Below are 44,260 nucleotides of genomic sequence, written 5' to 3'. Positions count from 1 at the left end.
GCCGACCCTGTATGTGGACGGGGTGGCGGTGCCGGCGACCTACGATCCGGTGACCGGCACGCTCACGCCCAACAGCCCGTTGGCCGATGGTCCGCACAGCATCACCTACACCTTGACCAACGGCCTGGGCACCGAAAGCCCGGCCAGCCCGGCGCTGGTGTTGACGGTCGATGCCACACCGCCGCCGGCCGGTACGCTGACACTCAGCAACTTCACCGACAGCGGCACGTTCTCCAACGACTTCGTCAGCAACGACAACACGTTCGATCTGGCGGTAGCAGGCGTGGAAGCGGGCGCGACCGTGACGTATGAAGTGTCCACCAATGGCGGCGGGACCTGGTCGCCCACGACCAGCACACAGAGTGCCCTTGCCGATGGCAGCTACCAGTTCCGCGTGGTGCTGACCGATGCCGCGGGCAACAGCTCCACCTCCAACACGGTCAGCGTGACCGTGGATACGGTGGCGCCAGCCGCGCCGACGGTGGCCACGGTCACCACGCTGACCGGCACCGCCGAACCCAACAGCGTCATCAATCTCTACAACGCTGGCGGGACCCTGATCCACACCACCACGGCCAATGGCAGCGGGAACTGGAGCGTGCCGTCGGCGGTCACCGCCATGCCGGGGCCGGACGCGGCGACCGTCGGCACCGTCACCGACAACGCCACCTTTCGGCTGTCGAGCGTGTATGCCGTGGGCTCGGCCAATGTGGGCGGCACCACGTACGTGATCGGCGCCAGCCTGGAGAATGGCATCAGCGCCTTCCGGCTCCAGGCCGACGGCTCGCTGACCCAGACCGGCCTGCCTGCGTCCGCGAACCAGGGCCCCCTGGCCGACGTAGGCGGGTTGGAAACGCTTGCCACCATCACCACCACCAGCGGGGACACGTTCGTCTACGTGGGAGGTGGGCTCACGGGTGTGCGCTGGTTCGAGCTGGGCGCCGACGGCAGCCTCACCCCGGGCGGTTACCAGGGCAACGCGAGTGGATCGCATCTGTTCGACATGGAGGCGATGACCACCCTCACGGTCAATGGCGTCGACTACCTGGTGACCAGCGCCATATCCGGCACGACCGGCGTGGACCTGTGGCAGATCAATCCCACCACCGGTGCGCTGACCTTCCGCGGCGGCGTGCTGGACAACGCCACCCTGTTCATCGACGACCTGCGCGGCATGGATGTGGCCAGGCTGGCGACCGGCGAACAGTACATCGTCGCCAGCGGCGGCAATGGCGGGGTGAGCGTGTTCCGGGTGGATCCGATCACGCAGACCCTGGTCAACACCTTCAACGTGGCCGACAACGCCACGCTGCGGGTGAACCTGGTGGACTTCGTGACCACGTACACCACCCATGGCGGCACCTTCGCCTATGTCGGCGGGCAGGACGGCGGATTCAGCGTATTCCGCGTCAATGCGGACGGCACCCTGACCAACATCCAGAACTTCGTCAGCGGAAACTATGTGGACGTAAATGGGACCAGCCAAACCGTGACGCTCACCGATCTTCGCGGTGCGGACGTCAGCGAGGTCAACAGCACCCTGGTGGTGGGTTCCAATGGCTCGGCCACCAACTACTACTTCCGCATCGATCGCGACACGGGCCTGGTGACGTTCAGCGATCGGCAGACGGGGGTTCCCGGTCTGCAGGCCGTCAACGCCACCGAGGAAGGGAACATCATCACGGGCCATTCCAGCTCGCTGACCGCCTCGGTCATCACCGGTGGCGAAGCGTTCGAGGGCAGCCTGACCGCCACCGACCTGGCGGGCAACGTCAGCGGCGCGACGACGTTGGGTGCGGGGGGCGTGTCCGGCTTCTCCGCCATGTTCGCCGGCGCGTCGCAGGCCCTGCTGGCCGACGAGTCCGATGCCACGACCTCGGCGGCATTGCCCATGGGAGGGAGCGATCCCTTGTACCGTGACACCGGGGGCGACATGTTCAGCCTGTTCGACGCTCCGGCCGACCGCCTGCTGTACGACGGTCTGGACCGGTATGAGCCGATGATGTTCGGAGTGACCGGTGGAGCGGGCGGTTTCGGTGGTTTCGGCGGTCTGGCCGACAGCGGCCGCGGCCAGCTGGGCGACATCACCGAACTGCTGACCGGCTTCCCGGCGGACGGTGTCCGGTCGCTTCCGTTCGTCGATGGGGCCTTGTCGGGCCATGTCGATACGGCCGTCGCCAGCGTGCTGCCCGCCAGCATGGTGCCGCCGGTGTTCGGCGGGTCTGGCGGCGGGTCTGGCGGCGGGCTGTCGACGATCCACGCGACGACCTTGACGGATCCGGGGGCGATGATGGAGGCGGAACTCTTCATGGTGCGTCACCAGGCCGGTGCCTGATGGCGCCGGGGCTCTGTCCATCCGGGCAGGGTCCCGGACCGGGCATCGCCACCGCGCCAGGGAGGGCGCGGCCGCACAGGCTTCCAACGCAGCCCATGATGCGCGCATGCTGCACAGAAGATGCGACAGCGCCGTATCCCGGGCCGCACCCATGACGAGTGACACCCACGTGCGATCATCCGGACAACCGCCGCGCCAGGCGGGGCGAATCCTGCTGGCGGTACTGACAATTTTGGCTGCGATGCAGACGGCGGTGGCGGCCGATGCGTCCGCGGCTCCGCAAGCCGTCGACGGGATCGATCTGCCCACCGCCGTGCGCGCCATGCGCTCGTCCCATCCCTCGATCAGGCAGGCGGGCTTCCTGGTGGAGCAGCGCGAGTCGGAGGAGCGAGCGCTGCAAGCCGATCGCTGGCCCGTGGTGGAGTATTCGTTGAGGCCGGGATTCGATCCCGAGAGCAATCGGGACGCGAATCTCCAGATGAACCTCAGCCTGCAGGTGCCGGTGTACGACTTCGGAATGGGACGCGCCCACCGGAGCGCGGCCGAACAGCGCACGGCGCGTTTCCGCCATCTGGCTGTCGACAGCGAGGAAAGGGCCGCCGCCGAGCTGAGCGGCGAGTTCTTCGAGCACGCGATGTGGTCCTCGGCCGGTGAGGTGGCCGGCCAGCATCTGGAGACGCTGGAAGACGTCAGGCGCAAGATCGAGATGCGGGTGTCGGCCGGGCTGGCCGATGTCTCCGATCTGCAGCGCGCCGAGGTGTCCATCCAGCGTGCGCAGCTGCAACAGCAGCAGGTGATCGCGCGCCGGGCGATGGCGGCCGACCGCATCCGGCTGCTGGTGGGTCGTGACGTGCAGCCCGTCGGCTCGCTGGAAGACGGCGAGCGACGCCTGCAAACGGACGTCTCCCTCGCCGCGGTGGACGATTCGCCCAGCGTGGCGGCCGCGGAAGCCGAGTGGCGCGCAGCCCGTCATGACGTGGAGGCGGCCCGTGCCGCGCGTTTTCCGGCGATCAGTGTGGGCGTTGCCCACAACAGCTACTTCCTGCCCGACGGAACCGACGGACGCTCAGGCTCGGAGATCGTCAACAGCACGCAGTACGGCGTGTTCCTCTCGGGCAGGATGTCGCTGGGCGGGGGTGCCCGCCATCGCGTGCAGGCCGCCCGCGCCGCCAGTCTGGCCGCCCAGTCCAGTTACGACACCGAGATCATGAGGCAGCGCCTGGCCATGCGGGCGCTGTCGAACGAGATGGAGGATGCGCGGGCCCGGGCAGGCAGCGCAGCCCAGCAGGTGGCGCTGCTGGAGCGGGCGCGCAACCTGTACTGGCAGGAGTACATGCTGTCCAAGCGCCGGCTGACCGATGTGTTCGAGATCGAGCGCGACATCTACATGGCCCGGGTCGATCAGCTGCGGGCCCGGGCCGATCTGCTGCGGGTCAAGGCCGAGCAGTTGGGGATCCGTGGCCGACTGGTGGATACGCTGCTGAGCCCCGGGTCCACCCGGATGGATCCATGATGACGCCCGTCCACCGCATCGCCGCGTTCAGGCTGGGAGCCGAGGCGGCCGGCGTGCCCGTATCCCTGGAAGAACTGCGGCATGCGTGCGCCGCCGCCGAAGGCATGACCGTCGACGATGCCCTGGCCGCCTACGCGCGCGATCACGGGCTCGAGATGCGCGCATCGGCCGGTTCCCGGCCCCCGGGTGCGGGCGACCTGCCGATGGTCGTGTACGGTTCCGATCGCAGCTGGGCCATCACGGCATTCGATGGCGAGGCCTATCACGCGGTGCGGTTCGACGCCGATGGCGGGCAATCGCCCGTTTCCTGGTCGGTCGACCAGTGGCCGGGGGAGGGACCTCAAGCGGGGGCTCCCGCCTTCCGCCTGCGGCACGCAGGATCGGTGCGCGAGCGCATGGCCGGGGCCCATGTGGCGCCGGGCCGGCGCGATTGGCTGCGCGACGCGTTCGCCACGCACAAGCGCGTGTTCGTGGAACTCGGGGCTGCTTCGATCTACAGCAACCTGCTGGGGATCGGGACCTCGCTGTTCGCCATGCAGGTCTGGGACCGTGTGGTTCCGGCGCAGTCCACCCACACGCTATGGGTGCTGGTCGTGGGTGTGGCCATCGCACTGGTCGCCGATCTCATGCTGAGGCAGGCGCGTGTGGCGATCACCGACCACGCCGGCCGCGAAGCGGATCTGGCACTGTCGTCGCGGTTCTTCTCCCACATGCTGGATATCCGCAACGATGCCCGGCCGCAGGCGCCGGGCACGCTGATCGCGCAACTGCGCGACCTGGAGCAGATTCGCGAGCTGCTCACGTCCACGACGCTGGGCGCGCTGCTCGACCTGCCTTTCCTGTTCGTCTTCATTTTCATCATCTGGCTGATCGGCGGGCCGCTGGTGGTCGTGCCGCTGCTCGCCCTGCCGCTGGTGGCCATTCCAGGCCTGCTGCAACAGCGCCGGCTCGCGGCCCTGTCCCGGGACGGTGCCGCGGAATCGTCGCTGCGCAACACGATGCTGATGGAGTCGGTCACGCGGGTGGAGGACATCAAGAACCTTCAGGCCCAGACCCATTTCCGGCATCGCTGGAACCAGGTCAACGATGCGTCGTCGCGGATCGGTTTGAGCCAGCGCCGGATCATGCATGGACTGTCGAACTGGAGCCAGACGGTCCAGCAGTTCGCCTACGTCGGCGTGGTGACGCTGGGGGTGTACCAGCTGTTCGACCAGCGGTTGTCCTTCGGTGCCGTGCTGGCGTGCTCCATCCTCACCAGCCGGGCGATCGCGCCCATTTCGCACATCGCCCTCCTGCTGGGGCGCCTGCAAGGGGCGCGGGTGGGGAAAGAGGGGTTGGACCGGCTGAGCGAACTGCCGACCGACCACGCGGCGCGCGACGGCCAACTGCGCGGTGCGTCGTTGCGTGGCCACTACCGCCTGGAAGCGGTGCGCTTCGCCTACGGGCCGGACATGCCGCCGGCGCTGACGGTGGACAGGCTGGTCATCTCGCCGGGCGAGCGCATCGGCGTCATCGGCAAAGTGGGCGCCGGAAAATCCACGCTGTTGAGGCTGCTGGCCGGCATGTCGGCACCGCAGACGGGGTCGGTCCTGCTCGATGGTGCGCCGATCCAGGCGTACGACGCCTTCGACCTGCGACGTTTCGTGGGGCCGGCCTTGCAGGACTCCGCGCTCTTCTTCGGAACGCTCAGGGAGAACCTGAGGATGGGTGCGCCCCAGGCTTCAGACGAACAGATCATGGAACTGCTGACGGCGCTCGGTGCCGACCGGATTCTGCTGGCGCAGCCGGCCGGCCTGAGCCTGCAGGTCCGGGAGGGCGGATTGGGCTTGTCGTTGGGGCAGCGTCAGCTCGTCCTGCTGGCGCGCACGCTGCTGCGCGACCCCCGCGTGCTGCTGCTCGACGAGCCCACGGCGTTCTTCGACGACGGCATGGAGCGGGAATTCCTGGGCCGTTTCCAACGCTGGCTGGGCGATCGCAGCCTCATCGTGTCGACCCACCGTTTTGCCGTGACATCGATCGTGGACCGCCTGCTGGTGGTCGACCAGGGGCGGATCCTCATGGACGGCCCCAAGGCCGACGTCATCGCCGCACTGGCCGGTTCCGCCAAGGCCGCCGCAGAGGGACCCACGCCATGACCACACCCGGGACGATCGACACGCCCGACCAGGGCAGGCGCGCCGCGCGTGCCACGCTGTGGCTGATCGTGGGCTCGATGACCGCGCTCATGCTGTGGGCATCGTTGACCGAGATCGACGAGGTCGCCGTCGGGCCGGGCAAGGTCGTGCCCTCCGGTCGCAGCATGCTGATCCAGACGCTCGAACCCGGCACGCTCAAGGCGTTGCGCGTACGCGAGGGCGATGTCGTCGAGCGGGGGCAGCACGTGGCGACGCTGGATCCGGTCCGTGCCGAGTCCGCGGTGGGAGAGGCCGAGGCGCGCATAGATGCGCTGCAGGCGCGCGCGGCACGCCTGGAAGCCGAGTCGCGCGGCGCCTCCAAGCTCGTTGTGCCCGAAGGGGTGACCCTGACCGAAGCGTCCCGGAGCCGGGAGCAGGCGGCGCTGACGACGAACCAGCGATCGTTCCGGGGCAATATCGCCGCGATGGAATCCGAGATCGCCCTGGCGCGGCAGGAACTGGCCACCATCGAGCCCTTTCTCGCTTCGGGAGCGACGAACTCGATCGAAGTGCTGAAGATCCGCCAGAAGATCGCCGAACTGAGCACGCGCATCAGCGCTGCCAGGAGCCAGTACTTCGTCGGCATCCGGGAAGAACTCAGTCAGACGATCGCCGAGCTGACGCCCCTGCTCGAGGTTCGGACCGGCCGTCTGGACCAGTTGCAGCGAACGATCATGCGTTCGCCGGCTCGCGGGATCGTCAACGATATCCGGATCACCACGATAGGCGGCGTGGTGCCCGCCGGCGGCGAGTTGATGGAGATCGTCCCGCTGGACGACAGCCTGCTGGTGGAAACGCGGATCAGTCCGCGCGATGTGGCCTTCATCCATCCCGCCCAGCAGGCGAACGTCAAGATCACCGCCTTCGATTCGTCCATCTACGGCGCGTTGCCCGCGGTGGTGGAACGCGTGTCGGCCGACTCGCTGCGCGACGAAACCGACCAGCGCGTCCAGTACTACCGCGTGTACGTACGGACACAGAAGGGATACGTGCAGGCCAAGAACGGCCGCCGTTATCCGATCATTCCCGGCATGGTGACGCAGACCGAGATCAGGACGGGGCGCCGTACCATCATGAGCTCCCTGCTCAAGCCCTTGAACAAGGCGGCAGAGGCCCTGCGTGAACGGTAGCATCGGCAGCACGCACCTCATCCAAGCGATTCCCGGAGGCATGTCGCCGCCGCGGGGCTGACTCCGTATCGGTTGTCGTCGGGCGCCGGGTGTCGCGGTCCCGGCGTCTTTCGCTAGCGCGGGGCGGGAACCGCCGTCCCTCCGGCTTCGCCCGTCGCCGTCTTCAGAGGGCACCGGCAACGCCGCACATGAGGCGTCAGCAAGAAGGCCAGCGCCATGCGAAGCGTCGCTCCGACGCGTCCAGAATGGTGTGAGGTGCGCAGCAGCCGGTCCAGGTTGCCCACCCGCTGCCGTCGCCAATGTGTTGACGCGTACGAAGGTGCCGTCATGGCACCATGCGCCCATCCCCTTGTTGTGAGACGGCGCATGCTGCGCACGCTGCTCCTGCTGCTTTGCCTGACTCCGCCCACTGCCCTGGCCGCCACGCCCGTGTTCGACGTGCACGTCCACCTGCGCGACGGCGAAACCTCCCTGCGCGAATACCGCGACAAGGTCCATGCCGCCGGCCTGCAACTGTCCGGCATCGGCGCCATGTGGTTCGGCGGCCCCCACCAGGCCCGACAGGGCGACCTGGCCAAGATCCGCGCCGGCAACGACAAGGTGATCGCCCTGGCCGCCGCCCACCCCGACGTGCTGCCCATCGCCACCGTGCACCCCTACGACGGCGACGCCGCCCTGGCCGAACTGGCCCGCGTGGCCGCCGCCGGCGTGAAGGTGCTGAAGATCCACGCCCACACCCAGGGCTTCGACGTGGCCGACCCGCGGGTGGAGGCCCTCGCGCGCCGCGCCGGCGAACTCGGCATCACCGTGCTGATGGACAACGCCAACATCCTGCCCGGCGACAGCGAGAAGCTGTTCAACCTGGTGGTGCGCGTACCGAAGACGACGTTCATCCTCGCCCACATCGGCGGCCTGAACTTCCGCTTCTGGAACATCCTGGCCCTGGCCCGCACCGCCGACGGCTTCGGCTTCGACAACCTCTACTTCGACATCTCCGCCACCGTGCTGGTGGTGGCCGATTCGCCGGTGGAAGAGGAATTCCTCTGGACCCTGCGCAACGTGGGCCTGGACCACGTGCTGCTGGGCTCGGACTACCCGCAGATCGGTCTGGGCCGCACCCTCGACGCCTTCGAACGCCTGGACCTGACCGCCGACGAGAAGGCGAAGATCCGCAGCGGCAATGCGATGAGGCTATTCGGGCGCTGATCCGCGTTCGGCCATGCCGTCGTAGGCCGGGCTGACAAACCCCGCGCTTTGGGGGATCTCGCGCTGCTGGGTCTGGCAACCCAGCCTACGGAACGCCCCGCAGATCGGCGTGGGCGCCTCGGTGGAGGCGTTCGAGCGGCTGGAGCGCTACGAGAAGGCGAAGTGCCGGCAGTCGCCATGCGGTGAGGTTGTTTGGGCGGTGAGGCGTCCGCCTACGCGTAGACCCGGCAGGCGAAGCGTCGCTTGGTCATCGCGGACAGCCGGGCAAGGCCGCGCCCCGCTGGCGAGGCTTATGGCAAGGGTGAGGGCGACGGCGAGCCGGCGTCGGCGACCTGCTGGGTGAGCGCCCTGAGATGCGCGAGGACCTGTTCGGAAAGCTTGCGGTCGTTCTTCACGATCCAGGACACGCGGCCCCAGAGCATCTTGTGTTTCTGCGTGCTGTGGTTGACCAGGGCCATCGGCTGCGGGGCCAGCGCGCCCTGGTCGTTGGGGAAGGCGGCGAAGATCACGCTGACGCGGTGGCCATTGCGTGCGCCGAAACCGAGTTCGCTGAACGAGGCGTCGAATTCGGTGCCATCGTCCTCGCGGACGAACAGACGTAGGTTCTCCACCGCATGCGAATTGACCGTGGTGGTGCTCTGCGGAGCGGCGACATAACCCGTGCCGCCATGGATGTGGCCGCCGCCGCCGGAGGTCTGGGTGGTGGAGGTGAAGCGGGTTTCGGACCACAGGTTGCTGTCGACCACCGTGCCGGTCCTGACCGAGGTCTGCAGTTCTTCCAGGGTGCGCGAGGGCCCACGCTGGCGCGGGCGCAGCACGGCGAACAACAGCAGGGCCAGCAGTGCGCCGCCGCCGACCAGCAGCCAGGTGCCCAGGCCCATGCCGGCGCCCTCGGCCTGTGCGTCGTCCGCGCCGGCCGCCCGCCGCGCACGGTTCTCCGCGGTCCACTTCCGCGTCAGCTGGCCCGGCGATGCGTCGATGAAGCGCGACCGGTACGCTTCCGGCATGTACAGCTCGGCGGCTTCGACGGTGGCATCGAACCCGAACTTGTAGTCGCCTTCCGCCTTCAAGTAGTTCTCGCGCACGCAGTTGCCCAACAGGCGGGTGGGCGGCGAGCAGTCTTCCGCGATCAGGGCCTGGCGTTCGTTGCCATGGATCCGCTCATAGGCCTTCAGATAGTCCGCGTGGAGCGCCTGCACGGCGGCAGGTGCGCGCCGCAGGTTGCCGCCATACAACTGTTCCAGCGTCTGGCCCAGCATCAACAGGCGGCCGGCCTCCCGGCCGACCAGTTCTTCCGGCTTGGCGTCACCGCGGCGGTCGGCGATGTCGGTGCGGACCTGTTCGGGCGCGGGGAAATGGCGTACGAAATCGGCGTCCGCCGCCTTGTCCTGCGCATGCAACGTGCCGGCCAAGGCCAACAGCATCAACAGCCAGCGGGAAGGCAGGACGTGGGCGCGGTGGCCAGGACGTGCGGTGAACATGCGCGCGATCGTTCCCGTCGCGCTCCCCAAGGCTGCGATCAACATGCGGCTGTCCCCGAATTAGCCAGGGCACGAGCCTGCATGGGGGGGCGGAAAGCTGTCAATAGTCGGAGCTGCGCACCCTGCAGCCACACAGGCTGGGTTGCAGACCCCGTCGGGGGCGGTGCAATCCTGGGCGCTCGGTTCGGCAACCCAGCCTACGGAGGAGCGAGGGCGCCCTTACAGCACCGACCACCCCATGAAAGCATCGCCGCCGCGCTACCGGGGCCGTGAGCAAGGCCGGCAGCCACTGCCGTCACCGCTGTGAATGACGGCGGTTGTGGAGGATCTGATCGCGCCATAGCATGCAACAACGCTCGTCGGGAGGGATTCTGGATGCGTATGTGGACGATGTTTCTGCTGCTGGCGCTGGAAGGATGTACTGGACTCGGTACCCTTCAGGCAGGCATCAAAGCGGGCGCATCCGCGCCGCCTGTGCCGCACCACAGTTCTGCAACGCCACAGGGTGGTCCCTTCGCTGGCGAATGGGAGGCGTGCCCAGGCGAGACCCCATCCGATCAATGCAGTCGCTACGTGCTACTGCAACGTGGCCGCCGCATTTGCGGCACCTGGTTTCATTTCCCTTCCGGAAAAGAGTACTCGGGCAGGATCGTCGCGCGCGCCGACTCGTCCACGGAGGCGCGGCGCACGCACGTGTGCGGTCGTCAAAGCGTCGAGTCCGATATCGAATGCGAAGACGGTTGGCAGCGCATCGACAAGCCGCTGCGGATCTGTAAGGGCCAGCTTTCCGATCTGACGCGTGCGGACGGCTCCTGCTTCGCCTACTACCACGCCGTGCGCATGGCGGACGACCGGCGTGAAGCGCTGCTGGCGGAGCCGTGGATGGAGGACTGTCTGTCCGGGGTTCCCGGTGACGCCCCCTAAGCCGCGCAGGCAAGGTTGCAAACCCCGCCGAGCGCGGTGCAATCCCGGGCACTGGGTTTGGCAACCCGGCCTGCGGAGCAGCGAGGTCGCGACTACAACACGGGCCACCACATGAAAGCGATCGCCGCCGCGCTGCCTGCCAGGGTGAGCAGCGCAAGCAGCCAGAGCAGGGCGCCCATCGCGATCCTGATGCCCGCGCGGTGCGAACGTTCCGCGCTGAAGTACAGCGCGAGCACCGCCATCGGCACCATCCAGCTGCCGAAACTGACCAGGATGAAGGGCGCGCCGGTGTAGTCGATCGTGATGCCCAGCGGCGCCAGGACCAGACCGGTCAGCATGATGCCGATGCGCAGGAACCACACCCCGTTCACCAGCAGGTACGCGCGCAGCGCATGCCGCCGGTGCGCGGCGAAATCCCTGGCCCGCGCACTGCGCCAGGCCAGCAGCGCGAAGACCACGATGAGCAGCCCGTTCAACGAGATCGACAGGTTGCTGGCCGGGCCGAGCTGCGAGCCGCGCACCCAGACCAGATAGAAGCCGGTCAGGGTCACCACCAGCGCCACCGACAGGAACACCCGGCCGTTCCATTGATGCAGCGTGGGCCAGCGCCGGCGCAGTGCGGGCATCAGCTGCCACGCCCCGGCGAAGGTCACGAGGCCGGCCAGCAGCGCATGGCCGACGAACTGCAGGTTGCCCATCACATCGCCCGGCACGTAGCCGGTGACGTGCGGCTTGGCGTTCAGCGGTGCCAGATCGCCGTCCAGTACCGGCCCGCCGAAGAACAGCACGATGAAGGCCACGAACGCCCATTGCCCGAGGGTGGCGGCAATGAACCAGGCGGTGGCGCCGCGCGACAGCAGGCGGGAGGGGAAGGGCAGGGACGCGGGGACAGGCATGGCGGGGCTCCGGTGGGAAAGGCCCGCACGATGGAGGGCGACGCCCGCCTGCGTCCTGCCGATTCGGAATTCGGCCAGCCGGATCGCCCGTGTCGATTCGGCATTCAGCGTGTGGCCGGGCATGACCGATGGCGCTTGGCGGCCCGTGCCGCGCCGTTGCACGCTTCGGCCGTCATCAGGAGGGCGCGATCATGCAGGAATGGCAGGCCATCACCACCGGTGCCGCCGTCGCGGTGGCGGTGGCGTCGCTGCTGGTGCTGGTGGGGCAACGCGCGCGGCGCGATGCCGAGATCGTGTTCGCGGTGGTCAGCGGGTCGATGGCGCTGTCGCTGATGTCGCCCTGGATGGACGGCGCGCCCGCGTGGATGCGCTGGGCGGTCGCGATCGGCGGCAGTGCGACCTGCAACGGTTTCTGGCTGGTGTCGCGGGCGCTGTTCCGCGGCGACGGTGGGGTGTCCCGCGTGCACGTGCTGGTGGCCGGCGGTGTGGCGCTGCTGATCGCGGCCTACCGGGGCGGCACGCTGGGGACGCACGGCGCGGTGTCGCCGTGGGTGGCGGGCGTGGAAAGCCTGCTGACGCTGGCCAGTTCCACCCTGCTGGCACTGACCTTCCTGGAAGCGCTGCGCGGCGGCTGGTCGTCGCTGCCCCGCGCCGAACGCCGCCTGCGCGTGGCCTTCATGCTGCTGTTCGCCACCTGCGTGCTGACCGCCACGCTGTTGGGTGCGTTTGCCGCCGCCTGGCCGTGGCTCGCGTCGGTGCGCGCCGGGGCGATCCCGCTGTGCGCGATGGCGATGATCCTGTTCACCCATGCCGCGCTGTGGCACCGCCGCCGTGTCCCGGTGGCGATCGTCGCGTCGCAGCCCACACCGCGCGCGGTGCCCGGTCCGCTCAGCGACGAGGATGCGCGGCTGGCGCGCGCATTGCAGCGCCAGCTCGACACGCTGCAGGTGTACCGCGAACCCGAACTGAAAGTCGCCGATCTCGCCCATCGCCTCGGCACCGCCGAACACCGGCTCAGTCGCCTGATCACCCAGGGACTGGGCGAGAAGAACTTCAACCAGATGATCAACCGCCACCGCATCGCATATGCCTGCGCGCGGCTTGCCGATGCGGACGACGACGCGACCATCCTCGACATCAGCGGCGATGCCGGCTTCGCCTCGCTGGGCCCGTTCAACCGCGCATTCAAGGCGGCGACGGGCTGCACCCCGACGGCGTATCGCGCCGCGCACCGCACCACCGCGCGCGCCGGGCTGGAGATGTCCTAGCGGGGAGCTGCTGGCGTGATGCGGGGCAGCGCTTGTCGTAGGCCGAGTTACCAAACCCGGCGCCCTTCGTCGATCAAGTGCAGCCTCTGGGTTGGCAAGCCGGCCTGCGTGTCGCAGGGATCCTGCGATCTCAAGGATTGCGCGATGCTGGGTTGATGGAGCCAACCCAGCCTACGCAAGCGGTATCCCGCCCCCGCACGTGGCCCCGTTAGCCGCTGTCGCCGCGCACGCGCTGCACGCGCTGCCGGTACGCGTGGACGTTGTCGCCGTCGATGCCGCTGCGCTGAGTGCCGCGGATCTCGTCGATCTTGCGGTCCGAGCCGGTGACCGGCTGGGCGACGACGTCGGTCTCGCGCTCGAAGGCGTGCGACTTGTCGGTGTTGCGGTAGTAGCGGTACAGCGCCCAGTACAGCGCGCTGGCGCCCGCGGGGCCCAGCGCCAGCAGCCATAGACCGTTGTCGTCGCTCATGCGCCTGCCCAGAGGATGGCGAGGGCGATGCCCTCGAGGAAGGTACCGACCGTCAGCGCCGCCAGCAGCAGCTTCCAGTGCTGCACCGGCACGCTGCCCATGGTCTCGCCGGTGCGGCCGTTGACCGCGATGTAGTGCAGCAGGCCGCCGTTCTTGCCGGGCTGGTGGTACGAGTACAGCCACACCGGCAGGTACATCGATACCCAGCGCGTGCCGTGCACGTCCAGGCGTTCCTGTTCCCAGCGCACGCCGCGGTCGTAGCGGCGCACCGAATCCTCCACCTGCGCGCGGGCGATGGACAGCAGCTGGTCCTCCAGACGCGGGCGCAGCTGTTCCACGTCGGTGTCGCGTTTCTCCGAGGTGAAGCCGGACAGATAGGAGGCGTTCCACTTCACCGCGTTCTTGGTGTCGAACGGCAGGATGGTGTTGATGATGTTCTGGGTGTTGACGGACGTGTCCAGGTTGCCGCGTTCGCGCGAGGATTCCAGCGGCAGGTCGTCCACGGTGAAGTCCACCTGCCGCTCGACCTGGTAGAGATCGGCGTCGTAGTAGGTCTTCTTGTTCTTGTCGGTACCGCGGGTGTAGCGGCGGATCAGGATCTCGCCCTTGCCCGACACCTCGGCGCTCGCGTTGCCGTCCACGATCATGTAGGGCAGATACACGCCGACGACGTTCTCGGGCGTGAACTGTTCCTTGAAGGCCTTCAGCGCGAACATCCGCCGCTTGTCGACGAACTGGCGGATGCGCGCCACCGCATCGTCCTTCCTGATGTGGAACGGCAGCACCGCATCGGGCACGGCACCGTTGGCGATCTGCTCGTTCACGCCGAACACGTGGCGGCACCAGTGGCAGCGCGCGGTCATCGCGTTCTCGGTGTTGACCGTGACCTCGGCACCGCAGCCGGTGCACTTGAAGGTCATCAGTGCCGCCGCATCGGCATCGATGTCGCGCGCGCCGGAGGCGATGACCGTGCCGCGCAGGTCGGCATGGCCGGTGCCGAAGCCGAAGGCTTCCTCCACGCGCGCGCCGTCCCACTCGTGGCGGCAGTACAGGCAGACCAGCAGGTCGCTGCCGATCTTGTGGCGGATGTCGGTGGCGCCGCACTTCGGGCAGTGGTTCTGCCCGTCGCGCAGCTCGGCCGAGGCGGTGTCGATGGCGACCGGATCGGGCGCCTCGATCTCCTCGCGGATGGCGTCGGGCAGGGTGGCGGGATCGATCGGGAAGTTGCCGGGCAGCGGCGGCACCTCCTGCGGCGAGCCGGGCCCCGTGGGCGGGGCCGGCGGCAGCGGCGGGGGCGCCGGACGGTTCGGGGTGGACATGGACGGCAGGCGGACTACAGGCCCAGCGCCTTCGCCTTCAGCGCGTCGTAGTCGGCCTGGGTGATCAGCCCCAGGTCGAGCATCTGCTTGGCCTTCTGCAGCTTGGCGACCGGATCGTCCGCGGCGGGGGCGGCCGGCGTGGCCGGCTGCTGCAGCCCGCCGACGCCCATCATGCCGGACGCCATGCCGATGCCCATCAGGCCGGCCGCGCCACCGTTCTCGCCGGCGGACTGGATGCCCTGGGCCACGCTGGCCTGCAGGTTGGAATTGCCGCGCGAACCGGACAGCGCATCGGCGCGCTGCACGGTCTTCAGCAGTTCACGGGTGTTGGCGTCGTACTCGATGGAGACGATGGCGGTCTTGACGATGGCCAGGCCGCGGTCCGAACTCCAGTGATAGCCCTGCTCCACTGCAGCGGACAGGCTCTGCGCGAAGCCCAGCGAGTCCTGCTGGATCTTGGTGATGCGGTTGCCCTTGGACGGATCGTTCGTATACAGGCTGAAGGCCGGCGCCAGCGAGCCCACCACTTCGTTGAACAGCTGGCTGGCGGCGGCGTTGTCCAGGTCGGTGAAGTCGAACACCTTGCCCGGCTGCAGGTAGCTGGCCGGCACGAAGTTCTTCACGAACAGGATGGGGTCGACGATCTTCAGCGTGTAGGTGCCGCGCGTGATCGCGCCGACCTGGGTGTTGAGGAAGCCGTCGTCCCAGTAGATCTCGGACTGGGTGCCGAAGCGGTTGTCCGGCAGTTCCTTCAGCGAGACGAAGAACGCCGCCTGCTGCGAGCCCGGCTGGCCGCCGAACTTGAAGCGCTCCCAGCTCTGGGTGATGAAGGTGGAGACCAGGCCGTCGCCGGCGAAGATCGACTTGGAGTTGATGTCATCCGAGCGCCATTCGTAGCCGCCCGGCTCGGCGACGAACGCGGTGATGGCGCCATCCTGCATCAGCAGCAGGCCGTAACCCTCGGGCACGACGATCTTCGAGCCGTTGGTGATGATGTTGGTCGAACCGCTGGTGTTGGATCCGCGGCCGGCATTGGTGCCCTGCGGCACCGCGGCGAACAGCGCCGCCGTCGCCGGCAGGCCCTGCGGCACCGTGTAGAAATCCTTCCACTGGTCGCCCAGCACGCCACCGACCGCACCCACCACCGCCTGTACAAGACCCATGACATCGCTCCGTGATTCGAGGCGGGTAGGGGCACCCGCCGAGTGTGACCGAGTATACAGAGCGGCATGCGGCGGTCATGGCGCAGAGGTCATGTGAGTCGGGGGCATCGTGTCGCCCGGCCGGGCGCGTGCCGGGGTGACCGGGGAAGGCGGATTCTGGCTACCCTCCTGCATGGCCCACGATGACATCGACGCCCTGGAATCCGACCTGCCGCTGGTGCGGCGCGCGTTTCCGTGGCCGGTGCGCGTGGGCTGCGTGCTCGCCGGTGCCCTCGCCATCGGCGTGACGCTATGGGAACTCGGCCGTGGCCTGTGGCCGCTCAACATCACCTCGCCGTTCTTCGCGGTCATCGTGGGCGGTGCGTGCTACGTCGGCGTGCAGTTCATCCGTGCCGGGTTGTCCGGTTGGGGCGACACCTGGACGTACGCGCCCCACACCATTGTTGTCCAGCGCCGCGCATGGGGCCGGTCGACGAGCAACCGCCTGAGCGCGACGAACGTGGCGGCTGTCGAGGTGCGCCGCCGTCAGGACAGCGACCACGACGAAGCGCCATGGCAGGTCGTCATCGTGCCGCGGCCCACGTTCTCGGGGTTGGCGGCCACCGCCGGCCCGGGCGGCGTGTTCGACGCGGGCTGCTACGGCTCGCAGGCCTACGCCGAACGCGTGCGGCGCGCCCTGCATGATCACCTGTGTCTTTGAGCGACGCGCGTCTCAGCCGCGGACGGCGGCCTCGATCCTCGCGACGTCGATCTTGCCCATCGTCATCATGGCTTCGAACGCGCGCCGGGCGACGCTGCGGTCGGGATGGGCCATGGCGTCGGTCAGCACGCGCGGGGTGATTTGCCAGCTCAGGCCCCACTTGTCCTTGCACCAGCCACAGGCGCTTTCGCGGCCGCCGTTGCCGACGATGGCGTTCCACAGGCGGTCGGTCTCCTCCTGGTCGTCGGTGGCGATCTGGAACGAGAACGCCTCGCTGTGGGCGAAGGCATCGCCGCCGTTCAGGCCGATGCAGGGAATGCCGCAGACGGTGAACTCGACCGTCAGCACGTCGCCTTCCTTGCCACTGGGATAGTCGGCCGGTGCACGGTGCACGGCCTTCACCCGGCTGTCGGGGAAGGTGGCCGCGTAGAAGCGGGCGGCTTCTTCGGCGTCGTGGTTGAACCACAGGCAGAGGGTGTTCTTCGGGGTCATGGCATGCTCCAGGGTTGGTGAGGCGAGGCGGCGCCTTGCGTCCGTGGGGAAAGACAGGGTGAAGCGGGCAACGGGCTCAGCCGGTGGCGAAGGAGCCGGTGCGGACATCGCCCTCGCGAACGTAGCGGCTGACGATCACGCCGGTCGGCGTGGCGCGCGTGCCGGCCACACGGAAGGCGGCCGCCTGCGCACCGTCATCGAACAGGCGCTTGCCGCGGCCCAGCACGATCGGATAGACCAGCAGGCGCAGTTCGTCGACGACATCGCGGGCCAGCAACTGATGCAGCAGCACGCTGCTGCCCTGGATCACCAGGTCGGGGCCGTCCGTGCGCTTGAGCGCGCGCAGCGCGTCGACCACGTCGCCGTCCAGCGCATGGCTGTGGGCCCATGTCAGGGTGTCCGGGCGATGCGTGGCGACGTGTTTGGTCGCCGCATTGAAGGCATCGGCGATGGCGCCGTGCGGGGCGTCGCTGGCGACCTGCGGCCAGTAGCCGGCGAAGATGTCGTAGGTGTGGCGTCCGAGCACCAGCGCGAAGGGACGGGTGAACAGCCCGTCCATCGCGTCGCCGTCGCTGGCGTAGGGCCAGGCCCAGCCGCCCAGGGCGAAACCGCCGCTGCGGTCTTCGCCGGGCCCGCCGGGGGCCTGGATGACGCCGTCCAGACTGATCATGACGGCGGCGATGAGCGTGCGCATGGGAGGTGTCCGTGCGGATCGGTGGGGTCCGCCTTGCATGAGCGACGAGCGGGGCAGGGCGGATTCGACACGGCGCGGAGTTGATCGCGATCAATGCCGGCCGGTCGTGGCGCGCGCATGCTGCCCTCATCGGATGAGGAGAGTGCGCGGATGAAGGCGAACGTAGGCGGTTTCGACAAATGGGCCCGCATCGTGGTGGGCGTGCTGCTGATCGGCTGGGCGCTGGCCGATGGACCGGTCTGGGCGTGGGTCGGCGTGGTGCCGCTGGTCACCGGCCTGTTCAATTTCTGCCCGCTGTACGGTCTGCTGGGCGTCAACACCTGCAAGCGCTGACGGGGCACGCGCCCACGCCGGCTTGTTAAGCTGCCTGCAGTCCATCGACAGGCAGCACCATGCACAGACGACATTTCCTCGGGAGCGCGGTACTGGCCGCCACGTCCTTGATGCTGCCGTGGGTCGGCGGCGCGCAGGCGTTCGCGGCGGCGCCGCGCAGGCGCCTGCTGCCGCCGGCACTGAATCCCGGCGACACCATCGGCCTGGTCAGCCCATCCGCCGCCACCGACGAGCCGCTGGACCTGCAGCTGGCGCAGGAAGCGATGGAGGCCCTGGGTCTGAAGGTGAAGGTGGGGCCGCATCTGGGCGCCCGGCGCGGGCATCTGGCCGGCAGCGACGCCGAGCGCGCGGGCGACCTGAACGCGATGTTCGCCGACCGCGAGGTCAAGGCGATCGTCTGCGCACGCGGCGGTTCCGGCGCGGCGCGCCTGCTGCCGCTGCTGGACTACGCGGCCATCCGCCGTCATCCGAAGATCCTGCTGGGGTATTCGGACATCACCGCGCTGCACAACGCGCTGCTGTCGCAGGCCGGACTGGTCAGCTTCCACGGCCCCATCGGCATCGGCAGCTGGAACAGCTTCAATGCGGACCAGTTCCGCCGTGTGTTCTTCCAGCGCGAACAGATGGAATACCGCAACAGTGCCGACAAGGGCGACGAACTGGTGCAGCGACGCAACCGTACGGTCACCATCACCGGCGGCAAGGCGCAGGGTGAACTGGTGGGCGGCAACCTGTCGGTACTGGTGGCGCTGGCCGGCTCGCCGTACCTGCCGGATTTCCGCGGCAAGATCCTGTTCCTGGAAGACGTGTCCGAAGCGCCGTACCGCATCGACCGCATGCTCAGCACGCTGCGCCTGATGGGGGCGCTGGACCAGGTGGCCGGCGTGATTTTCGGCGAGTGCACCGAGTGCGACCCGGGCAACGGCTACGGCTCGCTGACGCTGCCGGAGATCTTCGACGACTACTTCAAGCCGCTGAAGGTGCCCGCCTATCGAGGCGCGATGATCGGCCACATCCGCCAGCAGTTCATCGTGCCGGTCGGCGGCCGGGTGGAAATGGACGCGGACGCGGGCACGTTCCGGATGCTTGAGCCGGTGTTCGCGGGCTAGCCCCTGCCAGGCGGCGCTAGACGGCTTTCTTCCGCCAGGACAGCGTGGTGCCCAGGACCTCGATGGTGCCACCGGCCTGGCGGAAAGCGTCCAGGTCCGCGGCGATGACATCGTGGGTCAGGGCGCCGCGATCGCCGGCGGGGCGGCGCGCGAAAGCGCGGCTGGCACCGCGGGACGCATCGGGTGCGGGGACGCCATCGGGCGTGGTCTTGCGGGGGCGGGCCATGGGGGCTCCTGTCAGTACAAGATGAGAGGGATGCCGCGCGAGGTGCGGTCGAGGTAGTCTTCGCGCACGTCTCGGCAGTAGGGGCCGGACATCACGAAGCGTCGGCAGGTGTCCGGGCGTGTGGCATAGATGGAGCAGTGCATGTGCGCGGCGTCGATGGCCACGCACCAGCCCTCCTCGTCGCGCGCCATCACGTGCAGCCCCGCGTCGGTATGCGTGGTGAGGTGCGCGGGAATGCGGTCTTCCGGCTGCAGCACCACGGTCAGGCGGCAGCACACCGCGTCGCAGCGCGCGCACAGCGGGACCGTGGCGACGGCGACGGCGACGGCGTTCATGCGGGCACCGGAGGTCGACGCGATGAGGCGGCGCCCGCCACGGGACGGGAAACGAGGGATAACGGTGTGGCCGGCATCGGGCGCTCCCGGAAGGGCGTCTGCCCGGCGGGGCCTGACGCATGGAGGAAAGCGCAGCGGGCGAACGTTGTCGGCGGTCGGACGGGACGCAAAGAGTGAAGCCCGGCCATCCTACGCGCTTGCGGCCCCCGGCGCCCGCCAGGGACGCCCGGACCTGAACGCACCGGTCAGACTCCGGCCCGGCGCGCAGGGTGGAGGCGCTACATCAGCAGGCAGTCGATCCCGTCCAGCACGATGTGGATCAGCAGGCCGACGCCGAACCAGCGCGTCTTCTTCGGCACGCTCAGGCCCGCATACACGGCGATGGCCGGCCAGGTGTGCAGCGGGTGGAAGCCGAGACTGCAGCGGCCCGGCGCGTAGACCGGGTCGGCGAGCAGATGGTCGAGGTCGATCACCCAGGCAGCGAGCATCCACAGCGCCGCACGCTTCCAGTCCTTCGGCCAGACCAGGCGCGCCACCGCCAGCGGCACGATGACGTGCAGCAGCAGGTGGAAGACGGGGCGGAACTCCAGTTCAGGCATCAGCGTCGCGCGGCGATCCAGCGGTCCAGCTGGCTGGCGAAGGCTTGGCGGTCGCGGCTGTTGAACGCGGCCGGTCCGCCGGTCTGCACGCCCGCACCGCGCAGCTCGTCCATGAAGTTCCGCATCGACAGGCGCTCGGCGATGTTGTCGGGCGTGTAGCGGTCCCCGCGCGGGTTGATCGCCTGGGCGCCGTTGGCCAGCACGCGCGCCGCCAGCGGGATGTCCTGGGTCACCACCAGGTCGCCGCTGCGCGCCCGCTCGGCGATGGCATCGTCGGCCACGTCGTAGCCACCCCGTACCTGCAGCGCGCGGATGAAGCGCGAGGGCGGGGTACGCAGCCATTGGTTGGCGACCAGGGTGACCTGCACCTGCGCGCGCTCGGCGGCGCGGAACAGGATCTCCTTCACGGGGCCCGGGCAGGCGTCGGCATCCACCCAGACCTGCGGCGCCGCGGGGATGCCCTCACTCATTCGGAAGCGGTGTCGGATCCGGTCGCGGCGGGATCGGCGTCGGGGCGGGCGGCCTCGCGCTCGGCCCGCTTCTTGGCGTCCTTCTCGTCTTTCTTCTTTTTCTTGGCCAGTTCGCGCTGGCGTTTCTCGAAGGAGTAATTGGGTTTTGCCATGGGCAGAGGGTATCCGGAGAAAGGAGGAGACGGATCAGGAGCGCGGTCCGCAGGCGCACACGATAGCCCGCATTACCGTTGGGCGTGCGAGGGAAAGGGCCCCGCGCCTGTTTTCAAGGACTTCGCGCTGCCGCCGGCACCCGCCAGGTCGCCGGAATGCGCAGCCAGGCCGCCCTGGCGGGAGGGGCGCCGAGGTTCACGCCGCCCCTCCGCGCTGCTATACCATCACCGCGCGGGCCGTCCCGGGGGACGTGGACGGCCATGGCGTCTTTCGATGGGGTGATCAATGCGGCGAATGCTCTGCCTGTTGCTGGCGGCCCTGGTGCTGGCCGGCTGTTCGAAACGTATCGTCCAGGAGCTGCCGCCGCCTCCCCCTGAGGAGATCCCGGCGCCGCCACCTCCTCCACCGCCGCCACCGCCACCGCCACCGCCACCCAGCAGCGCCGCCGAGGCTGCTGCACGCGCCGAGGCCGCGAGACGGGCCGCCGCGGAAGCGGCAGTCCGCGCCCAGCAGGAACGCGCCGCCGATGCCGAGCGCCAGGCCGCCGAGCGGGCGGCACGGGAACGGGAAGCCGCGCAGTCCGGCAAGCCGCCGCGACAGGACTTCGTCAACGTCGACGTGTTCTATGCCACCAACCGCGCACCCGCGGCGACGTTCGCCAGCCTGCCGCCGGGCGACCGCTTCACGGCCTCGCCGGCGCGCCAGCTGGCCTACGGCACGGCCCGCATCAGCATCCCGAAGTCCCACGTGGCGGGCGAGCTGGAGTCGCCGCGCTGGTACCTGCTGGAATTCAAGGAAGACCCCAAGCAGCACGTCATCCTGCAGGACGTCGCGCGGCTGGAGAAATCACCGTTCTTCGCCCGTCTGTACGACCGCGTGGGCGCATCCCGTGGCCGCAACGCCTTCGTGTTCGTGCACGGCTACAACGTCAGCTTCCGCGATGCGGCCCGGCGCACGGCGCAGCTGGCGTACGACCTGCGTTTCGATGGCGCGCCGGTGTTCTACAGCTGGCCGTCGCAGGCGGCACTGGCGGGCTACTTCACCGATGAGCGGACGATCGCGCGCTCGGTACCCATGATCGAAGGCTTCCTGGCCGACATGGCCGATCGTTCCGGCGCGCAGAACCTCTACATCATCGGCCACAGCATGGGCACGCGTGGGCTGACCCAGGCGTTGCGCAACCTGGTGGTGAAGCGGCCCGACCTGCGCGGCCGCTTCCGCGGCATCATCCTGGCTGCGCCCGACATCGATGCCAACGTGTTTCGCACCGAACTGGCCCCCGTCCTGCGCCAGGCCAGCGGACGCGTCACCCTCTATGCCTCGTCCGAGGACCTGGCGCTGAAGGCCTCCAAGCAGGTCAACCGCGGGCCACGCGCAGGCGATACCAGCGAAGGCGTGCTGCTGATTTCCGGCGTGGACACCATCGACGTCTCCGGCGTGGACCAGAGCGTGCTGGCGCACTCCTACTTCATGGAATCGGACAAGGTGATGGGCGACATCCGCGAGATGTTCCGCGCCAACCAGCCCGCGGCGCAGCGCAAGCCGCTGCAGTCGGTGAGGCTGGGCGCGGGCATCTTCTGGAAGATCCTGCCGCCGTGAGCGGCGGTGGGACCGGGTGCCATCAGCGCCGCAGACCGACCACGCCATCCAGTGCCCGTTGTGCCCTGAAGCCGGCCTTCTCCAGCCGCTTCGCCACTTCGCCCGGCACGTCACGCCCGCTGGTGAGCCTGTTGGGACTGCCGGTGTAATGGAACAGCCTGCCACCACGGCGCAGCACGCGCGCCAGCTGGTCGTAGAACGCCTGCGAGTACAGTTCCCCGGCGATGCCGAAGCGCGGCGGGTCGTGCAGTACGGCATCGATGGATGCATCCGGGACGTCGCCGATGGCATGCGACACATCGGCATGCGTCAGCTCAAGGCGACCCTGGTGTTCGGGAGCGTCCGGGTCCGGCGACCAGGGATTGAGGGTGCGCAGCCAGAGCACGTCCCCGTTCTTCTCGAACGAACGTATGCGCGTGGCGCCGGCCGCCAGGCAGCAGGCGGCGAAGTAGCCGAGGCCGCCGCAGGTATCGAGCACCACCTTGCCCCGCGGCTCCACCAGCGCGACCTTGCGCTGCGCATCGTCCAGCGGCGACTCCCTGGACGTCGGAAGCATCTTGATGCCGTCGATCTCGAACGTGGGCACACCCCATCCGGTGGGCACCAGCTTGATCAGCGAGCCCGCATAGCGCGACACCGGCGCGAAGTTCTCGCCATCCCACCAGTACAGCGTCCGGTCCTTGAGCTTGCCGGGATACGGGTAGGCGATGCCGTGCCAGCGCCAGCCGTCGTCCTCCAGCGACGCCTCGCCCTGGGTACGTCCGAGGTCGAGCGAGCCCGCCCAGCGCGCCTCGCCACACTCGCGGGCGGCAAGGAGAACGAGGGCGGTGTCGCGGGTGAGCAGGGGTCCGGTGTAGCGGAGCATAGGGATGTCGCGCGCAGGAAGCAGGCCCGCATTTTCGCCGCGATGGCCTGCGGATGACAGGGCAGCCGGCATCGCGGACCCCGCTGGTATAGTGCCGACCCCTTGTGCACACCTCGCCGTCGCCATGAACCTGCCAGCGCGCTTCCATCCCATCGGTACCCCGGGCCAGCCGTGGGGCGCGGCAGAGAAGGCGCAGTGGCGCGCGCAGCAGCGCGTACGGCGCCGCTACGTGGACGATGTCGGCGTGGCGATCGATGCGTTGCGCGGGCGTTTCGACGTGCAGCAGTACGGCACGATCGACTACGGTCCCGGCGAAACCTATCCGCTGTACGCCGCCCGCAGCCGCGACTGGGACGACGGTCTGCCCACGATGCTGGTCACCGGCGGCGTGCATGGCTACGAGACCAGTGGCGTGCATGGTGCGCTGCAGTTCCTCGAACAGCGCGCCGGCGACTACGCGGGCAGGGCCAACCTGCTGGTGGTGCCGTGCGTCAGTCCGTGGGGCTATGAGCGCATCCATCGCTGGAATGCCGATGCGCTGGATCCCAACCGTTCGTTCCGCGCCGACAGTCCTGCGCAGGAGTCGGCGGCGCTGATCGCGCTGGTCGCGCCGCTCAGGGAACGGGTACTGATGCACATCGACCTGCATGAAACCACCGACAGCGACGAATCCGAGTTCCGGCCCGCGCTGGCCGCGCGCGACGGCAAGCCGTTCGAGCCGGGCGGGATCCCGGACGGGTTCTATCTGGTGGACGACAGCGAGCGACGGCAGCCGGAGTTCCAGCGCGCGGTGATCGCCGCGGTCGCCGCCGTCACCCACATCGCGCCGGCCGACGCGCAGGGCCAGATCATCGGTTCGCCGGTGGTGGCCGACGGCGTCATCGAGTATCCGGTGAGGTCGCTTGGCCTGTGCACCGGCATCACCGATGCGCGCTACACCACCATCACCGAGGTCTATCCCGACAGCCCGAAAGCCACGCCGCAGCAGTGCAACGATGCCCAGGTGGCGGCGGTGGTGGCGGCGATCGATTACGCGCTGGCGCACGGTTGAAGCGGGGCGGTTGCGACCCCATCCTGCTTCGTGAAGATCCGGGGTCGACGGCGGCGTAAGCTGGGCCGGCGACCAGGATCCATGAGGAGACGACCATGGCAACCGGATGGGCCGGCGATGGCGCCGTGCAGGACCAGATCGACGCGACCGTCAAGGACGGCATCGAACGCGCGCGTCGTGCCTTGCCCAAGGGCCCCAGCCTGACCCGATGCGAGGAATGCGAAAAGCCGATTCCCCTTGCGCGGCAGAAGGCGGTCCCAGGCGTAAGGCTGTGCGTGACCTGTCAGGAGGCGGCGGACGCCGACGCCCAGGGCGCCGCGACCTACAACCGCCGCGGCAGCAAAGACAGCCAGTTGCGCTGATGCGTGAGCGGCTGTCATGGGCACAGCAGAAGCCCCGCCGATGCGGGGCTTCTGTTTTCTCAGGCCGTGCAGGGATCAGCTGGCGCGCTTGAGTACCTGCTTGCGGTCGCGCATGACGTCGTGGCATTCGCGCACGCGGGGCAGCAGCGCCTGCGCTTCGGCGCGCGCGGCGGCGGGGGTGTCCTCGTCGCCGATGGTCTCGTTGAAGGCCTTCAGCAGGCGGTCCTCGGACTCTTCGAGTTCGGCCACGTAGCCATAGGTGGTGTCGCCCAGTGCGGCGCGGACCTTGCCGTAGAACTGCTGCATGCTGCCCACCATCGTACCGTGCTCGGCGGGCTTGCCGCCCGCGGACGCCACCACCGCGCTCAGGCGCGTGACGATGTCCTGTTTGACGCCTGCGATCCGCATGAACAACGCCGACAGTTCGGCATCCTTCACCTTGCCTGCGGCTTCGGTATAGAAGTCGTGGCCGTCGCGGGCGATCTCGATCAGATCGTTGAGGCTGTGCTGGATCTTCTTTTGCGTGTTCATCAGAACTCCTTTGGGGGATGTGTTGGACAGGGCACGGTGCCCGTGCACGACACCGTGGCGCACGCGGCATCAACATCGCGTGACCGGGCGAAGGAAGCGTTCACCAACGTGCGCAGCGTGCGAAGCGGACGTAATGAGGGTGTGAGCACGTGTCGTCGACGACCGTTCACTGCGTTCAAGTCCCGCACCGGTCGGCCGATAGAACGGCGTCGAACCGGAGAAGAATGGCGGCTGCCGTGCCACTGCTGAAGAAGATGACGCGCTGGTGGAGGCAGGTGCGGTCGAGTGGACCGCCTTCCGCCTCGCGGGCGAATGCGTGTGAAGAGGGCCAGCCGCCGGGGAGCGGCGAGCGGACCGAGGTCGCGGAGGAATGGGCGGGCACCTTGCTCAGACTCGCCGGCCTGGAGGGCGTGCCCACGCTGGCGCCCCAGGAGAGTCTGCCCATCATCGGCGCGGCCAGGGCCGCGCTCGCGCGTTTCGCCGACGACCCGCAGCGCCTGCCGCGGCGTCCACAGCTGCTGCCGCAATTGCTGGGTGCCCTGAACGATCCGGACACCTCGGGCCGCGACATCGCCGGCATCATCGCGCGCGATCCGGCGCTGGCGGCGAATCTGCTGAAGCTGGCCAACAGCGCGCTGTACCGTCGGCATGGCGCGGCGATCGAAAGCCTGGACCGTGCCGTGGCGGTGGTGGGCGTGGAAGGATTGCGCCATCTCGTGGCCGTGGCGCTGATGCAGCCCGTGATGCGTGCGGAGGGCGGCGTGTTCGGGCGCCTGCCGCACCTGATCTGGGACCATACGCAGCATACGGCGGTGATCGCCGCCGGCCTGGCGCGCCCCAGCGGCAGGGAACAGGTATTCGCTGCCCAACTGGCGGCCCTGCAGCAGGGCCTGGGTGCGATCGTGGTGGTGCAGGCGCTGCGCGATGCCTGCGCGGATACCGGTGGCGCGCTGCCCGATGCGATCTCGCTGCGGCGGCTGTTCCAGCGCTGGTCTCCCCGCATGGGCGGTGCCATCGCCCGCGCCTGGGGCCTGTCCGCGCCCGTCATCGAGGCGCTGGCGGGTCAACGGGATCAGGGCGCCGCGGCCATGGGGTCGCTGGCCTGGGTTCTGGCAACCGCGGCAGCACAGGCCAGCGCCGGATTGGAAGGTGCGGCGCAGGCGGATGCCGCCTGAGCGCCGCCTTCGCCAGCGCGCGTCGGGCGGTGGCGGGCGGGGCGGATGCCTTCGCTATTCCTTCCGGCACGGGGCCGATCCCGGTGACGCGGGTATCCTTGCGGACACGCCTGCGCGGGCCGCGTGCCCGCACCCGTTCACGGAGATCCGCTTTGAAGAAGACCCTGCTATCCGCCGCCACCTTGCTGGCCCTGGCTGCCGCAGCCCCGCTGGCAGCCCACGAAGACCGCGCGTGCCTGGATGACGCCTGCACGCTGCAGTCGCTGCTCGCCGGAGCCGACGCAGGCGGCACGGCCGCCGCCGGCACGACGATCGCGGCCAGGCGCTTCGGCAGCTGGGGCATCGATACGGCGGGCATGGACCGCCAGGCCAGGCCGGGCACGGATTTCTTCCGCTATGTCAGCGGCACCTGGGCCGACACCACGCAGATCCCGGCCGACCGTTCCAGCTACGGCGGCTTCGCCATCCTGCGCGACCTGTCCGAAGCGCGCCTGCGCGTACTGGTCGAAGGCTACACGCTGGGCGATCCGGCCACCGGCGGGGATGCCGCCAAGATCGCAGCGCTCTATCGGGGTTTCATGGACGAGGCGACGATCGATGCGCTGGGCGCCAAACCGCTGCAGCCCGTGCTGGCCGACATCCGCGCGGCGACGGACAAGAACGCACTGGCCAGGCTGATGGGCCGACGCGGCAGCTTCTACGACACGTTCTTCAACCTGGGCGTCAGCGACGACCAGAAGGATCCGGACCGCTACACGCTGTACCTGAGCCAGGGTGGCTTGGGTCTGGGCGACCGCGAGATGTACCTGCGCGACACCTTCAAGCCACAACGCGAGCGCTACGAAGCCTACATCGCGCAGATGCTGCAGCTCGCGGGCTGGGACAAGCCGCAGGAGAACGCGAAGGCGATCCTCGCGCTGGAGACCCGCATCGCTGAGGCGCACTGGACGCGCGCCGAGAGCCGCAACCGCGACAAGACCTACAACCCGATGGCGATGGCGGATTTCGCCAGCAAGGCGCCCGGGTTCCCATGGGCGGACTTCTTCACGGCCGCCGGTGTCGAGGGCGCCGGCCGCGCCGTGATCCGTCAGGACAGCGCCATCCCGAAGATCGCGGCGATCTTCGCCGACACCGACATCGCCACGCTGCAGGCCTGGCAGGCCTTCCACGCGGCCGACGATGCGGCACCGCTGCTGTCAAAGGACTTCTCGGTGGCGCAGTACGAATTCCGCGACAAGTTCCTGTCCGGCCAGCCGCAGCAGCGCGAGCGCTGGAAGCGCGGCGTGGCCTTCGCCGAATCCGCGATGGGCGAGGCGATCGGCCGCGACTACGTGAAGCTGTACTTCCCCCCCGAGGCCAAGGCGAAGATGGATGCGCTGGTCGCCAACGTGAAGGCGGCCATGGGCGCGCGCCTTGACGCACTGGCGTGGATGAGCCCGGCCACCAAGGCCGAGGCGCATGCCAAGCTGGCCGGCTTCGGCCTGAAGATCGGCCATCCCGACAAATACCGCGATTACAGCGCGCTGGTGGTGAAGAACGGCGATCTGTTCGGCAATGCGCAGCGTGCCGGCCAGTTCGAATGGGATTTCCGCCGCGCACGCATCGGCCAGCCGGTGGACAAGGGCGAGTGGGGCATGACCCCGCAGACGGTGAATGCGTACTACAACTCGGTGAAGAACGAAATCGTGTTCCCGGCCGCCATCCTGCAGCCCCCGTTCTTCGACCCGGATGCGGACCCGGCGGTGAACTACGGCGGCATCGGCGGCGTGATCGGCCACGAGATCATCCACGGTTTCGACGACCAGGGCCGCAAGTCCGACGGCCAGGGCGTGCTGCGCGACTGGTGGACGGCCGAAGACGCGGCCAAGTTCGAAGCGCAGGCCGCCAAGCTGGGGGCGCAGTACGAGGCATACGCGTTCCCGCAGCTGCCGGGCATGCGCATCAACGGCCGCGTGGCGATGGGCGAGAACATCGGCGACCTGGGCGGCCTGACCATCGCGCTGGAGGCGTACCACCGTTCGCTGGGCGGCAAGCCGGCGCCGGTGATCGACGGCTTCACCGGCGACCAGCGGTTCTTCATGGGCTGGGGCCAGGTATGGCGCACGCTGTGGCGCGACGACGCACTTCGCCAGCAGCTGGTCAACGGCACGCATTCGCCCGGCCACATCCGCGCCTTCGCACCGCTGCGCAACATCGATGCATGGTACGACGCCTTCGATGTGAAGCCCGGCGACGCGCTGTACATCGCCCCGCAGGACCGCGTGCGGATCTGGTGATGCGGTGAGGGTAGAGAGGCGGGACGCGTACGTCCCGCCCGCCGCGGGTTGCACGGCATGGACATCGCGCCGATGATGCAGGCCATTGTCGTCGTCCCCACGCCGTTTGCGTCATGCCCGCCACCCCTGCGTCATCCCAGCAAGGCGATCTGTTCGGCAGCCCGCAGCCGGGCCGGTTGCATCGCCTGTTTTTCGCGCTCGTGCCATCGCCGGGCGAATGCGAGGCACTGCGGCACCGGGCCGAAGACCTCAAGGCGGACTATCCGCAGGCGCGCTGGGTGCGTCCGGAGCGCTACCACCTGACCCTGCATTTCCTCGGCGAAAGCGAGGGGCCGCGCGAAGACCTGGTGGCCTCGGCGCGTGAGGCCATGCGCGACTGGCAACCCGAGCCGCTGGGCATCACGCTTGACCACCTGCTGTGCCTGGGCAATCCGAAGAACCCGGCCCTGACGCTGGCGGCGCTGCACCCCTCGCCGGCGGTGGTGGCGTTCTGGCGCGGATTGCAGCAGCGGCTGCTGCGGGCCGGCTTCCGGCAGCCGCTGGGCCGCAGCTTCGTGCCGCACCTGACGCTGGCCTATGTGCCCCCCCGTACCGCGCCGGTGGACGTGACGCCGGTGGTGCTGCATCCGCAGGCCGTGCACCTGCTCCAAGGGATCGAGGGCGAGCCGGAGTACCAGTGCCTGGGCGAGTGGTCGCTGGCGGATTAGCCAGGCGGGCAGGGCGCAGCGCCGGGAGACCGGACGCGACTGTGTAATACAGGGTCGCCCGCGGGGTGCGTTCGTCGGCCCGGCGCCGGATTCCTCTGTGTGCATGGCCGACGCACGATGCCGTGCCGCGTTCAGCTGGGCACCCGGAATCATCCGGCGAACACCCAACGAGGACTCCGACATGAAACCCTTGCCATTGCTGTGGGCGCTGCTGCTGTGCGTGCTGTGCCTCCCGTTGTCCGCGCAGGACCGCAGTTACACCGAAGGGCCGGTGATGGAGGTCACCGCGGTCAAGGTCATGGACGGCCAGTTCGACAACTACATGACGCACTTGCAGGGACAGTACAAGCGTGTGATGGATGCGCAGAAGGAAGCCGGCATCATCCTGGACTATGCGGTGTACACCACGCAGGCGCGTCGGCCGGACGAGCCGGATCTCTACCTGACCGTCGTCTATCCGAACATGGCCGCCTTCGATGGCCTGCGCGACCGGTCCGAAGCGGTGTCCAGCAGGATCACCGGGCAGAGCACGACGCAGGCGAACACCGCCTACGCCGATCGCGGCAAGATGCGGCAGATCCTGGGCAGCAACCTGATCCGCGAGTTGAAGCTGAAATAGGTCGCCGCCGGGGCTGCGCCCGCGTGCGCGGCCCCGGCCGGCGGGTTCATCGTTGATCCGCGCGGAGCCTGTCGACTTTCGCCTGCTGGAGCAGCCGCGTGTCGTCCCGGCTCAGTTCGTGCCTGCGCCCTGCCGGCGCGTGTCCCGTCGCGCGGATGCACGGCGGGCGTCGCGTGGAGGTCTTCGTCGTCAGGGGCAGCGTCGGGGCGTCAGCGTCAGAGGGCCGCCGTCGTGCATGACGCGGTGACGTGCCGGGCGCGCGGGCGTTAGGATGCCGGCATGAGCGCTGAAGACCCCCTGATCGCCTGTCCGCACTGCGCCGCGATGAACCGGGTGCCGCGAGCGCGCCTGGCGGAGTCACCCGCCTGCGGACGCTGCCACCACCCGTTGTTCACCGGCATGCCGCTGGCGCTGGGGGAGGCGGATTTCGACCGCCACGCGCTGCGCGGCACCTTGCCGCTGCTGGTGGATTTCTGGGCTCCCTGGTGCGGGCCCTGCCTGCAGATGGCGCCGCACTTCCAGCGCGCCGCCGGCATGCTGGAACCGGCGATGCGGCTGGCCAAGGTGGATACCGAGGCCAGCCCGGGGCTGGGCAACCGGTTCGGCATCCGCAGCATCCCGACCATGGTGCTGTTGCAGGGCGGCCGCGAGATCGCGCGCCAGAGCGGCGCGATACCGGCGGAGGCGATCGTGCGCTGGGCGAAGGGGCAGGTGGGGTGAGTGGATCCATCTCCGGTGCCTCGCCACTGGGAGCGCCCCCGCTTGAAACCGCACGATTCCGGCTTCGCCCCCTGGAGGCGCACGACGACGGGCTCTATATCGGGCTTTACACGGATGAGGAGGTCATGCGGTACGTCGGCGAGCCCATGGCCGCCGTAGCAGCGCGTAGCGCCTTTGACAAAGTGGTGGCGTTCAGCCAGCGAAAGCACGGGGGGTATCAGGCCTGGGTGGTCGTGGATCGTTCGACGGGCGAGGAATGGGGTCTGCTTGCACTGGTCGCGCGGGAGGACGGCTCCGAGATCGGTGCGTTGATCTGGCCGCAGTACCACAATGCGGGTGTCGCGACCGAGATTATTCGCCGGCTGATGGACTTCGCGTTCGCCGAGGGTGGGGTGGACACGGTGTTCACTCGCCATCGCGCGGTGAACGGGGGCGCGGAAGGTCTGATGCGGAAGCTGGATTTCCGGCGCATTCCCGCCGAGGGGAGTAATGAGGGGGAAGTGCGCTGGGAGCGGACCCGTCAGCGCTGGCAACGCGCCGGTGGTATGCAAACGAGGGCGCCCATGACTGCGCCATCCGAATGATCTGAAACAGGGGACGAGATGAAGAAGGGGAGTCTGGCCTGCGTGGGCACTGGCATGATGCTGGGCGCGCATATCGGGCCGCGTGCGCGCAGTCATATCGAAGAAGCCGATGTGGTGTTCGTGGCGGTGTCCGATCCACTGGTGGAGTTGTGGGTACAGGGCATGAACCGGGACGTGCGCAGTCTTCAGCCGTTCTATGCCGAGGGCAAGCCGCGGACCGAGACCTACCGCGAGATGGTGGCGGCCATGATGGACGAGGTACGGGCGGGACGTCGGGTCTGCGGCGCGTTCTACGGTCATCCGGGCGTGTTCGCCGTCGTGCCGCACCGGGCGGTGGCTCAGGCACGGGAAGAAGGGTACGAGGCGGTCATGGAGGCCGCGGTATCCGCTGAGGATTGCCTGTATGCGGACCTCGGGATCGATCCTGGCACCTATGGCTGCCAGCACTACGAGGCCAGCCAGTTCATGTTCTACAAACGACGCATCGACCCTTCGGCCTACCTTATCCTGTGGCAGATCGGGGTGGCGGGGGACAGGACCTTGGCCCGCTTCTCCGCTACGGGGGCCGAGCTCCGCGCCGTGCTGCTGGACCTGCTGCAGGAGCAGGGGTACGCCTTATCCGATGAGGCCATCGCTTATGAAGCCGCCACCCTGCCGATCACGACCCCCCGGATGGAGCGCTTGGCGCTGGGGGACTTGCTGCAGGCCGAACTCCGTCTTGAAACGACTTTGGTCATACCCCCCGCGCGCCGGATGGAACCCAATCTGGCGGTTTCCCAGCGATTATCCGGTCTGGGCCAATCCGGATGGTAGATGCTTCAAACAGGTAGAGAACCCCTCCGAAAGCAGGTATTGTCTGGTCGCAGCCCGTTCCAGGGCCGCGCTGGCGCAAGGGGCCGTCCGTCGGAGGGCGGAAAAGCGCCGGGTCATCCATCTTGATCCAGGGGAATGAGTTCGTGTCGAATCTAATCCGTTTCATGGAGTCCCTAGGGGGCTCGCCGCATCTCGCGGGCGCGTCGGTCGACGACTTCGTCGCCGCGATGGACAAGCACCATGTACCGGAAGCGGCCCGTCAGGCGCTGCTGGACCGCGACGTCCAGGCCATCTGCGAGTTCGAGAAGGCCAGGGCCGTGATGTTCTGCATGATCGCGACGCCGGATGGCGCGGAAGAACAGGATCTACCGGATCAGGACGATGTTCCCGAGCCCGGTGAGGAGCAACGCGAGGAGTAGTCGATCCTCGCTCGGTCGGGAGCGCGATGAGGTGGAGCTAACAGGATGAGTTCTAGCAAGCATCGGTACGGATTACTGGCCCTGGTCGCGTTCTCCTTGGCGGCGCCCGCGCACGCGGGCGCGTCATTCGACGCGTTGTTCGAAAAGGCGGATGCGATACGTACGTCGCAACCGAAAGAGTTCTTCAGGGTATTAAACGAACTTCAGGCCCTCGAGGAGAGGTCTTCGCCCGAGGAGCGGATGAAAATTCGCCTCATGCGAGCGCACGGCTATCTGCTTGAGGGAAAGCCAGACTCTGCGATACGCGATCTGGAAGAAGTGCGGGTAAGCGCCAAAGACGTGGAAATCAAGTATCGGGCCGCAGCGATGCTGGCCAACACGTATGCGGGCAATCGCAAGTTCGAGCAAGGCCTGAGTACGCTGAACGAGATGCTTCCTCTGGCCCCGGAAGTGAAGGATCGCGCCGCCAGGCATCATGGCTTGCTGGCTGCCGGAATCCTCTACAACCGAGTGGGCGAGTTCAAGCTCGCGGGCGAGTACGCGAGCCAGGTCGCTGGAGACGGTCCCTCGGGCCGGAATCGTTGCATTGCTGGAAACCTGATCATCGAGTCGATGCAGGGGCAAGGTAAGGAGTTGGCGGAAGACCAGATATTTCGGGCCATCGAGCACTGCGAGAGAGAGAATGAATCTTTGCTCGCAGGATTCTCCCGCACTTTCCTGGCCCGGAAATGGCATGGCGAAGGCAAGACGGCCAGCGCCATCGCCTTGCTTGAGAAGCACCTCCCGGGTGTCGAGAAGACCGGTTATCCGGTGCTGGTGGCCGAGTATCTTTCCATGCTCGCCGAGTATCGCCTGAAGATGAGCGATATCCAGGGGGCGGAGAAACACGCGCGAGCTGCAGTCGCTCAGGGCGACTCGATTGCCGGTTCGCTCCCGCTGGTCATGGCACATCGTGTGCTTTACGAGATCGCGAGCATCCAAGGTAATCCGGTTCGCGCATTGGAGCAGTACAAGAAATACGCAGAGGCCGACAAGGCGTATCTCAACGAGATCAAGACGCGCGAACTGGCCTACCAGTTGGTGCGTCAGCAGATCGTTCAGAAGAACCAGCAGATCAACCTGCTGGACCAGCAGAACCAGGTGCTGCAGCTCCAGCGCAAGGTGGATCAGCAGGCGGCGCAGAACAACCGGCTGATCGTGATGCTGCTGATTGTGCTGGTGGCCTCCATCGGCTACTGGGCATTCAAGATCAAGCGTGTGCAGCTGTCGCTGAAGAAGATGGCCGAGACCGACGCGTTGACCGGAATCTGCAACCGCCACCACTTCACCATCCGCGCCGAGCGCGCGCTGGCCGAGTGCGCTCGCAACGGCGAACAGGCCGCGCTCATCATGTACGACCTGGACCACTTCAAGAACATCAACGACCGCTTCGGCCACGGGACCGGCGACTGGGCGCTGAAGGAAGTGGCCGAGGCCAGCAAGGGCTTCTGCCGCCGCATCGACGTGCTGGGCCGCCTGGGAGGCGAGGAATTCGCCATCCTGATGTATGGCTGCGACCTGCGCGCCGCCGCCCGCGTGGCCGAGGACTGCCGCGTGCGACTGGCCCAGATCGACACCCGCGAAACCGGCCACGTGTTCGCCATCACCGGCAGCTTCGGCGTGACCTCCAGCGTGCAGTCAGGCTACAGCCTTGCCAGGCTGCTCTCCCATGCCGACCGGCAGCTTTACCGCGCCAAGCACCTGGGGCGAAATCGCGTGTGCGTGCACGAGAACGAGAGCGAACCGGCGCGTGCCGCCAGCAACGTGCTGGAACTTCCCCAGCGGGAGCGCAGCGAACACCTCGGCGCCTGACGGCCCGCCTCAAGGCGTTCCGGTGGCCGCCTCCAGGCCATCGTGTACCGCCAGCCGGTTGCGGCCCGCGCTCTTGGCCCGGTAGAGGGCCAGGTCGGCCGCCTCCATCCACGCGCGCAGACCTTCCTCCGGCGCGATGGCCTGTGCCAGCCCCAGGCTCACCGTGGGTCGCAATCCCGGCGCGCTCTCCACGCTCAGCGCTTCCACGCCTTCGCGGATGCGCCGCGCGACCGTCGCGGCCGCCTCCATGTCCGTGTGGCGCAGCACCACCGCGAACTCGTCGCCGCCCAGCCGGCCCGCATCGTCCTGCCCGCGGATGCTGTGGCGTATCACGTCCGCCGTGGCGCGCAGCACGTCGTCACCGGCCGCATGGCCGTGGCGATCGTTGATCGCCTTGAAATGGTCGATGTCGATCATCAGCAACGTGGCCGGGTCGCCGGTCGCCGCGCACTGTTCCAGCAGCGCCGAGGCCCGCTCCTGCCAGTGCCGCCGGCTGTCCAGGCCGGTCAGCGTGTCGCGCCGGCTCAGCTCGTCCAGCTGGCGGTTCTGGCGCTTCACCTTGCGGACGAGCCGATAACTGGCCTGGCTGACCGCGATGGAGTGGATCAGCAGCATGGGCAGGCAGGCGACCATCACCGCCATGGTGGTGACCGGCTGTACCTCGAAGCCGGTGACCAGCCCCGCTGCGACGCCGCCTGCCAGCATCAACGGCAGCGACCAGTACCAGAGCCTGTCGATCCCCGTGCTGATCTTGTCCACCGTGGCCAGGGTCACCAGCATGACGCTGGGCAGAAGATTGAACGCCATCAGCGGCACCCACATCCCCGCGAGGATCGAATCCAGCAGCAGGTTGCGGATCTCGCCACGGAAAGGTTCGCGGTGGCGCAGCGCGAGCCACAGCGCCAACTGCGGCCACAGCACGGTGGTGAACAGCAGGAAGCCCCAGTGGCCGGCGCCGGCCTGGTTTTCCAGCAGCACCATGCCGATAGGCAACGCCGCCAGACCCATGCCCAGCATGCGCAGCCGGTGGATCCGGCGCGGCAGGCGTTGGGCGTGGCGCGCCGGATCGGCGCCGGGCGGCGGTGTATCGGAAGGCATTGGCGCGAAGAGTCCCCTTGCTCATGGCGGCCATCCCCGGTAAGCCGGGGGATGGCGGAGTGTAGGTCAAAGCGTGACGGCAGGCACGTCATGCAGGCCTGCCACCCCAGCGGCCGGTGCCGGTGATTCTTGAGTTCCGGGATAATCCGGGCCCTCCCGCCACCGGTCCGCCTATGTCCGATACTGCCCCCCTGCGCCCGGAATCCTTGTACGGCGGCGCTACCAGGCAGGCGGCGCGCCTGGCGATCCTCGCGGCGCTGCTGTTCCTGACCGTGGCCGCTGGCCTCCAGCTCGTGCGCGAAGACCTGGCCTGGCAGCAGGCGACGCTCAGCCAGTACCTGCGGGGGCCGTACGGCCTGCTGCTGCGGACGATGTACTGCCTGTTGGCCGTGGCCATCGCGGCGCTGGCGTGGGGACTTTACGTGCAACTGGCGCCGCGGGCGCGCAGCGCTGCCCCGGTCGTGCTGCTGTTTACCGGTGCGCTCGCACTGGCGGGTGTGGCCATCGGGGACTCATGGCTGCCGCAGGTGGCGCCGGACTTCCATCGGATGTTCCACCATGTCTGCGCGATCACCTCCTTCCTGTGCGTGGTCAGCGGCATGGTGGTGCAGGCATGGCGCTTCCGTCTGGATGCCGCATGGCGCCGCCACTTCCCGTTGGCCGCCACCTGGTCGGTCGCCTGCTTCGTACTGCTGTGGGTGCACGCGCTGTGGCCACCGGCCGGGCAGGGATGGGTGCAGAAACTGCTGATCGCGCTGATCGTCGGGGCCATGCTGCTGGCCGGCACCTGGCTGCACCAGGCCACCCGCCGTGCGGACGGCGGGGCGGGGCGCTAAGCTTCGACGACACACCGGAGAACGAATTCATGATCCAGCGCTTCGACGTAGGCCCGCGTCTGTCGGAAATGGCCATCCACAATGGCGTGGTCTACCTGGCCGGCCAGGTGGCCGAGGACGCCACCCAGGGCATCGCCGGCCAGACCCAGCAGGTGCTGGCCGAGATCGACGCGCTGCTGGCGCGCGCCGGCAGTGACAAGGCGAAGATCCTGCGCGCCGAGATATTCCTGAAGGACCTGCAGGATTTCGAAGCGATGAACCGGGTGTGGGATGGGTGGGTGCCGGCAGGCCATGCGCCTCCGCGCGCGACCATGCAGGCGCATCTGGCGCGGCCGGGCTGGCTGATCGAGATCGTGGTGACGGCGGCTGTCTGATCCGTGGCCAGCCGCGGGCCGGGTCCTTGGCGACGTCCCACGCCGAAGCGGGGAGATGGTGGCCTCAAGCTTTCCCCAGCCCAGGTGGATGAGGCCCGCGCGCGTGCGCAGGCGGCGGGGCGACGCTATCCCAATCTGGTCGACAACATGTACGTCGCTGCCAAGGCGCGGCGCGAAGATCGGGTTGGAGAAGTCGCGCCAGACGAGGCTGAATGACGATTCAGCGGCCTGAGGTGCAGCATGCATATACGGCCGTAAATGTCTGTAATAAAACTGCTTTGAAACGCTAACCGGACTTCAACAACGGCTCGCGTATCGTGCGCGCCACGTTCCGCAGCCGCTGCGGCACGCACTTCCCGGGGTGCGCGCCGCAGCCCCTGCGGACGACCAGTCAGGCGTTGCGTTGCGCCAGCCAGTCGACCACGCCCTGCGCGGCCTGGTGGCCGCTGGCGAAGCACGCCGTCAGCAGGTAGCCGCCGGTGGGTGCTTCCCAGTCGAGCATCTCGCCGGCGGCGAATACGCCGGGCAATCCGCGCAGCATCAGGCCTGGGTCCAGTGCTTCCAGCGGGACGCCCCCCGCGCTGCTGATGGCTTCCTCGATGGGACGCGTGCGCTGCAGCCGGAACGGAAACCGTTTCAGGGTCGCGGCGATCTTCGTGGGATCGGCCAACGCCGCCTTGTCGAGTACTTCGTACAGGAGTGCCGCACGCACGCCGCTGACGCCGGCTTCCCGGCGCAGGTGTTCGCTCAGGCTGCGGGAACCGCGTGGCCTGGCCAGCCGGCGCAGCAGGTCGCTTTCCTCGCGACCCGGCAGCAGGTCCAGCACCAGCGTGGCATGGCCGTCGCGCGCGATCGCATCGCGAAGCATCGGCGACAGCGCGTAGACCAGGCTGCCTTCGATGCCGGTGGCGGTGATCACGCATTCGCCCTGGCGTTGCTGCGGCTTGCCGTCGGCGTCGTGCCAGTGCGCGGTGACCGGCTTCAGGGGCTCGCCCGCGAAGCGGCTGGCCAGATGTTCGCTCCAGCCGATATCGAAACCGCAATTGGAGGGCTGGAGTGGTGCGATGTCGATGTCGCGCGCCCGCAGGACCTCCACCCATGCGCCGTCCGAGCCCAGCTCCGGCCAGCTGCCGCCGCCCAGGGCCAGCACGACCGCGTCGGCCCGCACCGAGGCATCCCCCTGCGGCGTCGAAAAGCGCAACGCGCCGCCCTCGTCCCAGCCCAGCCAACGATGCAGCACGTGGAAGCGCACACCCTGTTCGCGCAGGCGTCGTACCCAGCCGCGCAGCAGGGGTGCAGCCTTGAGATCGGTGGGAAACACGCGGCCGGACGTCCCGACGAAGGTCTCCACGCCGAGCCCCCGCGCCCAGGCGCGCAGCGCATCGCCATCGAAGTGGCGTAGCCACGCGGCGATCTCGTGCGTAGGCTCGCCGTAGCGCGTGACGAACACATCGAACGGATCCGAGTGGGTCAGGTTCATGCCGCCCTTGCCGGCGATCAGGAATTTCCGCCCCACCGAGCCCTTGGCGTCGTAGAGGTCGACCTGCAGGCCCGCCGCACGCAGGGTTTCAGCCGCCATCAGCCCCGCGGGTCCGCCGCCGATGACGGCGACGGTGGGTGCGGGAGCGGCGGTGTCGGGCTGCGGTTGAGGCATCCGCATAGTATGCCGTGCGCCGACACGGACTTTCGTCGGGCGCACCGGCGAGGCCAGGTGCGGTATCGTCGCGCGCAGATTCGAACGGGGACTCCCGATGCATCCACTGTCGCCCGCGGCCATGCGCCGCACCCTGCTGTTGTTGTGCCTGGTCGCGCCCGCGGCCGTTGCGAAGGAAGCCACGCCACCGCCCGCACTGCAGGATCTCGACGCCTATGTCGAATCCGTGCGCGAGGCCTTCGATGTGCCTGGCATCGCGGTCGCCGTGGTGAAGGATGGCGAAGTGGTACTGGCGAAGGGGTGGGGCGAGCGCGAGAGGGGCAAGCCGGCGAAGGTGGATGCGCACACCCTGTTCGCCATCGCCTCCAACACCAAGGCATTCACGTCGGCCTCGCTGTCGATGCTGGCCGACGAGGGCAAGCTCGAACTGGAGGATCGCGTCATCGACCACCTGCCGTGGTTCCGCATGGCCGATCCGTACGTCACCCGCGAGATGCGCATCCGCGACCTGCTGGTCCACCGCAGCGGGCTGGGGCTCGGGGCGGGCGACCTGCTGTACTGGCCCACGACCACCTACAGCAACCGCGAAGTGGCCGAGCGCCTGCGCGATGTGCCGCTCAGCGGGGGCTTCCGCGAGCGCTACGCCTACGACAACATCCTGTACGGCGTGGCGCAGCTGGTGATCGAACAGGCCAGCGGCCAGTCCTATGAGCAGTTCCTGCGCACCCGCATTTTCCAGCCGCTGGGCATGCGCGAGACGCGCTACAACAGCGATGCGCTGAAGCCGGGCGACAATGTCGCCACCGGGCACGCCATGGCCGACTTCACCACCCTGCAGCCGGCGCCGCGCATGACGTGGCGCAACGTCGCGGGCGCGGGCGGTATCTACTCCAGCGTCGGCGACATGGCGAAGTGGATGAACGCCCAGCTTGCCGGCGGCACTTACCGCGACGCGAGGGGGCGGGAGCAGGCCCTGTTCACGCCGGCTCGGCAGAAGGCGATGTGGTCGCTGGTCACGCCGATTCCGATTTCCGAACCGAAGGTGGAAGCGTTGAAGGCCGCCAAGCCCCATTTCCTCGGCTACGGCGAAGGCTGGATGGTCTCCGACTTCCAGGGCCGCAAGCTGGTGTGGCATACCGGCGGCTGGCCCGGCATGGTCTCGCGGGTGACGCTGGTGCCGGAACAGAAGCTGGGCGTGGTGGTGCTGACCAACCAGGAAGTCGGCGCCGCCTTCCACGCGATCACGCTGAAAGTGCTGGACGCGTATCTGGCCAACAGCGGCACCGACTGGCTGGCGGCTTACCAGGCGCAGGTGGCCCAGGCAAAGGGCGATGCCGATGCGCACTGGCAGAAGCTGCAGGCCGCGCGCGACGCCACATCGAAGCCGTCGCTGCCGTTTGCTAAGTACGCCGGCACGCTGCGCGACCCGTGGTATGGCGATGTCGTGGTGGCGCAGGAGGGCGATGGCCTGGTGCTGCGCTTCAGCCGTACGCCGGAACTGGTGGGCGATCTGCAGCACTGGCAGCACGACACCTTCGTGGTGCGTTGGCGCGAGCGCTGGCTCAACGCCGACGCCTTCCTGACCTTCTCCCTGAAGCCGGACGGTGGCATCCGCGAGGCGCGCATGGAAGCCATTTCGCCGCTGACCGATTTCAGCTTCGACTTCCACGACCTGCGGCTGGCGCCGGTGGAGTAGCCAGCGTTTCTGTAGGAGCGACGTGAGTCGCGACCGCGAGAAGTAAAGGTAAGCAGACCTTCCACGTCGCGCACGAGTTCCCGCCCCAGGTGGTCAAGCCGTGCGGTCGCGACTTACGTCGCTCCTACAGGGGCGTAGTGGCACTCACTCGTGCGGTTTGACGTCCAGCAGTTCGACATCGAACACCAGCGAAGCGCCGGGCGGGATCACGCCGCCCGCGCCGTTGCTGCCGTAGCCCAGGTCGGCCGGGATCAGCAGCGTGCGCTTGCCCCCCACCTTCATGCCCGCTACGCCGTCGTCCCAGCCGCGGATCACCTGGCCGGCCCCCAGCAGGAAGGTGAAGGGCTGGCCGCGGTCGACCGAACTGTCGAACTTCATGCCGTGCCTGTCCGGCGCGTTCTCGTCGTACAGCCAGCCGGTGTAGTGCACGGTGACGTCGCTGCCGCTGGTCGCCACGGCGCCGGTACCGGCGAGGGTGTCGATACGCTCGAGTTCCGCGACGCTGCCGCCTGGCGGCGGGGCGGGGGCATTGCAGGCGGCGAGCAGGAACAGCGGAACGGCGAGCAGCAGGGAACGCATCGAGGGCTTCATCCACAGGGCGAAAGGCGCGCAGGGTAACGCATCCGTCTGCCAGGTGGCCCGGATTGCAGCGGTTACACTGGGGCCATGGCGAAACTCTTCCTGAATCTGCGCAACGTGCCTGTCGACGAGGCCGACGAGGTGCGCGACCTCCTGCGCGCGAACGCGATCGACTTCCATGAGACGCAGCCCAGCCCGTGGGGAATTTCCGCTGGCGGACTGTGGATCGAGGACGCCGGCCAGCTGGCCCGCGCGAAGGCACTGATGGCCGATTACCAGGCGCGGCGCCGCGACCACGCACGGTCCGAGCGCGCCATCGCCGAGCGAGAGGGGCGCGCCGAGACCTTCGCCGGCCTGCTGCGTGACCGACCGCTGTACGTCGTCGGCGTGCTGGCGGCGATGCTCTTCATTCTCGCGGTGACGCTGGCCTTGCCCTGGCTGCTGCTCTGAGGCCCCAGGCGGCGGTGTTGCGGCGCCTCTCGCGCCGGGTCTTCCCGCGGCGGCGGCGTTCGGCCGGGATGGCGGCACCCGTGGGGGCGGTAGAATTGCGCCATGGTCACCAACATCGCCGCCTACCACTTCACGCCCATCGAAGCGCCCGCCGAGTTCGCGGCCACCCTGCATGCGCATGCCGAAGTACTTTCGCTGCGCGGCTCGGTACTGGTGGCGGGCGAGGGGCTGAACCTGTTCCTGGCCGGCGACGCCGGCGCGATCGAATCCTTTCTCGCCCCGCTGCGCGAAGATGCGCGCTTCACCGGTTTGCGGGTGAAGTACAGCACCAGCCGGCAGATCCCGTTCGCGCGCCTCAAGGTCAAGGTGAAGCCGGAAATCATCAGCTTCCGTCGCCCCGGCACCACCCCAGAAGAAGCACGTGCACCCACTGTCGATCCGCACACGCTGGCCCGCTGGCTGCAACAGGGGCGCGATGACGACGGTCGTCGCGTGGTCATGCTGGACACCCGCAACCAGCAGGAGATCGCCTACGGGACGTTCGCCGGGGCGCTGACGCTGCCGATCGACAAGTTCACCGACCTGCCGGCCGCGCTGGAGCCGCATCGCGATGCGTTGAAGGACGCCACCGTCGTCAGCTTCTGCACCGGCGGCATCCGCTGCGAGAAGGCTGCGTTGTGGATGCAGGCCGACGGCATGGACAACGTGCTGCAGCTGGACGACGGCATCCTGGGCTATTTCGAACGGGTGGGCGGGTTCGGCTACGACGGCGCCTGTTTCGTGTTCGATGAGCGCGTGGCGCTGCGGCCGGACCTCACACCGCTGGTGGACCAGGCTGCGGACGCCGCATGAGCGGCCTGGACGCCCTGCGCTTCGACAACCGCTTCGTCCGCGAACTGCCGGGAGATCCTGAGCCGGGGTACCGTCGTCGGGAGGTTCGCGGCGCGTTGTGGTCGCCGACCGCGCCCACGCCCGTCGCTACCCCGACGCTGCTGGCGCATTCGCAGGAAGTCGCAGCGCTGCTGGGTCTGGACGACGCCGATGTGGCGTCTCCCGCATTCGTACAGGTGTTCGGCGGCAACGCACTGCTGCAAGGCATGCAGCCGTACGCCGGCAACTACGGTGGCCACCAGTTTGGCAACTGGGCCGGACAGCTCGGCGACGGCCGCGCCATCACGCTGGGCGAAGCGGTCAACGGGCGCGGTGAGCGCTGGGAACTGCAACTGAAGGGGGCCGGGCCGACGCCGTACTCGCGCACTGCGGATGGTCGCGCGGTGCTGCGCTCGTCGATCCGCGAGTTCCTGTGCAGCGAGGCGATGCACCATCTGGGCGTGCCGACCACGCGGGCCCTGAGCCTGGTCGGCACGGGCGAGCCGGTCGTACGCGACATGTTCTACGACGGTAATCCGAAACCCGAACCGGGCGCGATCGTGTGCCGCGTGGCGCCATCGTTCCTGCGCTTCGGGCATTACCAGTTGCCGGCCTCGCGCGGCGAAACGGACCTGCTGCGCGCGCTGGTGGACTTCACGATCCGGCGCGATTTTCCGCGCCTGTCGGGGGAGGGCGAGGCGCTGTACGCCACTTGGTTCGCCGAGGTCTGCGAACGCACGGCGGTGATGGTGGCGCACTGGATGCGCGTGGGTTTCGTGCATGGCGTGATGAACACCGACAACATGTCGGTGCTCGGCCTGACCATCGACTACGGCCCCTACGGATGGATCGACGACTACGACCCGGACTGGACGCCTAACACCACCGACGCCCAGGGTCGTCGCTATCGCTTCGGCTGGCAGCCGCGGGTGGCGGGATGGAACCTGAGCCGCTTCGCGCAGGCCCTGTCGCCGCTGTTCGACGGAGTGGAGGCGCTGCAGGAAGGATTGCAGCGCTTCGCTGACGCTTACGCGCATGCGGATCGCGACAACATCGCACGCAAGCTGGGGCTGGCCGAATGCCGCGAGGAAGACGTCGTGCGCATGGGAGACCTGCTCGGCCTGCTGCAGGAGGGCGAAGTCGACATGACGCTGTTCTTCCGTGCGCTGATCGACGCGGATCCGATGGACGCGTCGCTGCCGGCCTTCGACGGCGCCTTCTACGATCCGGCCAAGCGCGAGGCCGTCGCGCCGGCGCTGCGCGACTGGCTGGCCGCGTACGCCCGCCGCCGTGACGAGGACGCGCTCGATGCCGCTGTGCGCCGCGAACGCATGCGCCTGGCCAATCCCCGCTACGTGCTGCGCAACTACCTCGCGCAGCAGGCCATCGATGCCGCCGAGGCCGGCGACCTGTCCGGCGTCCATGAACTGCTGGACGTCATGCGCCGGCCGTACGACGACCAGCCGGGTCGCGAACGCTATGCCGGGCGTCGCCCCGACTGGGCACGCGATCGCGCGGGTTGTTCGATGCTGTCGTGCAGCTCCTGAATCGCATCGTCTCCCTGTAGGAGCGACGTCAGTCGCGGCCGGATGCAGCGGCCGTGCGTGACTCCGCTCCAGGCGCGAGGGCTCGGTGTTAAGTGTCCGCTCCCGCGAGTGTTGGCCGTGCGGTCGCGACTGACGTCGCTCCTATAGGGGTGAGAGCCGCGGTAGCATGACCCATCCCCGCGGAGCCCACCATGATCACCGTCCACCACCTCAACAACTCCCGCTCCCAGCGCGTGCTCTGGCTGCTCGAGGAACTGGGCCTGGACTACACCGTGGTGCGCTACCAGCGCGACTCGAAGACCATGCTCGCGCCGCCGGAACTGAAGAAGATCCACCCGCTGGGCAAGTCGCCGGTGGTGGTGGATGGCGAACACGTCCTGGCCGAATCCGGCGCCATCCTCGAATACCTGGTCGAGCGTTACGACACCGCGCGCCGGTTCGCGCCTTCGCCCGGCACGGCCGAACACCTGCGCTACCGCTACTGGCTGCATTACGCCGAAGGCTCGGCGATGCCGCCGATGCTGCTCAGCCTGGTGTTCTCCCGCCTGAAGAAGGCGCCGATGCCGTTCTTCGCCCGACCCATCGCGCGTGGCAT

General features: G+C 68.5%; 46 protein-coding genes (1 of these 46 only partly in view). 29 read left to right on the top strand and 17 right to left on the bottom strand.

Features of this window, described 5'->3' with window-relative positions; translation table 11 throughout:
- The 5 genes from V8246_RS15965 to V8246_RS15945 all read left to right on the top strand — a co-directional run.
- Window positions 1-2,335: Ig-like domain-containing protein (locus V8246_RS15965; RefSeq protein WP_336190091.1), on the top strand; the 2,335-nt coding region annotated here is incomplete at its 5' end.
- Window positions 2,336-2,486: 151 nt separating this feature from the next.
- A complete protein-coding gene (locus tag V8246_RS15960; protein WP_336190090.1) occupies window positions 2,487-3,848 on the top strand; it encodes a TolC family protein in 1,362 nt (453 codons plus the stop codon).
- Window positions 3,845-5,983 carry an ATP-binding cassette domain-containing protein gene (locus tag V8246_RS15955; protein WP_336190089.1) on the top strand — a complete coding sequence of 713 codons (2,139 nt, stop codon included), beginning with the start codon at window positions 3,845-3,847 and terminating at the stop codon, window positions 5,981-5,983. The genes V8246_RS15960 and V8246_RS15955 overlap by 4 nt, the downstream gene beginning before the upstream one ends.
- Complete coding sequence (locus V8246_RS15950; RefSeq protein ID WP_336190088.1) at window positions 5,980-7,152, top strand: HlyD family efflux transporter periplasmic adaptor subunit; 1,173 nt, start codon at window positions 5,980-5,982, stop codon at window positions 7,150-7,152. The genes V8246_RS15955 and V8246_RS15950 overlap by 4 nt, the downstream gene beginning before the upstream one ends.
- Before the next feature lie 366 nt (window positions 7,153-7,518).
- Window positions 7,519-8,358, top strand: a complete 840-nt coding sequence (locus V8246_RS15945; protein WP_336190087.1) for an amidohydrolase family protein — start codon at window positions 7,519-7,521, stop codon at window positions 8,356-8,358.
- Between the two features lie 290 nt (window positions 8,359-8,648).
- Here the strand turns inward: V8246_RS15945 and V8246_RS15940 are convergent, their stop codons facing one another.
- Window positions 8,649-9,839, bottom strand: a complete 1,191-nt coding sequence (locus V8246_RS15940; protein WP_336190086.1) for a hypothetical protein — start codon at window positions 9,837-9,839, stop codon at window positions 8,649-8,651.
- Window positions 9,840-10,229: 390 nt separating this feature from the next.
- Between V8246_RS15940 and V8246_RS15935 the strand changes: the two genes are divergently transcribed.
- On the top strand, window positions 10,230-10,763 hold the full coding sequence (locus V8246_RS15935; protein WP_336190085.1) for a hypothetical protein: 534 nt from the start codon (window positions 10,230-10,232) through the stop codon (window positions 10,761-10,763).
- Between the two features lie 92 nt (window positions 10,764-10,855).
- Here the strand turns inward: V8246_RS15935 and V8246_RS15930 are convergent, their stop codons facing one another.
- Window positions 10,856-11,659: a DUF2306 domain-containing protein gene (locus V8246_RS15930; RefSeq protein WP_336190084.1), complete on the bottom strand. Its 804-nt coding sequence runs from the start codon at window positions 11,657-11,659 to the stop codon at window positions 10,856-10,858.
- 191 nt (window positions 11,660-11,850) lie between these two features.
- On the opposite strand from V8246_RS15930, the gene V8246_RS15925 reads away from it, so the two are divergent.
- The gene (locus V8246_RS15925; protein ID WP_336190083.1) at window positions 11,851-12,927 is read left to right on the top strand and encodes an AraC family transcriptional regulator; all 1,077 of its coding nucleotides are present in this window, start codon (window positions 11,851-11,853) and stop codon (window positions 12,925-12,927) included.
- A 208-nt stretch (window positions 12,928-13,135) separates the two neighbouring features.
- Here V8246_RS15925 and V8246_RS15920 read toward each other — a convergent pair whose 3' ends face one another.
- The 3 genes from V8246_RS15920 to V8246_RS15910 are packed head-to-tail and all read right to left on the bottom strand — an operon-like array spanning window position 13,136 to window position 15,878.
- Window positions 13,136-13,396, bottom strand: a complete 261-nt coding sequence (locus V8246_RS15920; protein WP_162111373.1) for a hypothetical protein — start codon at window positions 13,394-13,396, stop codon at window positions 13,136-13,138.
- Window positions 13,393-14,715 (bottom strand): TFIIB-type zinc ribbon-containing protein, encoded by a 1,323-nt coding sequence (locus V8246_RS15915; protein ID WP_336190082.1) that lies wholly within the window; start codon window positions 14,713-14,715, stop codon window positions 13,393-13,395. The genes V8246_RS15920 and V8246_RS15915 overlap by 4 nt, the downstream gene beginning before the upstream one ends.
- 14 nt (window positions 14,716-14,729) lie before the next feature.
- Entirely contained in the window at window positions 14,730-15,878 is a 1,149-nt protein-coding gene (locus tag V8246_RS15910) for an SPFH domain-containing protein (protein ID WP_162111371.1), read from the bottom strand.
- Window positions 15,879-16,050: 172 nt separating this feature from the next.
- Here V8246_RS15910 and V8246_RS15905 point away from each other — a divergent pair, with 172 nt between their 5' ends.
- Entirely contained in the window at window positions 16,051-16,578 is a 528-nt protein-coding gene (locus tag V8246_RS15905) for a hypothetical protein (protein ID WP_336190081.1), read from the top strand.
- Window positions 16,579-16,590: 12 nt separating this feature from the next.
- Here V8246_RS15905 and V8246_RS15900 read toward each other — a convergent pair whose 3' ends face one another.
- Both V8246_RS15900 and V8246_RS15895 read right to left on the bottom strand, forming a co-directional pair.
- The gene (locus V8246_RS15900; RefSeq protein ID WP_336190080.1) at window positions 16,591-17,070 is read right to left on the bottom strand and encodes a VOC family protein; all 480 of its coding nucleotides are present in this window, start codon (window positions 17,068-17,070) and stop codon (window positions 16,591-16,593) included.
- Between the two features lie 76 nt (window positions 17,071-17,146).
- The gene (locus tag V8246_RS15895) at window positions 17,147-17,764 is read right to left on the bottom strand and encodes a dihydrofolate reductase family protein (RefSeq protein WP_336190079.1); all 618 of its coding nucleotides are present in this window, start codon (window positions 17,762-17,764) and stop codon (window positions 17,147-17,149) included.
- Between the two features lie 150 nt (window positions 17,765-17,914).
- On the opposite strand from V8246_RS15895, the gene V8246_RS15890 reads away from it, so the two are divergent.
- Window positions 17,915-18,097: a DUF2892 domain-containing protein gene (locus V8246_RS15890; RefSeq protein ID WP_185895939.1), complete on the top strand. Its 183-nt coding sequence runs from the start codon at window positions 17,915-17,917 to the stop codon at window positions 18,095-18,097.
- 59 nt (window positions 18,098-18,156) lie between these two features.
- On the top strand, window positions 18,157-19,206 hold the full coding sequence (locus V8246_RS15885; RefSeq protein ID WP_336190078.1) for an LD-carboxypeptidase: 1,050 nt from the start codon (window positions 18,157-18,159) through the stop codon (window positions 19,204-19,206).
- A gap of 16 nt (window positions 19,207-19,222) precedes the next feature.
- On the opposite strand, the gene V8246_RS15880 is transcribed toward V8246_RS15885, so the two are convergent.
- The 5 genes from V8246_RS15880 to V8246_RS15860 all read right to left on the bottom strand — a co-directional run bounded on the left by V8246_RS15880 (window position 19,223) and on the right by V8246_RS15860 (window position 20,988).
- Window positions 19,223-19,432, bottom strand: coding sequence for a hypothetical protein (locus V8246_RS15880; RefSeq protein WP_336190077.1), 210 nt, complete (start codon window positions 19,430-19,432; stop codon window positions 19,223-19,225).
- Window positions 19,433-19,443: 11 nt separating this feature from the next.
- Window positions 19,444-19,767 (bottom strand): YkgJ family cysteine cluster protein, encoded by a 324-nt coding sequence (locus V8246_RS15875; protein ID WP_336190076.1) that lies wholly within the window; start codon window positions 19,765-19,767, stop codon window positions 19,444-19,446.
- Window positions 19,768-20,045: 278 nt separating this feature from the next.
- Entirely contained in the window at window positions 20,046-20,357 is a 312-nt protein-coding gene (locus tag V8246_RS15870; protein WP_187574741.1) for a DUF6122 family protein, read from the bottom strand.
- Window positions 20,358-20,365: 8 nt separating this feature from the next.
- Window positions 20,366-20,836, bottom strand: coding sequence for a YaiI/YqxD family protein (locus V8246_RS15865; protein ID WP_336190075.1), 471 nt, complete (start codon window positions 20,834-20,836; stop codon window positions 20,366-20,368).
- On the bottom strand, window positions 20,833-20,988 hold the full coding sequence (locus V8246_RS15860) for a hypothetical protein (RefSeq protein ID WP_253460264.1): 156 nt from the start codon (window positions 20,986-20,988) through the stop codon (window positions 20,833-20,835). Before V8246_RS15860 ends, V8246_RS15865 begins: the two co-directional genes overlap by 4 nt.
- A gap of 286 nt (window positions 20,989-21,274) precedes the next feature.
- Here V8246_RS15860 and V8246_RS15855 point away from each other — a divergent pair, with 286 nt between their 5' ends.
- A complete protein-coding gene (locus V8246_RS15855) occupies window positions 21,275-22,588 on the top strand; it encodes an alpha/beta hydrolase (RefSeq protein WP_336190073.1) in 1,314 nt (437 codons plus the stop codon).
- Between the two features lie 22 nt (window positions 22,589-22,610).
- Here V8246_RS15855 and V8246_RS15850 read toward each other — a convergent pair whose 3' ends face one another.
- Window positions 22,611-23,453 carry an SAM-dependent methyltransferase gene (locus V8246_RS15850; RefSeq protein ID WP_336190072.1) on the bottom strand — a complete coding sequence of 281 codons (843 nt, stop codon included), beginning with the start codon at window positions 23,451-23,453 and terminating at the stop codon, window positions 22,611-22,613.
- A gap of 124 nt (window positions 23,454-23,577) precedes the next feature.
- Between V8246_RS15850 and V8246_RS15845 the strand changes: the two genes are divergently transcribed.
- Both V8246_RS15845 and V8246_RS15840 read left to right on the top strand, forming a co-directional pair.
- Window positions 23,578-24,504 (top strand): M14 family metallocarboxypeptidase, encoded by a 927-nt coding sequence (locus V8246_RS15845; RefSeq protein ID WP_336190071.1) that lies wholly within the window; start codon window positions 23,578-23,580, stop codon window positions 24,502-24,504.
- Window positions 24,505-24,599: 95 nt separating this feature from the next.
- A complete protein-coding gene (locus V8246_RS15840) occupies window positions 24,600-24,866 on the top strand; it encodes a DksA/TraR family C4-type zinc finger protein (RefSeq protein WP_336190070.1) in 267 nt (88 codons plus the stop codon).
- 75 nt (window positions 24,867-24,941) lie between these two features.
- On the opposite strand, the gene V8246_RS15835 is transcribed toward V8246_RS15840, so the two are convergent.
- Complete coding sequence (locus tag V8246_RS15835; protein ID WP_336190069.1) at window positions 24,942-25,397, bottom strand: PA2169 family four-helix-bundle protein; 456 nt, start codon at window positions 25,395-25,397, stop codon at window positions 24,942-24,944.
- Window positions 25,398-25,780: 383 nt separating this feature from the next.
- On the opposite strand from V8246_RS15835, the gene V8246_RS15830 reads away from it, so the two are divergent.
- From V8246_RS15830 to V8246_RS15790, 9 genes are all read left to right on the top strand, one after another.
- Entirely contained in the window at window positions 25,781-26,572 is a 792-nt protein-coding gene (locus V8246_RS15830; protein WP_336190068.1) for an HDOD domain-containing protein, read from the top strand.
- Between the two features lie 152 nt (window positions 26,573-26,724).
- Window positions 26,725-28,848 carry a M13-type metalloendopeptidase gene (locus V8246_RS15825; RefSeq protein ID WP_336190067.1) on the top strand — a complete coding sequence of 708 codons (2,124 nt, stop codon included), beginning with the start codon at window positions 26,725-26,727 and terminating at the stop codon, window positions 28,846-28,848.
- Window positions 28,849-28,961: 113 nt separating this feature from the next.
- Window positions 28,962-29,555, top strand: a complete 594-nt coding sequence (thpR, locus tag V8246_RS15820) for an RNA 2',3'-cyclic phosphodiesterase (protein WP_336190066.1) — start codon at window positions 28,962-28,964, stop codon at window positions 29,553-29,555.
- Window positions 29,556-29,736: 181 nt separating this feature from the next.
- The gene (locus V8246_RS15815; RefSeq protein WP_336190065.1) at window positions 29,737-30,174 is read left to right on the top strand and encodes a hypothetical protein; all 438 of its coding nucleotides are present in this window, start codon (window positions 29,737-29,739) and stop codon (window positions 30,172-30,174) included.
- Window positions 30,175-30,453: 279 nt separating this feature from the next.
- On the top strand, window positions 30,454-30,894 hold the full coding sequence (gene trxC / locus V8246_RS15810; protein WP_336190064.1) for a thioredoxin TrxC: 441 nt from the start codon (window positions 30,454-30,456) through the stop codon (window positions 30,892-30,894).
- Window positions 30,891-31,478, top strand: a complete 588-nt coding sequence (locus V8246_RS15805) for a GNAT family N-acetyltransferase (protein WP_336190063.1) — start codon at window positions 30,891-30,893, stop codon at window positions 31,476-31,478. The genes trxC and V8246_RS15805 overlap by 4 nt, the downstream gene beginning before the upstream one ends.
- Before the next feature lie 18 nt (window positions 31,479-31,496).
- Entirely contained in the window at window positions 31,497-32,291 is a 795-nt protein-coding gene (locus tag V8246_RS15800; protein ID WP_336190062.1) for an SAM-dependent methyltransferase, read from the top strand.
- A 164-nt stretch (window positions 32,292-32,455) separates the two neighbouring features.
- Complete coding sequence (locus tag V8246_RS15795; RefSeq protein ID WP_336190061.1) at window positions 32,456-32,710, top strand: hypothetical protein; 255 nt, start codon at window positions 32,456-32,458, stop codon at window positions 32,708-32,710.
- A gap of 45 nt (window positions 32,711-32,755) precedes the next feature.
- Entirely contained in the window at window positions 32,756-34,561 is a 1,806-nt protein-coding gene (locus V8246_RS15790; protein WP_336190060.1) for a GGDEF domain-containing protein, read from the top strand.
- Between the two features lie 9 nt (window positions 34,562-34,570).
- Here the strand turns inward: V8246_RS15790 and V8246_RS15785 are convergent, their stop codons facing one another.
- Window positions 34,571-35,659: a diguanylate cyclase gene (locus tag V8246_RS15785; RefSeq protein ID WP_336190059.1), complete on the bottom strand. Its 1,089-nt coding sequence runs from the start codon at window positions 35,657-35,659 to the stop codon at window positions 34,571-34,573.
- Window positions 35,660-35,832: 173 nt separating this feature from the next.
- On the opposite strand from V8246_RS15785, the gene V8246_RS15780 reads away from it, so the two are divergent.
- Window positions 35,833-36,495 (top strand): DUF998 domain-containing protein, encoded by a 663-nt coding sequence (locus V8246_RS15780; protein ID WP_336190058.1) that lies wholly within the window; start codon window positions 35,833-35,835, stop codon window positions 36,493-36,495.
- A gap of 29 nt (window positions 36,496-36,524) precedes the next feature.
- Window positions 36,525-36,869: a RidA family protein gene (locus V8246_RS15775; protein ID WP_336190057.1), complete on the top strand. Its 345-nt coding sequence runs from the start codon at window positions 36,525-36,527 to the stop codon at window positions 36,867-36,869.
- Between the two features lie 391 nt (window positions 36,870-37,260).
- Here the strand turns inward: V8246_RS15775 and V8246_RS15770 are convergent, their stop codons facing one another.
- On the bottom strand, window positions 37,261-38,523 hold the full coding sequence (locus V8246_RS15770; RefSeq protein WP_336190056.1) for a TIGR03862 family flavoprotein: 1,263 nt from the start codon (window positions 38,521-38,523) through the stop codon (window positions 37,261-37,263).
- Window positions 38,524-38,644: 121 nt separating this feature from the next.
- Here V8246_RS15770 and V8246_RS15765 point away from each other — a divergent pair, with 121 nt between their 5' ends.
- Window positions 38,645-40,219: a serine hydrolase gene (locus V8246_RS15765; protein WP_336190055.1), complete on the top strand. Its 1,575-nt coding sequence runs from the start codon at window positions 38,645-38,647 to the stop codon at window positions 40,217-40,219.
- 144 nt (window positions 40,220-40,363) lie between these two features.
- On the opposite strand, the gene V8246_RS15760 is transcribed toward V8246_RS15765, so the two are convergent.
- Complete coding sequence (locus tag V8246_RS15760; RefSeq protein WP_336190054.1) at window positions 40,364-40,798, bottom strand: FKBP-type peptidyl-prolyl cis-trans isomerase; 435 nt, start codon at window positions 40,796-40,798, stop codon at window positions 40,364-40,366.
- An 87-nt stretch (window positions 40,799-40,885) separates the two neighbouring features.
- Here V8246_RS15760 and V8246_RS15755 point away from each other — a divergent pair, with 87 nt between their 5' ends.
- From V8246_RS15755 to V8246_RS15740, 4 genes are all read left to right on the top strand, one after another.
- Window positions 40,886-41,248 (top strand): DUF6164 family protein, encoded by a 363-nt coding sequence (locus tag V8246_RS15755; RefSeq protein WP_336190053.1) that lies wholly within the window; start codon window positions 40,886-40,888, stop codon window positions 41,246-41,248.
- A 102-nt stretch (window positions 41,249-41,350) separates the two neighbouring features.
- Complete coding sequence (locus V8246_RS15750) at window positions 41,351-42,100, top strand: sulfurtransferase (protein ID WP_336190052.1); 750 nt, start codon at window positions 41,351-41,353, stop codon at window positions 42,098-42,100.
- A 5-nt stretch (window positions 42,101-42,105) separates the two neighbouring features.
- The gene (locus V8246_RS15745; protein ID WP_336190099.1) at window positions 42,106-43,665 is read left to right on the top strand and encodes a protein adenylyltransferase SelO family protein; all 1,560 of its coding nucleotides are present in this window, start codon (window positions 42,106-42,108) and stop codon (window positions 43,663-43,665) included.
- Window positions 43,666-43,856: 191 nt separating this feature from the next.
- Window positions 43,857-44,260: the 5' portion of a glutathione S-transferase gene (locus V8246_RS15740; protein WP_336190051.1), read on the top strand. 268 nt of this gene lie beyond the right edge of the window; the window shows 404 of its 672 coding nt (coding positions 1-404); it begins with the start codon at window positions 43,857-43,859; its stop codon lies beyond the right edge, outside the window.

Source organism: Pseudoxanthomonas sp. F11 (genome assembly GCF_037046485.1).
Lineage (GTDB): Bacteria > Pseudomonadota > Gammaproteobacteria > Xanthomonadales > Xanthomonadaceae > Pseudoxanthomonas_A.
This window is presented reverse-complemented; position numbering and strand designations above follow the sequence as displayed.

What these genes read in the sequence shown, in the direction of transcription:
- V8246_RS15765 (WP_336190055.1), top strand. Translation starts at nt 38,645, where the DNA reads ATGCGCCGCACCCTGCTGTTGTTGTGCCTGGTCGCGCCCGCGGCCGTT.
- V8246_RS15770 (WP_336190056.1), bottom strand. Translation starts at nt 38,523, where the DNA reads ATGCCTCAACCGCAGCCCGACACCGCCGCTCCCGCACCCACCGTCGCC.
- V8246_RS15930 (WP_336190084.1), bottom strand. Translation starts at nt 11,659, where the DNA reads ATGCCTGTCCCCGCGTCCCTGCCCTTCCCCTCCCGCCTGCTGTCGCGC.
- V8246_RS15875 (WP_336190076.1), bottom strand. Translation starts at nt 19,767, where the DNA reads ATGAACGCCGTCGCCGTCGCCGTCGCCACGGTCCCGCTGTGCGCGCGC.
- V8246_RS15880 (WP_336190077.1), bottom strand. Translation starts at nt 19,432, where the DNA reads ATGGCCCGCCCCCGCAAGACCACGCCCGATGGCGTCCCCGCACCCGAT.
- trxC (WP_336190064.1), top strand. Translation starts at nt 30,454, where the DNA reads ATGAGCGCTGAAGACCCCCTGATCGCCTGTCCGCACTGCGCCGCGATG.
- V8246_RS15865 (WP_336190075.1), bottom strand. Translation starts at nt 20,836, where the DNA reads ATGAGTGAGGGCATCCCCGCGGCGCCGCAGGTCTGGGTGGATGCCGAC.
- V8246_RS15750 (WP_336190052.1), top strand. Translation starts at nt 41,351, where the DNA reads ATGGTCACCAACATCGCCGCCTACCACTTCACGCCCATCGAAGCGCCC.
- V8246_RS15775 (WP_336190057.1), top strand. Translation starts at nt 36,525, where the DNA reads ATGATCCAGCGCTTCGACGTAGGCCCGCGTCTGTCGGAAATGGCCATC.
- V8246_RS15860 (WP_253460264.1), bottom strand. Translation starts at nt 20,988, where the DNA reads ATGGCAAAACCCAATTACTCCTTCGAGAAACGCCAGCGCGAACTGGCC.
- V8246_RS15780 (WP_336190058.1), top strand. Translation starts at nt 35,833, where the DNA reads ATGTCCGATACTGCCCCCCTGCGCCCGGAATCCTTGTACGGCGGCGCT.
- V8246_RS15910 (WP_162111371.1), bottom strand. Translation starts at nt 15,878, where the DNA reads ATGGGTCTTGTACAGGCGGTGGTGGGTGCGGTCGGTGGCGTGCTGGGC.
- V8246_RS15895 (WP_336190079.1), bottom strand. Translation starts at nt 17,764, where the DNA reads ATGCGCACGCTCATCGCCGCCGTCATGATCAGTCTGGACGGCGTCATC.
- V8246_RS15915 (WP_336190082.1), bottom strand. Translation starts at nt 14,715, where the DNA reads ATGTCCACCCCGAACCGTCCGGCGCCCCCGCCGCTGCCGCCGGCCCCG.
- V8246_RS15955 (WP_336190089.1), top strand. Translation starts at nt 3,845, where the DNA reads ATGATGACGCCCGTCCACCGCATCGCCGCGTTCAGGCTGGGAGCCGAG.
- thpR (WP_336190066.1), top strand. Translation starts at nt 28,962, where the DNA reads ATGCCCGCCACCCCTGCGTCATCCCAGCAAGGCGATCTGTTCGGCAGC.
- V8246_RS15940 (WP_336190086.1), bottom strand. Translation starts at nt 9,839, where the DNA reads ATGTTCACCGCACGTCCTGGCCACCGCGCCCACGTCCTGCCTTCCCGC.
- V8246_RS15950 (WP_336190088.1), top strand. Translation starts at nt 5,980, where the DNA reads ATGACCACACCCGGGACGATCGACACGCCCGACCAGGGCAGGCGCGCC.
- V8246_RS15795 (WP_336190061.1), top strand. Translation starts at nt 32,456, where the DNA reads ATGGAGTCCCTAGGGGGCTCGCCGCATCTCGCGGGCGCGTCGGTCGAC.
- V8246_RS15815 (WP_336190065.1), top strand. Translation starts at nt 29,737, where the DNA reads ATGAAACCCTTGCCATTGCTGTGGGCGCTGCTGCTGTGCGTGCTGTGC.
- V8246_RS15905 (WP_336190081.1), top strand. Translation starts at nt 16,051, where the DNA reads ATGGCCCACGATGACATCGACGCCCTGGAATCCGACCTGCCGCTGGTG.
- V8246_RS15760 (WP_336190054.1), bottom strand. Translation starts at nt 40,798, where the DNA reads ATGCGTTCCCTGCTGCTCGCCGTTCCGCTGTTCCTGCTCGCCGCCTGC.
- V8246_RS15935 (WP_336190085.1), top strand. Translation starts at nt 10,230, where the DNA reads ATGTTTCTGCTGCTGGCGCTGGAAGGATGTACTGGACTCGGTACCCTT.
- V8246_RS15840 (WP_336190070.1), top strand. Translation starts at nt 24,600, where the DNA reads ATGGCAACCGGATGGGCCGGCGATGGCGCCGTGCAGGACCAGATCGAC.
- V8246_RS15850 (WP_336190072.1), bottom strand. Translation starts at nt 23,453, where the DNA reads ATGCTCCGCTACACCGGACCCCTGCTCACCCGCGACACCGCCCTCGTT.
- V8246_RS15945 (WP_336190087.1), top strand. Translation starts at nt 7,519, where the DNA reads ATGCTGCGCACGCTGCTCCTGCTGCTTTGCCTGACTCCGCCCACTGCC.
- V8246_RS15885 (WP_336190078.1), top strand. Translation starts at nt 18,157, where the DNA reads ATGCACAGACGACATTTCCTCGGGAGCGCGGTACTGGCCGCCACGTCC.
- V8246_RS15900 (WP_336190080.1), bottom strand. Translation starts at nt 17,070, where the DNA reads ATGACCCCGAAGAACACCCTCTGCCTGTGGTTCAACCACGACGCCGAA.
- V8246_RS15855 (WP_336190073.1), top strand. Translation starts at nt 21,275, where the DNA reads ATGCGGCGAATGCTCTGCCTGTTGCTGGCGGCCCTGGTGCTGGCCGGC.
- V8246_RS15925 (WP_336190083.1), top strand. Translation starts at nt 11,851, where the DNA reads ATGCAGGAATGGCAGGCCATCACCACCGGTGCCGCCGTCGCGGTGGCG.
- V8246_RS15835 (WP_336190069.1), bottom strand. Translation starts at nt 25,397, where the DNA reads ATGAACACGCAAAAGAAGATCCAGCACAGCCTCAACGATCTGATCGAG.
- V8246_RS15755 (WP_336190053.1), top strand. Translation starts at nt 40,886, where the DNA reads ATGGCGAAACTCTTCCTGAATCTGCGCAACGTGCCTGTCGACGAGGCC.
- V8246_RS15890 (WP_185895939.1), top strand. Translation starts at nt 17,915, where the DNA reads ATGAAGGCGAACGTAGGCGGTTTCGACAAATGGGCCCGCATCGTGGTG.
- V8246_RS15920 (WP_162111373.1), bottom strand. Translation starts at nt 13,396, where the DNA reads ATGAGCGACGACAACGGTCTATGGCTGCTGGCGCTGGGCCCCGCGGGC.
- V8246_RS15800 (WP_336190062.1), top strand. Translation starts at nt 31,497, where the DNA reads ATGAAGAAGGGGAGTCTGGCCTGCGTGGGCACTGGCATGATGCTGGGC.
- V8246_RS15790 (WP_336190060.1), top strand. Translation starts at nt 32,756, where the DNA reads ATGAGTTCTAGCAAGCATCGGTACGGATTACTGGCCCTGGTCGCGTTC.
- V8246_RS15960 (WP_336190090.1), top strand. Translation starts at nt 2,487, where the DNA reads ATGACGAGTGACACCCACGTGCGATCATCCGGACAACCGCCGCGCCAG.
- V8246_RS15785 (WP_336190059.1), bottom strand. Translation starts at nt 35,659, where the DNA reads ATGCCTTCCGATACACCGCCGCCCGGCGCCGATCCGGCGCGCCACGCC.
- V8246_RS15845 (WP_336190071.1), top strand. Translation starts at nt 23,578, where the DNA reads ATGAACCTGCCAGCGCGCTTCCATCCCATCGGTACCCCGGGCCAGCCG.